At 36.7% G+C, this 57,671-nt stretch carries 42 protein-coding genes (2 of these 42 running past the window's edge); 25 read left to right on the top strand and 17 right to left on the bottom strand.

The annotated features are described in order from the left end of the window. The 5 genes from QM491_RS00930 to QM491_RS00910 form a co-directional block, all read left to right on the top strand. Window positions 1–164, top strand: the final stretch of a protein-coding gene (locus QM491_RS00930; protein WP_283325377.1) for a hypothetical protein. 769 nt of this gene lie to the left of the window's left edge; only the last 164 of its 933 coding nucleotides appear in the window; the start codon falls outside the window, past its left edge; its stop codon occupies window positions 162–164. Between the two features lie 200 nt (window positions 165–364). Next, entirely contained in the window at window positions 365–2,794 is a 2,430-nt protein-coding gene (locus tag QM491_RS00925) for a TonB-dependent receptor (RefSeq protein WP_283325376.1), read from the top strand. A gap of 103 nt (window positions 2,795–2,897) precedes the next feature. After that, window positions 2,898–3,230, top strand: coding sequence for a hypothetical protein (locus tag QM491_RS00920; RefSeq protein WP_283325375.1), 333 nt, complete (start codon window positions 2,898–2,900; stop codon window positions 3,228–3,230). Window positions 3,231–3,353: 123 nt separating this feature from the next. Next, window positions 3,354–3,647 (top strand): hypothetical protein, encoded by a 294-nt coding sequence (locus tag QM491_RS00915; protein ID WP_283325374.1) that lies wholly within the window; start codon window positions 3,354–3,356, stop codon window positions 3,645–3,647. A 203-nt stretch (window positions 3,648–3,850) separates the two neighbouring features. Beyond that, window positions 3,851–4,099, top strand: a complete 249-nt coding sequence (locus QM491_RS00910) for an integrase core domain-containing protein (RefSeq protein WP_310589537.1) — start codon at window positions 3,851–3,853, stop codon at window positions 4,097–4,099. Window positions 4,100–4,313: 214 nt separating this feature from the next. On the opposite strand, the gene QM491_RS00905 is transcribed toward QM491_RS00910, so the two are convergent. After that, window positions 4,314–4,748, bottom strand: coding sequence for a nuclear transport factor 2 family protein (locus QM491_RS00905; protein ID WP_283325373.1), 435 nt, complete (start codon window positions 4,746–4,748; stop codon window positions 4,314–4,316). Window positions 4,749–4,948: 200 nt separating this feature from the next. Beyond that, window positions 4,949–5,971 (bottom strand): LacI family DNA-binding transcriptional regulator, encoded by a 1,023-nt coding sequence (locus QM491_RS00900; protein ID WP_283325372.1) that lies wholly within the window; start codon window positions 5,969–5,971, stop codon window positions 4,949–4,951. An 815-nt stretch (window positions 5,972–6,786) separates the two neighbouring features. On the opposite strand from QM491_RS00900, the gene QM491_RS00895 reads away from it, so the two are divergent. From QM491_RS00895 to nspC, 10 genes are all read left to right on the top strand, one after another. After that, window positions 6,787–9,129: a glycosyl hydrolase family 28 protein gene (locus QM491_RS00895; RefSeq protein WP_283325371.1), complete on the top strand. Its 2,343-nt coding sequence runs from the start codon at window positions 6,787–6,789 to the stop codon at window positions 9,127–9,129. Between the two features lie 130 nt (window positions 9,130–9,259). Then, window positions 9,260–11,188 carry a glycoside hydrolase family 88/105 protein gene (locus tag QM491_RS00890; RefSeq protein ID WP_310589536.1) on the top strand — a complete coding sequence of 643 codons (1,929 nt, stop codon included), beginning with the start codon at window positions 9,260–9,262 and terminating at the stop codon, window positions 11,186–11,188. Between the two features lie 424 nt (window positions 11,189–11,612). Continuing rightward, window positions 11,613–13,160, top strand: coding sequence for a tagaturonate reductase (locus QM491_RS00885; RefSeq protein WP_283325370.1), 1,548 nt, complete (start codon window positions 11,613–11,615; stop codon window positions 13,158–13,160). A gap of 228 nt (window positions 13,161–13,388) precedes the next feature. After that, window positions 13,389–15,023, top strand: coding sequence for a UxaA family hydrolase (locus QM491_RS00880; protein ID WP_283325369.1), 1,635 nt, complete (start codon window positions 13,389–13,391; stop codon window positions 15,021–15,023). A gap of 327 nt (window positions 15,024–15,350) precedes the next feature. Next, window positions 15,351–16,751, top strand: coding sequence for a glucuronate isomerase (gene uxaC / locus QM491_RS00875; RefSeq protein WP_283325368.1), 1,401 nt, complete (start codon window positions 15,351–15,353; stop codon window positions 16,749–16,751). Window positions 16,752–16,803: 52 nt separating this feature from the next. Further along, on the top strand, window positions 16,804–17,826 hold the full coding sequence (locus QM491_RS00870) for a sugar kinase (RefSeq protein ID WP_283325367.1): 1,023 nt from the start codon (window positions 16,804–16,806) through the stop codon (window positions 17,824–17,826). Window positions 17,827–17,910: 84 nt separating this feature from the next. Continuing rightward, window positions 17,911–18,579, top strand: coding sequence for a bifunctional 4-hydroxy-2-oxoglutarate aldolase/2-dehydro-3-deoxy-phosphogluconate aldolase (locus QM491_RS00865; protein WP_283325366.1), 669 nt, complete (start codon window positions 17,911–17,913; stop codon window positions 18,577–18,579). Window positions 18,580–18,584: 5 nt separating this feature from the next. Continuing rightward, window positions 18,585–19,868: an MFS transporter gene (locus QM491_RS00860; protein WP_283325365.1), complete on the top strand. Its 1,284-nt coding sequence runs from the start codon at window positions 18,585–18,587 to the stop codon at window positions 19,866–19,868. A gap of 265 nt (window positions 19,869–20,133) precedes the next feature. Beyond that, a complete protein-coding gene (locus QM491_RS00855) occupies window positions 20,134–20,472 on the top strand; it encodes a cupin domain-containing protein (RefSeq protein WP_283325364.1) in 339 nt (112 codons plus the stop codon). Window positions 20,473–20,684: 212 nt separating this feature from the next. Then, window positions 20,685–21,818 carry a carboxynorspermidine decarboxylase gene (gene nspC / locus QM491_RS00850; protein ID WP_283325485.1) on the top strand — a complete coding sequence of 378 codons (1,134 nt, stop codon included), beginning with the start codon at window positions 20,685–20,687 and terminating at the stop codon, window positions 21,816–21,818. 522 nt (window positions 21,819–22,340) lie between these two features. Here the strand turns inward: nspC and QM491_RS00845 are convergent. After that, a complete protein-coding gene (locus QM491_RS00845; RefSeq protein WP_283325363.1) occupies window positions 22,341–23,519 on the bottom strand; it encodes a hypothetical protein in 1,179 nt (392 codons plus the stop codon). 915 nt (window positions 23,520–24,434) lie between these two features. Here QM491_RS00845 and QM491_RS00840 point away from each other — a divergent pair. Further along, the gene (locus QM491_RS00840) at window positions 24,435–25,436 is read left to right on the top strand and encodes an acyltransferase family protein (RefSeq protein WP_283325362.1); all 1,002 of its coding nucleotides are present in this window, start codon (window positions 24,435–24,437) and stop codon (window positions 25,434–25,436) included. Between the two features lie 85 nt (window positions 25,437–25,521). Here the strand turns inward: QM491_RS00840 and QM491_RS00835 are convergent, their stop codons facing one another. The 3 genes from QM491_RS00835 to QM491_RS00825 all read right to left on the bottom strand — a co-directional run bounded on the left by QM491_RS00835 (window position 25,522) and on the right by QM491_RS00825 (window position 27,385). Further along, on the bottom strand, window positions 25,522–25,968 hold the full coding sequence (locus QM491_RS00835) for a hypothetical protein (RefSeq protein ID WP_283325361.1): 447 nt from the start codon (window positions 25,966–25,968) through the stop codon (window positions 25,522–25,524). A 111-nt stretch (window positions 25,969–26,079) separates the two neighbouring features. Continuing rightward, complete coding sequence (locus QM491_RS00830) at window positions 26,080–26,622, bottom strand: hypothetical protein (RefSeq protein ID WP_283325360.1); 543 nt, start codon at window positions 26,620–26,622, stop codon at window positions 26,080–26,082. A 583-nt stretch (window positions 26,623–27,205) separates the two neighbouring features. Continuing rightward, the gene (locus QM491_RS00825) at window positions 27,206–27,385 is read right to left on the bottom strand and encodes a hypothetical protein (RefSeq protein WP_283325359.1); all 180 of its coding nucleotides are present in this window, start codon (window positions 27,383–27,385) and stop codon (window positions 27,206–27,208) included. Between the two features lie 273 nt (window positions 27,386–27,658). Here QM491_RS00825 and QM491_RS00820 point away from each other — a divergent pair, with 273 nt between their 5' ends. The 7 genes from QM491_RS00820 to QM491_RS00790 all read left to right on the top strand — a co-directional run bounded on the left by QM491_RS00820 (window position 27,659) and on the right by QM491_RS00790 (window position 35,196). Beyond that, window positions 27,659–29,776: a Tex family protein gene (locus QM491_RS00820; RefSeq protein WP_283325358.1), complete on the top strand. Its 2,118-nt coding sequence runs from the start codon at window positions 27,659–27,661 to the stop codon at window positions 29,774–29,776. A 295-nt stretch (window positions 29,777–30,071) separates the two neighbouring features. After that, on the top strand, window positions 30,072–30,704 hold the full coding sequence (locus QM491_RS00815) for a LysE family translocator (RefSeq protein ID WP_283325357.1): 633 nt from the start codon (window positions 30,072–30,074) through the stop codon (window positions 30,702–30,704). Window positions 30,705–30,782: 78 nt separating this feature from the next. Further along, window positions 30,783–31,124: an avidin-fold protein gene (locus QM491_RS00810; RefSeq protein ID WP_283325356.1), complete on the top strand. Its 342-nt coding sequence runs from the start codon at window positions 30,783–30,785 to the stop codon at window positions 31,122–31,124. A gap of 176 nt (window positions 31,125–31,300) precedes the next feature. Beyond that, the gene (locus tag QM491_RS00805; protein ID WP_283325355.1) at window positions 31,301–31,855 is read left to right on the top strand and encodes a C40 family peptidase; all 555 of its coding nucleotides are present in this window, start codon (window positions 31,301–31,303) and stop codon (window positions 31,853–31,855) included. Between the two features lie 227 nt (window positions 31,856–32,082). After that, the gene (locus QM491_RS00800) at window positions 32,083–32,586 is read left to right on the top strand and encodes a DinB family protein (protein ID WP_283325354.1); all 504 of its coding nucleotides are present in this window, start codon (window positions 32,083–32,085) and stop codon (window positions 32,584–32,586) included. A gap of 313 nt (window positions 32,587–32,899) precedes the next feature. Further along, entirely contained in the window at window positions 32,900–33,268 is a 369-nt protein-coding gene (locus QM491_RS00795; RefSeq protein WP_166549568.1) for a BlaI/MecI/CopY family transcriptional regulator, read from the top strand. Window positions 33,269–33,270: 2 nt separating this feature from the next. Further along, window positions 33,271–35,196 (top strand): M56 family metallopeptidase, encoded by a 1,926-nt coding sequence (locus tag QM491_RS00790; protein ID WP_283325353.1) that lies wholly within the window; start codon window positions 33,271–33,273, stop codon window positions 35,194–35,196. Between the two features lie 109 nt (window positions 35,197–35,305). On the opposite strand, the gene QM491_RS00785 is transcribed toward QM491_RS00790, so the two are convergent. Beyond that, complete coding sequence (locus tag QM491_RS00785) at window positions 35,306–36,202, bottom strand: EamA family transporter (protein ID WP_166549459.1); 897 nt, start codon at window positions 36,200–36,202, stop codon at window positions 35,306–35,308. 474 nt (window positions 36,203–36,676) lie between these two features. Then, complete coding sequence (locus tag QM491_RS00780) at window positions 36,677–37,612, bottom strand: AEC family transporter (protein WP_283325352.1); 936 nt, start codon at window positions 37,610–37,612, stop codon at window positions 36,677–36,679. A 259-nt stretch (window positions 37,613–37,871) separates the two neighbouring features. Here QM491_RS00780 and QM491_RS00775 point away from each other — a divergent pair, with 259 nt between their 5' ends. Then, window positions 37,872–39,086: a saccharopine dehydrogenase family protein gene (locus tag QM491_RS00775; protein WP_283325351.1), complete on the top strand. Its 1,215-nt coding sequence runs from the start codon at window positions 37,872–37,874 to the stop codon at window positions 39,084–39,086. Between the two features lie 530 nt (window positions 39,087–39,616). Here QM491_RS00775 and QM491_RS00770 read toward each other — a convergent pair. The 7 genes from QM491_RS00770 to QM491_RS00740 all read right to left on the bottom strand — a co-directional run bounded on the left by QM491_RS00770 (window position 39,617) and on the right by QM491_RS00740 (window position 51,273). Continuing rightward, window positions 39,617–40,744 (bottom strand): hypothetical protein, encoded by a 1,128-nt coding sequence (locus tag QM491_RS00770; RefSeq protein ID WP_283325350.1) that lies wholly within the window; start codon window positions 40,742–40,744, stop codon window positions 39,617–39,619. A 179-nt stretch (window positions 40,745–40,923) separates the two neighbouring features. Beyond that, window positions 40,924–43,542, bottom strand: coding sequence for a right-handed parallel beta-helix repeat-containing protein (locus tag QM491_RS00765; protein ID WP_283325349.1), 2,619 nt, complete (start codon window positions 43,540–43,542; stop codon window positions 40,924–40,926). 224 nt (window positions 43,543–43,766) lie between these two features. Further along, window positions 43,767–45,656, bottom strand: coding sequence for a hypothetical protein (locus QM491_RS00760; RefSeq protein WP_283325348.1), 1,890 nt, complete (start codon window positions 45,654–45,656; stop codon window positions 43,767–43,769). Window positions 45,657–45,715: 59 nt separating this feature from the next. Next, window positions 45,716–47,617, bottom strand: coding sequence for an outer membrane protein assembly factor BamB family protein (locus QM491_RS00755; RefSeq protein WP_283325347.1), 1,902 nt, complete (start codon window positions 47,615–47,617; stop codon window positions 45,716–45,718). Between the two features lie 157 nt (window positions 47,618–47,774). Then, window positions 47,775–48,254, bottom strand: coding sequence for a DUF4199 domain-containing protein (locus QM491_RS00750; protein ID WP_283325346.1), 480 nt, complete (start codon window positions 48,252–48,254; stop codon window positions 47,775–47,777). Between the two features lie 332 nt (window positions 48,255–48,586). Further along, window positions 48,587–49,471, bottom strand: a complete 885-nt coding sequence (locus QM491_RS00745) for a pirin family protein (RefSeq protein ID WP_283325345.1) — start codon at window positions 49,469–49,471, stop codon at window positions 48,587–48,589. Window positions 49,472–49,560: 89 nt separating this feature from the next. Then, window positions 49,561–51,273, bottom strand: a complete 1,713-nt coding sequence (locus QM491_RS00740) for a cellulase family glycosylhydrolase (RefSeq protein ID WP_283325344.1) — start codon at window positions 51,271–51,273, stop codon at window positions 49,561–49,563. 399 nt (window positions 51,274–51,672) lie between these two features. Here QM491_RS00740 and QM491_RS00735 point away from each other — a divergent pair, with 399 nt between their 5' ends. Continuing rightward, on the top strand, window positions 51,673–54,564 hold the full coding sequence (locus QM491_RS00735) for a triple tyrosine motif-containing protein (protein WP_283325343.1): 2,892 nt from the start codon (window positions 51,673–51,675) through the stop codon (window positions 54,562–54,564). A gap of 403 nt (window positions 54,565–54,967) precedes the next feature. Here QM491_RS00735 and QM491_RS00730 read toward each other — a convergent pair whose 3' ends face one another. Next, window positions 54,968–56,497 carry a RagB/SusD family nutrient uptake outer membrane protein gene (locus QM491_RS00730; RefSeq protein ID WP_166549436.1) on the bottom strand — a complete coding sequence of 510 codons (1,530 nt, stop codon included), beginning with the start codon at window positions 56,495–56,497 and terminating at the stop codon, window positions 54,968–54,970. A 301-nt stretch (window positions 56,498–56,798) separates the two neighbouring features. Next, window positions 56,799–57,671: the 3' portion of a SusC/RagA family TonB-linked outer membrane protein gene (locus tag QM491_RS00725; protein ID WP_283325342.1), read on the bottom strand. The gene runs 2,241 nt beyond the window's last position; only the last 873 of its 3,114 coding nucleotides appear in the window; its start codon lies off the right edge, out of view; its stop codon occupies window positions 56,799–56,801.

Raw genomic sequence — 57,671 nt, 5'->3', positions numbered from 1 at the left:
ATACATTTTTTACCTCTTCTGATGGTAAAAAAATGAGCCAAATTGGATTTGATTATACCATTGGCGAAAACCCAACTGAAGGCTTCGAGAAACAGTCGTTTTATACCGTAGCGCTAAAATTTAGACTCAATTTGGGAGGCAATAAAACAAAGGTGATTCTTTAGTTTTTAGGAGCAAACAGAAATGAAAAAGATAGGTATTTGTTTATTAGGGTCATTTTTTTATCCTTTAAACCTAAAAAATAATGCTTTGATTTTTAAAGGGTTGTTTGATATTTTTGAGGATGGCGTAAAATTTTGCTAAACCTGATGCAACATCAATGGAGGTTTGAGCATCTGTTGGAGAAATTAAACTTCTCTAAATAATGAAAAACCTCATCAACTTAATTCTAGGCCTCTTTATAACCTATTCAAGCTTAGGACAGATTAAAGGTAAAATTGTAGACGACAAACAACAAGCAGCTTCGTTTGCCAATGTATTGATTTTAAACACCAAGGATTCGAGCTTAGTGAAAGGTGAAGCTGCCGATGTAGATGGAAAATTTGAATTTACAGGATTAAAACCTCAAGCCTATCTATTACAGGTTTCGGCGGTAGGTTTTCAGAAATCTTTTCAAGTAATCAATCTAGAGTCAGGTAAAACGATGGATGTTGGAACGATCCAACTCAAAGCAGAAACACAAACTTTAGGCGAAGTACAAGTAACCGCTCGTAAGCAACTGATTGAGCGTGATGGCGACAAAATGATTATGAATGTGGAGGCTAGTCCAACGGCAGCAGGGCTCAATGGTTTGGAGCTGATGGAAAAAGTACCTGGTGTGACCGTAGACCGTAATACCGAAACCATCAAACTCAAAGGCAAAGATGGTGTTCTCATCATGATTGACGATCGTAAAACCTACCTTACGGACGAACAGCTAGCTAATTTCTTGAAAACACTTAAAAGTGAGGATATCGAAAAAATAGAAATTATAGCCAACCCTTCTGCTCGTTTTGATGCTTCTGGTTCGAGTGGTATTATCAACATCAAAACTAAAAAAGGCAAAAATTTTGGTACAAATTATACTTTAGACCTCAACGCAGGATATAGCCACTATAAGGGCGTAGGTGGTTTGCCCAAAAATGGGCAGGGACTCACCATAAACTCACGTCGTGAAAAATATGTCATTTTCGGAAATATCAACCGTCAATATGCTGCGTGGTATAACTCAGAAGACCAAGTTCAGAATTTTTTGTCAGAAACGGGCTCTGTATTAGAAAAGCGAGTAATTACAGGTTTAGCAAAAGGAAATTTTGAAAACTGGAGTGCTAAAATTGGCTTTGATTATGATTTGTCGAAAAAGACTACTGTAGGTTTTTCTGGACAATGGGCTAATACTTTTAGTCCTATGGATCGTTCATACAATCAACAATCCGTAACCGAAACAATTCGTCAAAGTTTATTGACGAACAGAAACCGTGAAGCTACCTTCGATAACTATACATTTAATACCCACCTCAAGCAAAAGATAGATACGTCGGGCACAGAATTGACTGTAGATTTTGACGTGATTTTGAACTCGAAAAGTTGGGATGATAGATTTGTCACAACTACAACTCAAAACGATGCAAGTCCTATCATAGCTAATAATCAAATACTTTTTCCAGCCAATGGAAAAACCTTCGTTTTGAAGGCAGATTTTATCAAAAAACTTACTGCTAAAACTAAGCTTGAAACAGGAATTAAGGCTAGTTATTCGAAAAAGACCAACGATTTTAGCGACAACTTCCGTGACAATGGAGCTTTGGTAAGTTCATTCTTTAAATTCAACGAGTTAATTTCGGCAGGTTATGTGATGATAAACAGTGAGTTGACCAAAAGTTTGAGCATTCAAGCGGGTTTGAGAGCCGAACAAACCAATAACCAAGGGTTGAATAGAGAAGGTAATAAATTGACTCAGCAAGATTATTTAAACCTTTTCCCGACATTGACTTTGAACCAAAAGGTTTCGAAAGACTATGCAATTTCGTTGGGATATAGCCGTCGTATCAACCGACCGAACGACGATGTATTTAATACTTTCAAAAGATTTTTCTCACCACAAAGCTATGTGGCAGGCAACCCAACTATTTTGCCATCGCTTAATAATACCATTAGTTTGACCAATACGATTAAAGACAAATACAGTTTTTCTTTGAACTATGTATCTGTTAATCAGTTTTCAACAGAGGTTTTTGATGTTGACTCGGTCTTGATTCCTGGGCGCCGTGTGATTCGAGAATCGATGGAAAATGTCAATGGTAAAATTGGTTGGTGGAGTGTTGATGCCTCAGTACCCTTTAACCCAACAAAATGGTGGAGTGTAAATTTGAATATTTGGGGCGGTATCAATGTATATAATTACAAGAGAGAAAATACGGTTGTAGATATTAGTCAGCTATATCATGGGGCTTATATGCAGCATACTTTTACGTTAAACAAAACTCTTTCTGGCGAGATTTCGGGCTGGTATAACTCAGGAGAAACTTGGGGTTTCCAAACCTCGAAACCACAAGGAGGTCTTGATTTTGGCTTGAAAAAAATGCTTTGGGACAAAAAAGCTACAGTGAAGTTCTTGGTGCAAGATCCATTCAACTTTAATAGCTTCAGGAATAATGTTGAAACTACGACACTAACAGGCGTAGGAACCTACCGCTGGGATAACCGTAGATTCAGAATTTCTCTTACCTATAATTTTGGTAATAGAAATGTCAAGCAAGCGATACAGTCTAATGATGGAGGAAATGGTGGAGGCGGTGGGCCTTCGAAAAATTAGAGATAATATTCTTAATTTAAAAAAAGCGGTCGAAAATAGTTTTCGACCGCTTTTTTAATGATTTGTCTAGTCCTGAAATAGCAATACAATAAAAAAGGTATCAGTGTACGGAGAAGACAATTATGTAAAATGGACACAAAAAGATTACAGTTTGCAGTTTAAACTTCAAGTAGTTAAAGAAGTTGAATCAGGAGAACAATCCCAATCATCAGCGAGATTAAAATATGGTATTCAAGGTGATAATACAATTAAGAAATGGTTGAAAAAATATGGTACATTTGATTGGGAAAATCAAACGCCATTGAATATGCCAAAGACACCAGAACAACGAATAATGGAACTAGAGGCGAAGGTAAAACTTTTAGAGAAACAAAAGACTTATTTAGAGCATCAAGCATCAAGCATCAAGTTTCAGGATCAGACAAAAAAGCGATAATCTTTGATATGATGATAGATTTAGCAGAGAGAGAATATAGGATTCGGGGTTGATAGACAAGTATATTATAGAAGTGTCAAGAGAGGTAATATTAAGAGAGATAAAGCTGAAAAAGTAGTTGTAATGGTAATAGAACTCCGACAAATGATGCCATGTGTGGGTGGAAGAAAAATGTACTATTTGCTTCAAGCACAACTTGAGGGCTTATCCATTGGAAGAGATAAGTTTTTTGCTATTCCTAAAGCAAATCATTTATTGATAGTGCCTAAACGAACTTATCATGTAACTACAAATTCCATGCACCGTTTCAAAAAGCATGATAATTTGTTGATAAATATTACCATCGAAAGACCCAATCAAGTTTGGGTGGCAGATATTACTTATATTGGGAAAAAACCTAATCCTATCTTAGTCTGATAACAGATGCCTACTCAAAAAAGATAGTTGGCTATTATATAGCAGATAATTTAAATACTGAAATCGGACCGCCGATGCGGTAGTATTTTAGCTCTGAAAATGGCACTCAAAGAAAGGATAAAAGTGAATCATTGGTTCATCATTCTGACAGGGGAATACAATATTGTGCTGATGCCTATCAATAAGTATTACAGAAAAATAAAATCCTGTGTAGCATGACACAAAACTCAGATCTTTATGAAAATGCAGCAGCCGAAAGAATAAATGGAATTTTGAAACAAGAGTTTATGATTGATAGGTTTGATAAGAGCCGTGAAACAATTAAAGTCTTAGTTAAACAATCCGTTGATCTTTATAATGAAAAAAGACCTCATTTATCAAACTACCTTTTAACTCCTCATCAAATGCCCAAGCAGAACAAAATAAAATTTAAAACCTTTAAAAAACAGTAGTAACTCAAGCTACTACTGTTTTAAATATTCTATTTTTATTTCTCAAAATCCTGTATCATTATTTTAGGACGACGATACAAATTTCAGTATGATGGCATTTTAAAAGCAAAGCATTGCGCTTCTATGAGTAAAATGCAGATTTGAAATAATAACTCATGCACTCAATCACTAAATTTGGGATGTCTCTTGTTGGTATTTGTAATAGAAAGTATTTTTAATTTAAGTTTTTAACTGCTTGACGAGCAAGTAACTTCCAACCTCCTTTTTCTTTGCTCCAAACGGTCAAGATAAACAACTTCACAGTGCCAGGCTTGCCACCGTCCAATGTTTCAGCAGATAGACTATGACGAACAATAGCTGTTTTGCCATGAAGACTGATGGTTTGGTCTGTCAATTGAATTGTTTTGAAATCAGACTTACCACTGACCAAAGCTTCTACAAATTGTGCTTTGTTTTCGATTTTACCACCCGAATGTCCATACGACAAATCTTCGGTTGCAATACTTTCTAGGGCTTCTTTGGTTGGATCAATCATAGCCAAACGCAATTTTTCAACTGATTCTGCTACTGCTTTTTCATCTTTTGATTGTGCTATACTTCCCAATGTAGCCATAACTAAAAATAAAAGTGTGATGCTTAATTTTTTCATGATGTTTAGATAAAATGGGCTTTGATAGCCTATAGGATAAATACTAGATTCTGATAGTTACTCAATGAAGAAAGATGATGATTCTTTTTTTCTACTTTATCAAATGGAAAATATTGCTAAAAACATGATAACAGACGTAAAATTAAAAGGGACAAAAGCATATTCTTTGCTTTTGTCCCTTCGTAATTAATTGCTAAATATTAATCAGCGACTGTTTTAGTAGAATCTCTAATAATCAACTCTGTTGGAAGTTTAACAGTTTGATAAACAGGATTTTTACTTTTCTTTTCTACGATATCCAATAGTAATTCTGCTGCTCTTTGTCCCATTTCTAAGGCTGGTTGGATAACTGATGTAAAAGATGGAGAAAGTAATTCTGCTACTTTCAAATTACTAAAGCCCATCAATGCCATATCCTCAGGAATACGAATATTACGTTGTTTTAATATCTTTAGACATGCCATAGCCAGACGGTCGCTAACAGTAAAAATAGCATCAGGAAGAATCGGTTGTGACAAAAGCTCATCGATGATTTTTTCCATATCTTCAATACTAAAATTACAGTATTTCACAAAATCCTCATTGTAGGGAATACCGTATTTTTCCAGTGCTGCTCTGTAACCACTAATACGCTCACGAGTAATAGATAGCGTGGGTGAAGCTGCCAAATGAGCAATATACTTTTTGCCAGATTTAATCAAATGTTCGGTTCCGTCAAATGCACCTTGATAATTGTCCGCTACAACTTTGTGTGTATGGATTTCGTCCGAAAACCTATCAAAAAATACAATGGGCATACCCTTACTATGTAATTCTTTCAGGTGCTCGACATGGGTTGTTTGTCCAGAAAGTGAAATCAAAACACCATCGACACGACGTGAGGCAAGGTGCTGAATATTAACTACTTCACGGTCATAAGATTCATGACTTTGAAAAATCACTACATGATATCCACGATTGTATGCAATGGATTCGATGCCGTTGATAGCTTGAGAAAAGAATGGATTGTCAATTTCAGGTACAACTACACCAATAGCACGGCTACGGTTTTCTTTGAGACTTAAGGCAATAGGGTTGGGGCGATAGTTCAGTTTTTCGGCACATTCCAACACAATTCGCTTGGTTTCGGGGTTAATTTCATAACTTCCCCTCAACGCTCTCGAAACAGTGGAGGTCGACAAATTTAGTGCCTTTGCAATATCTTTTATGGTTGCGATTTCCAAAGCTAATCTTGTTTTTGTACAATTTTCTACAAAGATAACTTGCTTCTCTGTAAAACTATTCTAATCTACGATTTTCAAGGTAATATCCCAAATATTATTAAATAAATCAAAAATCCTGACTGCTTGACAACGTTGCCGACAACGATTGCGTAAATATTTTCTTGTAAAAATTTGTCCTTGGATTTGGACAATTCTAACTTGACATCATCTTACAGCAACTATATAGTAAAATTGTTACTACTATTTCCCTGAAAAAGTCAAAAAAGAAATATTCAGAGATAAAGTGTTCTTGACGGAACAACTCAATAGCCATCGTATGTATAATTAGTTTTTGGATAGATAGTTTGAACCCTCTAAACCTCGACCTAGCTTCTCCCTTCTTTTGGGAGGGAGAAAGCCAAGGGTTTCTAAAAAAATTACGACATATAATAAGAATTATATAATCAAGTTTGATGGCTCAAGTGTAAGCTTAAAAGTTTTATTTGGCATTTGTTGAAACAAACAAAATTTCCCTTCACAACAGCTTACTTTTCTTGTCTTGACACAAGAAAAGTAACCGCGCGGCGGCCGCAAAAGAAAGTCAAGAAATCCTAAACTCGCCTACGGCTCAAACAGTAGGATTTCATAAAGAGAAACATACACTTTTTATTTTTTAATTATGAATTTTTAATCTATTCTAAGTTGTGGATAAACATAATTTTAAATAAAAGAGTAGCACACTTAACCCTAGACTACTCTAACTCATTACCATTTAATTGCAAATATTGGTTTCGAATAGATTTACTCCATTAGGAGTTTCAAATAAACAATAACTAATGAAAAAAGTCCTTTTATTTACCTTCATTCTTCTTACAATATTCAGCTTTAAGCTCGAAGATACTCGTACTACAATATTTTTATGTGGAGACTCAACCATGGCTGATAAGGCGGCGAACGCTGCACCCGAAACAGGTTGGGGGATGGTTTTACCAGAATTTTTTACGAATGAAATCAAAATTGAAAATCATGCCGTAAATGGTCGTAGTACTAAAAGCTTTATCAACGAAGGTCGTTGGAAAACGGTAATAGACAAGGTAAAAAAAGGTGACTGGGTTTTGATTCAGTTTGGTCACAATGATCAAAAAGTGAACGATACGACTCGTTCGGCCCCTTCACAAACACTTTACAAGCAAAACTTGACTCGTTTTGTCAACGAAACTCGTGCTAAAGGTGGTAACCCTGTGTTAATTACGCCTGTGATGCGTCGCAAGTTTGATGAAAGTGGTAAGTTTGTTGACCAACATCAAGACTACCCAGATGTGGTAAAAGCGTTGGCAAAAGAGTTGAAAGTACCCATGATTGATTTACACCAAAAATCGCAGAAAGTGATAGAACAACATGGTGTAGCAGGTTCGAAAAAGCTTTTCTTACATTATCCTAAAAATGTATATGCTCGTTATAAAGACGGTGCTTCTGACGATACACATTTCTCTAGATACGGCGCTGAAGTAATGGCTAGCTTAGTTTGTGAAGATATGGCGTCTTTAGGTTTACCTTTGAAATCCTTCTTTAAAAAGTCGGTATATCCTACCAAATTTGCTTATGAAGTACCGAAAGTATCAACTCCAGTTTTCAAGAAAGATACTTTTAATATTGTCAACTTCGGCGCAGTAGCAGATGGACAAACACTAAATACAAAGGCAATCAATAAGGCTATTGTTACTTGTAGCGAAGCAGGTGGAGGTACTGTCATTGTGCCATCAGGAGTTTGGTTGACAGGTTCAATCGTCATGAAGAGCAATGTCAATTTACATTTGCGTAAAGGTGCCTTGATTCAATTTAGTAATCGATTTGAAGACTTTGACTTGATTCGTACCACCTACGAAGGCTTAACAGCTGCTCGTTGTCAAGCACCAGTTTATGGAATAGATTTGGAAAATGTAGCCATTACAGGTTTTGGCGTTTTGGATGGTGCAGGCGATGCTTGGCGTCCAGTAAAACGTTCAAAAATGACCCAAGGCGCTTGGGAAAAACTTATTGCATCAGGTGGTTTGTTGAGTCCTGACAAAAATAACTGGTATCCAAGTCAGAAATCATATTTGGGTTCTACAGTTCAACTGCCAGGCGTATTGAAAGATGGAAAAGAGGTAAAAGATTTTGAATATATCAAAGACTTCCTTCGTCCAAATATGTTGTCGCTCACACGTTGTTCAAATGTATTGCTTGAAGGGATTACTTTCCAAAATTCACCTGCTTGGTGTTTGCACCCATTGTTGTGTGACAATATTACTTTGAAAGGAGTAAAAGCTAAAAACCCTTGGTACGCACAAAATGGTGATGGAATAGATTTGGAATCTTGTAAAAACGCTTTGATTGAAGATTGTACATTTGATGTGGGCGACGATGGTATCTGTATCAAATCAGGTCGTGACGAAGAAGGTCGTAAACGTGGTGTGCCTACCGAGAATGTGTTGATTAATAATTGTTTTGTATATCATGCTCATGGCGGTTTTGTGATTGGAAGCGAGATGTCTGGCGGTGTCAAAAATATGTTTGTCAACAACTGTACTTTTATGGGAACGGACATTGGGTTACGTTTCAAGTCGGCACGTGGTCGTGGAGGAGTAGTGGAAAATATTTATATCAGCGACATTGGCATGACCAATATCCCTGGTGAAGCAATTTTGTTTGATATGTATTACGCTGCCAAAGATCCAGTGCCTGTATATGGCGAGAAGACAGATATTCCAGAAATCAAATTTGAGCCAGTTAGTGCAGGAACGCCATTGTTTAAGGATTTTTACATGAAAAATATCGTATGTCGTGGTGCCGAAAAGGCGTTGTTTATTAGAGGTTTGCCCGAAATGCCTATCAAGAATGTTTGGTTAGAAGATGCGATTTTGGAATCTGATAAAGGAATGATTTGTACTGAAGCTGAGAATATCAATCTCAAAAATGTAAGTATTCTTTCTAAGGATGCTACGACGATTCAAATTCAGAATGGACAACAAATTACCTTAGACAATATTCAGTATAAAGGTGCTTCGACTGACTTATTACTGAAAATAACGGGAGAACGTAACAAAAGTGTTCGTTTGGTTAATACAGATACCAAGCAAGCAAAAAAAGACGTTGAACTTGGAGAAAAAGTGCCTTCAAGTGTTCTTTTGAAGAAGTAAGTAACTTCGTGACATAATCTCATAAAGAGTATCCTGAATTGAAAAGGTGCTCTTTATGGAAACTAAAGTCTCAACGCTTTGAAAGAACGTATCTCTCAAAACATTCTAAAACATTCAAAAAACAAAACCTATGTTCAAGACAACTGCAAAAATATTGACAGTTTGCGCATTGATGGCGAATTCGGCTTTTGCTCAAGTACAGCAGTCGTTGCCTTGGTCAGAACGAATGGCAAATACCATGCTAACCGTTCACAAGGATACCATTACTTACAGTGCTGAAAAGAAAAACGCTCATTGGGAATACGAAATGGGCTTGATGATGAAGTCACTCGAAAATGTTTGGTATCATACAGGCGACGCTAAATATTTCCGTTATATCAAGCAAGTAGTTGACCAGTTTGTAGACGACAAAGGTAATATCCGTACCTATAAAATCGACGATTACAACCTTGACATGATTACACCTGGTCGTTTATTGTTGACTTTGTATCATGAAACTAGTAAAGAAAAATATCGCTTGGCTGCTGATAATTTAATGAAGCAGTTGAAAGAACAACCTCGTACTAAGGAAGGTGGTTTTTGGCACAAAAAACGCTATCCAAACCAAATGTGGTTAGATGGTTTGTTTATGGCAGAGCCTTTCTATGCAGAATATACGGCAATGTTTGGCTCTTCCCAAAACTTTGATGATATTATCAATCAGTTTGTTTGGATGGAAAAAAATGGTCGTGATGATAAGACAGGTTTGTTGTATCATGGATGGGACGAAAGCCATGAGCAGAAGTGGTCAGACCCTAAAACAGGTAAGTCTCCAAACTTCTGGAGCCGTGCAATGGGTTGGTACACAATGGCATTAGTAGACGTTTTGGATTATATTCCTGCCAACCACCCACGTCGTGGCGAGTTAGTAGCTATTTTACAACGTATCATTCCAGCCGTTATCAAGTATCAAGACCCTAAAGAAGGCTGTTGGTATCAAGTAACTGACAAAATCGGTGGCAAAGGCAACTACTTAGAAGCTTCTGGTTCTTCGATGTTTGTGTATTCGATTGTGAAAGGTGTTCGTTTAGGATATTTAAGTCCCGCCTATATGGTTGCGGCACAAAAAGGCTATAAAGGTATTTTGAAAAACTTTATTTCGACGGATGCCAATGGTTTGATTCACTTAGAAAAGACCGTACAGGTTTCTGGTTTGGGCGGTACTCCTTATCGTGATGGTAGCTACGAATATTACTTAAGTGAAAAAATCCGTCAGGATGATTTAAAAGGTGTCGGTCCTTTCATCATGGCAAGTGTTGAGATGGAGACATTCCCTACCTTGTCGATTGGCAAAGGCAAAACTGTCATGTTAGATAACTTCTTTAACCGTGAATATCGCAAAGGTTTTACTGGTGCAAAAGAAACATTTCACTATACTTGGTATGACCGTAAGGATTCGGGATACTCGCTTTGGGGTAAAATCTTCAATGAATATGGAGCTAAATTAGGTACTTTGGAAGAAGCGCCAAGTGCTCAAAACTTGAAGAATGCAAGCGTATTTATTATTGTTGACCCAGATACGCCAAAAGAAACTCCAGCACCAAACTATGTTGAGGAGAAGGACGTAAAAGTTATTTCTGACTGGGTAAAAGCAGGTGGTGTATTGGTTTTGTTAGCCAATGATACATCTAATGCTGAAATCAAGCATTTCAATCAATTGACGAAGGCGTTTGGTATTAGCTTTACCAACAAAAACCGCAATATGGTAAAAAATGACCAATTTGAGCAAGGTAAATTTGAATTCAACAATCATCCAATTTTCAAGGATGTGAAGAAAATTTATGTAAAAGAATTGGTAACCCTAGAAACAAAAGCACCAGCAAAACCGATCTTGGAAGAAGGTGGCGATGTGATTATGGCAACAGCCAAAGTTGGTAAAGGTACAGTATTTGTCCTTGGTGACCCTTGGATTTACAACGAATACCTCAATGGCAAACGCCTTCCTTTACAATACGAAAATTTTAAAGCTGCTAAATACCTAACAGAATGGCTTCTAAAACAAGCCACCATTAAAAAGTAAGTCAAGGGCGGTGGTGAGAATATCTTACTACCGCCTTTTTTTTAGTGATGAGTTTTGAGTTGTGAATTATGAATGCTGAGTTGTGAATATAAATATTGATAATTACTTAACAATACTACTCAAAACTCCTCACTCAGAACTCATCACTCCTCACTCAAAAAAACTCCAACAGTTTCTATTCTTAAAAAAATACAAATTCCAATTTCTGGACGATTAAGTGTAATATCTCTGAGTCATGGAAAATTGACGGAGGGAATAATTTTCGGGAACGATGCCGAAAACGATTGCGTAAAAACATTCTCATATTCGCTTGCAGGTGCTAAACATTTGATATAAACTTATTTTACAAAACTACAGAGTTTTAAACGTATCCTTAGAATAATATCATTTTTGGGCATAACGCCTCTTGAATAAAACGACTGCTATGAAAGATATTTCATTTTCACAATTGGATTCAATTGTGCCTCAATGTGCGGTGAATTTACCAAACCTTAACGACCTCAATCTTCCAGAAAAGGTATTGCAATTTGGTACAGGAGTATTGCTCCGTGGTTTACCAGATTATTTTATTGACAAAGCCAACAAGCAAGGCGTTTTTAACGGACGCATTGTGGTGGTAAAATCTACATCAGGGGCATCCGATGAGTTTGACCAACAAGATAGCTTATACACGATTTGTGAGCGTGGGGTACAAGCGGGAGAACAAATCGAGTCATACACTTTGAGTTCGGCTATTAGCCGTGTGATTTCAGCACAATCAGATTGGAAAAAGGTGTTGGAATGTGCGCATAATCCTGAAATGCAAATTGTTATTTCAAATACTACCGAAGTAGGTATTCAATTAGTGCAAGACGATATTAATAACAATCAACCTCCTGTGTCATTCCCAGGAAAGTTATTAGCGTTTTTGTATGAAAGATATAAAGCATTTAATGGTGACAAGTCGAAAGGCTTGGTGATTGTGCCTACAGAGTTAATTCCTGATAACGGTAAAAAATTGGAATCAATCGTATTGGAATTAGCTCATTTGAATTCTTTAGAAACAGACTTTTTAGATTGGTTAGAGGTATCCACAACTTTCTGTAATTCGTTGGTAGACCGAATTGTGCCAGGCAAACCAAAACCAGAGGTGAAAGAGGCGATTGAAGCTCAATTAGGTTATACTGACCAATTATTAATTGTTTCTGAGGTTTACCGACTTTGGGCTATTGAGGGTGACGAACACGTAAAAGAAGTTCTTTCGTTTGGACAAGTAGACGAAGGTGTGATTGTTGAGCCCAACATCGATTTGTACCGTGAGTTGAAGTTAAGATTATTGAACGGAACGCATACACTCAGCTGTGGATTAGCGTATCTAGCTGGTTTCAAAACGGTATCTGAGGGTATGGAAGACGAATATTTAAGTACTTTCGTAAGTAACTTGATGCTAGCTGAGTTAGCTCCGTCTATTCCATATAAAGTGTCGATTTTGACAGCAGAACGTTTTGGACGCCAAGTATTAGACCGTTTCCGTAACAATAGTATCCAACACAATTGGTTGAGCATTACAATGCAGTACACTTCTAAAATGAAGATGCGTAATTTGGCGACCTTGTTACAGTATTATCAAAATTTCCCATGTGTTCCTGAGTATTTTTCGGTAGGATTTGCCGCTTATTTGCTTTTTATGAAAGCAGAACTTGCTGAAGATGGGAAATATTATGGTATAAGTAATGGTGAAAAATACCTGATTCAAGATGATAAAGTAGCGTATTTTGCTGAAAAGTGGGCGTCTTTATCTCCAGAAGAATTAGTTGATTCGGTACTTTCTGACAAATTCTTGTGGGGAACAGACCTTACTGCTCTCAAAAGATTTGCAGCTATGATAAAAGAGTACTTACTCAAAATGACCAACGAAGGTGTATTGAGTACCCTAAAAATATTTGTACGTAAAGGCGAAGATACCTTAGTAAGTATGAGTGCTGAATTGTGAGTGATGAGTTTTGAGTGTAATTTTATGATTACTAATGTTTTATCTCATCAATTTATTAAATCTTATTTTGCATAATTACTTAAGTTAGTGGGCAAAATTAGATTAAAGTTGTCAGGAATTAGGTAAAAAGGTGAGGTAAAGTATTGTTAATTAATATTTTACATTCACAATTCGCAACTCGTAATTCAGCATTAACTTTCTTCTGTAACCAGTAAACATTCTCAAAAAATGAAAGCAAAAGCTATCAAAATCAATCCTAGCGACAATGTCTATGTAGCTTTGACAGACCTCAAAAAAGGGGAAGTGCTAGAAGGAATAGAATTAAAAACAGATGTTCCTGTTAAACATAAATTTGCAGAATTTGACTTCGCTACAGGCGATTTGTTGAAAATGTATGGTCTTACGATTGGAAAAGCTGCTCAGCCTATTCAACAAGGAGAACATATTACTACTTTCAACGTAAAACACGTTGCCGAATCTTATGGCGAGCGTGTACCTAACTTGGAGTGGCAGAAGCCAGATACTTCAAAATTTGAAGGACGTACTTTTAACGGTTTTCATCGTGCAGATGGGCGTGTAGGTTCTGCAAACTACTGGTTGGTAGTACCAATGGTTTTTTGTGAAAACCAAAACGTCGAGGTAATCAAAAATGCGCTTTTGAATGAATTGGGATATGCTAAAGCTTCGCAGTTTCAAGGATATACCCAAAGCTTGATTAATGCCTATAAAAATGGGGTAGATGTTTCGGCATTAGTTTATGAAGAAACAGAGCAAACAGAAGAAGGTCGTGGTAAATTATTTCCACAGGTAGACGGTATCAAATTTTTGACGCATACTGGTGGTTGTGGTGGTACTCGTGAAGATGCACAAGTGTTGTGTCAACTATTGGCGGGATATATCACGCATCCAAATGTAGCTGGTGCAACGATTTTGAGTTTAGGTTGTCAAAATGCGCAGGTAAAACTATTGCAGGATGCTATTGCCAAAGTAGACCCTCAATTCTCAAAGCCTCTTTATATTTTTGACCAACAGGCTATCGGAAACGAAGAGCAAATGTTGCGTCAGGCAATCAAACAAACCTTTATTGGTCTAACGATTGCTAACCAAGCTAAGCGTGAACCTGCTCCGCTATCTCACCTGACTTTAGGTGTAGAATGTGGTGGTTCGGATGGTTTTTCAGGAATTTCTGCCAATCCATCAGTAGGATATTGCGCAGATTTGCTTTCTGCATTAGGAGGTAAGGTAATGTTAGCTGAATTTCCAGAATTGTGTGGGGTAGAGCAAGAACTAATCAATCGTTGCGTAAATGATGATTTGGCTGAGAAATTTACTACGATTCAGGCAGCTTATGCACGTAGTGCAGAGGCGGTTGGTTCTGGTTTTGATATGAATCCTTCACCAGGCAATATCAAAGATGGCTTAATTACCGACGCCATGAAATCGGCAGGTGCAGCCAAAAAAGGAGGGAATTCTCCTATTTTTGACGTCTTGGATTACACTGAACAAGCGACAAAATCAGGCTTAAACTTACTTTGTACTCCGGGCAACGATGCCGAATGTACGACGGGTTTGGCAGGTTCAGGTGCTAATGTAATCATGTTTACAACGGGATTAGGCAATCCAATGGGTAATCCGATTTGTCCTGTTTTAAAAATTTCATCTAACTCTGCATTGGCAGAAAGAATGTCAGATATTATTGACATCAATGCTGGAACTGTGATTACAGGAGAAAAAACGATTGCTGAAATGGGTGAGGAGTTATTGGAATATTGTATCAAAACGGCCTCAGGTGAATACACACCTAAAGCTGTTGCCCTTGGACACGATGACTTTATTCCATGGAAACGTGGAGTCTCTTTATAAGTGGTGAGTGTTGAGTTTTGAGTGCGGAGTTTCAGGTGATTGAGCTCAACGCCAAGATATTGTGCCCTCGTTTGAGTTTTCTCCAACGAGTTAGGCGCCAACTAATAAAAGTGGTTTGTTGCTTACGCATGGTTGTTGGAGAAAACTTCAACAACGGCTTCTAAGTGATGAGTTTAGAGTTTTGAGTGCGGAGTTTCAGGTAATTGAGCTCCAAAACCCACAGCCATAAGCTCAAAGCCGACAGCCAAAAATATTATCCAAATACAGTCTCTTGCTTGGGTTAGCAAACTTTAAGCAATTTTTTTGAACTACTATCAATTTCAAAAGATGAAAAACTTCTTAGACGACAATTTTCTATTACAGACTGAAACAGCTCGTACTTTGTTTCATGAGTATGCTAAGCAAATGCCAATTATTGACTACCACTGCCATCTACCACCAGACCAGATAGCGGAGGATAAGTCATTTGAGAACCTTGCCCAAATTTGGTTGTACGGCGATCACTACAAATGGCGTGCAATGCGTACAAATGGAATCAACGAAGCCTATTGTACTGGAGACAAGTCGGATTATGAGAAATATGAACAGTGGGCAGCAACGGTACCTTACACGATGCGTAACCCTTTGTACCACTGGACTCACCTCGAATTACAACGTTATTTTGGGGTAAATGAAGTCTTGAATCCATCGACTGCGAAAGATATTTACGAAAAATGCACTACCCTTTTACAAACCCCAGAATATTCAGTAAGAGGTTTGTTGAATAAAATGAATGTAAATGTGGTGTGTACAACAGATGATCCGCTTGATTCTTTGGAATATCACCAAAAAATTAAAGCAGATGGTGTTGAGGTAAAAGTATTGCCTACTTTCCGTCCTGATAAAGCGATGGCAGTAGAAAACGTGGCGAATTTTGTGGCTTACGTTACAAAATTAGAAGCAGTTGTAGGTCGTAGTCTTTTGACTTTAGACGAATATTTAGGTGCATTGAAAGAGCGTCATGACTTCTTTGCTGAAATGGGAGGCAAGCTATCTGATCACGGTCTTGAGCAGATTTATGCTGAAGATTACACTGAAGATGAAATTGCTGCTATCTTCTTGAAAATCAAAGGAGGAAGTGAGTTGACTTTAGAAGAACAATTGAAATTCAAGTCTGCGATGTTGGTTCATTTTGCCATTTGGGACTGGGAAAAGGGTTGGACACAACAATTTCATCTAGGCGCATTGCGTAACAACAACCTTCGTGCGATGCGAGAATTAGGTCCTGATACGGGTTGGGATTCAATCGGTGATTTTGACCAAGGTAAAGCGCTTTCGAAATTTTTGGGTAAATTAGACGAAAACAACCAATTGGCTAAAACCATCCTTTACAACTTGAACCCCCGTGACAACGAATTGATGGCTACCATGATTGGTAACTTCAATGATGGTTCGGTGGCTGGAAAAATCCAATTTGGTTCTGGTTGGTGGTTCCTCGACCAAAAAGATGGTATGGAGAAACAAATCAATGCGCTTTCAAATTTGGGCTTGTTGAGCCGTTTTGTAGGTATGTTGACAGACTCTCGTAGTTTTCTTTCTTTCCCTCGTCATGAGTATTTTAGACGAATTTTATGTAATATACTAGGTAACGACGTTGAAAATGGCGAACTACCTAACGATATTCCTTGGATTGGAAAGATGGTTCAAGATATTTGTTACAACAACGCCAAAGAATACTTCGGATTTTAAGTGACTCGGCTAGGTATCTCAGAGGTATCTAGCCGCTTTTTAAAATAGATATATGCAAAAAATAGTGTGTTGTTTCGGAGAAATTCTTTTACGTTTTTCTCCTCAGTTGGGTGGTGAATGGATTAAAAATGCCACAATGCCCGTGTTTGTTGGTGGTGCCGAATTGAATGTAGCCACAGCTTTAGCGAATTGGAATGTGCCTGTGCAATACACCAGTGTATTGCCCGACAACCAGCTTTCGGTTGAACTGAAGCAGTATATCGAAGACAAAGGTATCTCTGCTGATAAAATGCCTTGCTTTGGTGACAGAATTGGTACTTATTACCTCCCTCAGGGTGCAGACCTCAAAAATGCAGGGGTAATTTATGATCGTGCTCATTCTGCTTTCTGGACTTTAGCGCCAGGTAAAGTGGATTGGGATAGCATTCTCGAAAATGTCTCTTGGTTTCATTTCAGTGCTATCAGCCCAGCTTTGAACGAAGATGTGGTAGATGCCTGTGAGGAGGTTCTGAAAATTGCCAAAAGCAAAGGTATTACAGTATCTGTTGACCTCAACTATCGTGCAAAGCTTTGGAAATACGGCAAACAACCTGTCGAAATTATGCCACGCTTAGCGCAATACTGCGACGTAATTATGGGTAATATTTGGGCAGCAGATTGGCTTTTGGGTATTCCTGTAGATGCAAGTATCAATCCAGATTCAACACAAGAAGAGTATTTGGCGCATAGTATTCGTACTGCCGAAGCTATTCAAAAACAATATCCTCAATGCTCTGTGGTAGCACATACGTTCCGTTTTGACGCTCCTCCAAAGGGTATTTTGTATTATACCACACTTTTTACCAACGGTCAACAATACGTTTCTCCAACCTTCACCATTGACGAAGTAGTAGATAAAGTAGGTAGCGGTGACTGTTTTATGGGAGGGTTGATTTATGGTTTATACAATGAAAAATCATCTCAAGAAGTAATTAATTATGCAGCCGCAGCAGCATTCGGTAAACTGAATGAATATGGCGATGCTACCAAACAAAGCGTAGAACAAGTAGAAAATCTACTAGCTAAGTTTTTATAAGTATTGAATGAGCTGTGAGCAATTACTCATGGTTTACTCAATCAATTTTTATTGTTCCTCTCAATTTTAATTAAGAAATATAAAATGGCCTTTTTTGATAGTACAACGGTTGACCAACTTATTGCAAAGTATCCAGTTGTTCCCGTTTTTTACCATGAAGATTTAGCTTTAACCCAAGCTATCATCAAAGCTTGTTATGATGGTGGTATGCGCGCATTTGAGTTTACCAATCGTGGCGAAAGTGCTTTGGCAACTTTTACAGCATTAGTGCCTTTTATTCGTGAAAATTGCCCAGATATGGCAATCGGTATCGGTACGATTTTCAAAGCAGAACAAGCTGCTAAGTTTATCGAAGTAGGGGCCGATTTTGTAGTACAACCAGTAACAACTGCTGAAGTAGGAGCATTGTGTCAAGAAAAAAATATTGCTTGGTACCCTGGTGCTTGTACTTTGAATGAAATTTATCAAGCAACAGAATTAGGGGCTACTGTAGTTAAAATCTTCCCTGGGAATGTTGTTGGCCCAGGTTTTGTAAAATCAATGAAAGGTCCAATGCCAAAGGTGAAAGTAATGGTAACTGGAGGAGTAGAACCAACAACTGAAAGTCTTACAACATGGTTTAATGCAGGAGTAACTGCAGTTGGAATGGGCTCGCAATTGTTTCCAAGTGCCGTTTTAGCAAATAAAGATTTTAATCAAATTCAGCAAACCGTAGCTAGCTTGATGGAAACGGTGGCAAGCTTATCTAAATAAAAACTATGGAAAAAAAGGTAGGAAGTTATCGTTGGGTCATTGTAGCCCTTTTGTTTTTTGCAACAACCATCAGTTATCTTGACCGCCAAGTGATTGCTTTATTAAAGCCAACCTTGGAAAAAGAATTTGACTGGAACGAAAAAGATTATAGTAACCTAGTAATGGCATTTCAAGCAGCTTATGCAATTGGCTTGGTGTTGTCGGGTGGTATTATTGATAAAATTGGTACGAAACTAGGGTATTTAGTAGCCGTAATTTGGTGGAGTACTGCTGGCGTTTTAACTGCTGCTGCTACCAGTACATTGGGTTTTGGTGCTTTCAGAGCTTTATTAGGTTTGGGCGAAGGAGGAAACTTCCCCGCAGCAATCAAAAGTATTGCCGAATGGTTTCCTAAAAAAGAACGTGCTTTAGCAACTGGAATTTTTAATTCAGGCGCTAATATTGGTGCTGTAGTAGCGCCATTGATGGTGCCATGGATTTTGGCAGTTTGGGGTTGGCAAGTGGCTTTTATGGTAACTGGTGGCGTAGGCTTTATTTGGGTTATTTTCTGGGTAATGAGCTACGACAATCCAACAACCCATAAGTCTGTTACTCCAGAAGAATTAGCCTATATCCAAAGTGACGAGGATGAGGTATCGACATCTGATGAAAAACCTGTAAAATGGGCTCAATTGTTCGGAATTCGTCAAACTTGGGCTTTTGTTTTTGGAAAAATGTTAACCGACCCAATTTGGTGGTTCTTCTTGTATTGGTTGCCTTCATATTTTGCAGAAACTTTCCAATTAGATTTGAAAAAACCATCTTTAGAACTAATTATCGTTTATACTGCCACAACGATTGGTAGTATTGGTGGTGGTTATGTGTCAGGTTTCTTGATAAACAAAGGATGGCCAGTATTCAAAGCTCGTAAAGTAGCGATGTTGAGTTTTGCCTTGGCAGTTGTGCCAATTATGGCGGCTCAGTATTGTTCCAATATTTGGCAAGCGGTAGTATTGATTAGTATTGCGGCGGCAGCTCACCAAGCGTGGAGTGCCAACATCTTTACGACGGCTTCGGATATGTTCCCCAAAAAAGCCGTTTCTTCTGTTGTAGGTATTGGTGGTATGGCTGGCTCAATAGGTGGTATCCTTTTCCCATTAATGGTAGGTACTATTTTGGATTCATACAAAGAAGCTGGAAATATCACAGCAGGTTATAATATCATCTTTATTGTGTGTGGTTTTGCCTACTTATTAGCGTGGGGATTAATGCACTTGTTTGCTCCTAAAATGGAGAAAGTAGAATTGTAAAATTCTATTAGTAAAATCTTGTTAAAAACGTGAATGGATTAGCCAGTGATGCTTATATGTGTTGCTGGCTAATTTTGTAAAAGGACAAAGTAACTATTTCGGATATCGGATGTTGGCTTTCGAAGATGTAATATTCTATGTTTTGTAAAAAATAAAGATATTTTACTTTATCTCCGAAATCAGAAATCCCAAATCTGAAATTGTGAGAAATCCTTCGTACACTACTAATTCACAATTCATAACTCACAATTCACAAAAATCAGCTATGTCACAATTTGGAAAAAGATTTGTTCATGACGAAGACCTTGCTTGGGAAATAGTAGGCGAGGGGTTACGTCGTAAAGTCATGAGTTATGACAATCATGTCATGATGGTTAAAGTAGCCTTTGAAAAAGGAGCGATTGGGTCATTGCATAGCCACTATCATACACAAATTAGTTATGTAGAAAGCGGGGCATTTGAGATAACCATTGAAGGAAAAACCGAAGTCCTCAAACAAGGTGATACTTATTATATTCCTCCTCATATTGTACATGGAGCAGTGGCTTTGGAGGCAGGTGTGCTGGTAGATGTATTTGCGCCATTTCGTGAAGATTTTGTGTAATATATTTTGAGGATACCGAGGGCGAAATCATCGCCCTTTTGTTTTGATTTTCATCATTTTTTAAATTCTTAATCTAAGGTTCATGGATTCTTGGTAATTTTGCACCTTATTAGTAATTGGGTGCTGAACTAATTTAGTTAAAATAGGTTTATCAAATGAAACCAACGGTTCAGTTCAACAACAAACCATTTCAACCAAGAATATCTTATCAGATGATTGATTTTTCACAAATTCCTTCGCCTTGTTATGTAATCGAAGACCAACTTTTGAGAAAGAACCTAACACTTCTCAAATATGTACAGGAACAAGCAGGAATCGAGATTATTTGTGCGCTTAAAGGCTTTTCGATGTATAGTACTTTCCCGATGGTACGTCAATATTTGGCTGGTGCTACTGCAAGTTCACTCAACGAAGCTCGTCTTTGTTTTGAGGAAATGAAAGCCAAAGCTCACGTATATGCCCCCGCTTATTTGGAGCGTGAATTTGACGAATTGATGTCTTATTCGAGCCATATCACTTTCAACTCATTGAATCAATATAATACTTTTGGTGAAAGAGCACGTGCCAATGGTATTAGCTGCGGTTTGCGTATCAATCCTCAATACTCTGAAGTTGAGACAGATATGTATAATCCGTGTATTGCGGGCTCTCGCTTGGGTATTACTCGCAATCAATTAGGAGACACTTTGCCAGAAGGCATTGAAGGTTTGCACTCTCATACTCTATGCGAAAACGATTCATATACTTTGGAGCGTACTTTGAATGCTATTGTAGAGCGTTTTGGCGATTTATTGGAACAAGCCAAATGGTTGAACTTAGGTGGAGGGCACTTAATTACCCGTGCTGATTATGAGCCAGAGCATTTGATTTCTGTACTGAAAAACCTCAAAGCTCGTTTCCCTCATCTTAAAATAATTCTAGAGCCAGGCTCAGCAGTAGGTTGGAGAACAGGATATTTGACTTCTACGGTGATGGATATTATTGACTCACAAGGAATAAATGCCGCTATTTTGGATGTGAGTTTTGCAGCACACATGCCTGATACGCTAGAAATGCCTTATAAACCAAGAATTTTGGGAGCTCACCACGAACCTGTGGAGGGCAAACCAACCTATCGTTTTGGTGGTATGACTTGTTTGGCGGGTGACTTCTATGGAGATTACTCGTTTGACCAAGAACTAAAAATTGGTGATTCTATCGTATTTGATGATATGATTCACTATACGATGGTAAAAACTACCACTTTCAATGGCGTTAATCTTCCTTCCATTGGTATTTGGAGAGAAAACGATACTTTTGAATTGGTTAAATCTTTTGGATACGAAAGTTTTAAAGATAGATTGTAAAAGTAACATAAGTCATCTCTAATTTAGTGAGTTGAGATGGAGTGATTATTTTTAAAATATATGTTCTAGTAGTTTAGATGCAATGCTTTGCGTCTAAAGCTTTATCAAACATGAGTCATCCCAAATTTTGGGGAAAAGTACTCAAATGCTAGGCATTTATTTACTGTTTATGAAAAAAGGCGTTCGAAAAACTCATTTCGAACGCCTTTTTTCATATTAAATTTTAGTATGATGGCATTTTAAAAGTGCACTTCTACTAGTAAAATGAAGATTAAAAAGAATCACTTATGCGCTCAATTACTAAATCGCTAAAGTAGGGATAACTCATGTTTCTGGTAATATACCTATCTCGTTCTAAAATAGCTAAGATCACTATATTTCAGAATGATTCATATTTAGACGCAAAATATTGCGTCTGTGCTAATAAAATGTAGATTAGAAGCAATCAATCAAACACTAAATTGGGAATGACTCATTTTTAGTGCTTGAGATAACCAATATTAAATGGAGTCGTATGCTGAATTACCTGAAAAAGAAGATAATCATTTGATATGGGAGAGGATACGCCCAGACCACTAGATTCGAACCAAAAGTCATTAAAAGAGGATGAATTAAACAAATTACAGCAATCAAAGCAGTAAAATAGTGTAATTCTTTCTTAGTAAGATACTTTGTCAAAAATACCATACCCAGTAATATTAATGGGTAACCGTATGAAATACTTCGATTTATATCAGAAACCATACAGCTAGTAAGGCAGAGAAATACAATTAAACAAGAATATCCCCAGAATACGATACGCATTTCATTCCAATTCCCAATCATAATAATACCAGTAAGCAAAATAAAAATCCAAAAACCTTCTAAGCTTGTCCAAAGCCCTAAACCAATACTAGAGCTGTGTTCTGGTCCAAGCATAAATCCTCCAATTTGGTGTGTGTCTACGTTAAGATTATAGTATTTTGTCAGCCATACTCTTAACAATATATATCCAATCCAAGATGCAATAATTGCGAATGTTTGTTTACTGAAAATATTGTTAAGTAAGTCTTTAAGCCCCATTTTTGTTTCTATAGAGTTTCTACATAACCACCAAAATAGAACATAACCGCCTGCAATAAACCCACGCTCATCTGTCCAAGATGCAATAGTAATTGCCCCAAAAATAATAATTGGATTGCGATAATACATTGCAATAATCAACATGCCATAGGCAAAAGAGTCTCCGAATCCTCCTAACTCCCAAAAAGCAGATATGCCAAAATAGATACTTGTGGTAGCTAATGTAAAGTAAAATGTAGTTAATTTATTTGAAGTGAGCTGATAAATAATTTTAGCTATTAAGTACATCATGAATATGCCTAATAGAGTTTGTAGAACAACAATGTACCAAACATTTTGATGAAAGAGCTTCAATAATATTGGTAAAACCAATCTAAAAGTGAGCTTGCGAGTGTGACTGTCTCCATCTGCTAGAATGCTTGAGTCCATCAAATTAGCTGACCTCATACACAAGATACCCCATGCACCATGTGGATCCTTACGAAGGTTTTGAAATTCGTAAATATAATCATAACGAGGAAAGGCACTTAATGTTGAGATGATGATACTTATAAGTAAAATTTTATATAACCATGTAGAACTAGAAAATACTTGAGATAAACGATTTTCAAGTCTATTAATTGTAGAAATTAATGTCATTTTAGAAGCAATAATAAGTGTTAGAATTGATATGATGAAATTGTGCAGAATATGAAAAATAATTCTTGATAACAAAGATATATAATTTTTTAATGACTTTAGGCAAATGAAAGATTATTCAAATTTAAAATCAGACGGTCAGAAATAAATTCTAAATGAGAGTATTTTTGATGTTTTTCTTGAAAAATCATCGATTGTATATTAATTCCTTCTTTAAATAAAAAATAATTACAATCTTTGAATTAAAGATATCAAGCTAAAGTTTATATACGTCAAGAGCGTTGATTTATTAATTGTAGTTACTCATCCTTTCCTTTAAAATTCTGATAGTACAATTATATTTACTGTCAAATGAAAGCTGAAATACTCCCTCAAAATATCAAACTATGCTCAATCAATTTAAGCTTTATCTCTAGAAATTTTATAGAAAAAACTACACGAGAGTTCTATTGATTCTTATTTAAACTTATGGATTACTTCTTGCAAAATGCTTTATGTTACTGACAATAGAATTTTCAATCATTCTTTTTAAAAAGCCCAATTAATATAGGTAAGGCTTATGGCTAATGATATTTTCTGTTATTCAGATATATAGACAAGTAAGATCTTGAATTAAAACTAAAAGTTAATGTTTCCCGCCAAAAGCTTTAAGCTTTTACCAATGAAAAACCAATATTTTGCTAATGGATTAGTATGTATTGCTTAAGTTAGTAGGCAAAATTATTTTTACTTTACCCGCTTTAAGTACTAGGTTTTATGCCGTAGGCTAAAAGTTAGATACTATTTCTCATGAAGTAATAGAAGCTTTTCTGCCTAACGCCTACGACTTACTACCTAAAGTATATTAATACAATTTTATTTTGCATTAATACTTAACTAAATTAACTTATAATTTCTATATCGAATTTTGTTGTAATGAAACAAATTAAATCAATTGAATGGCTAAGGGGATTCGCCGCTATATCTGTTACTCAAATGCACTTGTTTTGCGCCTTAGATTTTTTTAAAAAGGATGATTACTATTTTTACAAACTCTTGTTCCCAATTAGTATTTCTGGCAGATCGGGTGTAGCAATGTTTTTTGTAATTTCTGGTTTTATCATTCCATATTCCATGTATGAAAATAAATATCAACTTTCTAAAATATTGCAGTTTTTAATTAAACGATTTACTCGTTTAGAGCCCCCTTATTTATTTTCGATAATTTTCTCTCTCATAACACTCTCATTGATGTGGTATTGGTGCTGTCAGCCTTATCAAATCGACTGGGCTTCAGTATCGTTACATCTTGGTTATTTGAATGTTTTCTTTCAAAAAGGGTGGATTCAAGGAGTTTATTGGACATTGGCAATCGAATTCCAATATTATCTTATAATTGCACTTTTGTTCCCATTAATTATGATATCTGACATTAGGATTCGATTGGGGATTTTGGGAGGAATAATAATAGTATTTAAACTTATTTCTCTAAGGCTTCCCATTGATACCTTCATTTTTGAATTTATTGAGTTTTTTTCTTTGGGAATATTACTTTTCTTACATCATATAAACCGACTATCTAGAAGAACTTTGCTTGTTTTAGGGGTACTTTTATTAGGGGCTATTTGGTATTTTCACCATAAATCCAATACTATATATGCACTTTTTACGGCCATAATCATATACACTAATTTTGATATACGTTCGAAACTATTTTATTTTCTTGGAAAGATTTCTTACTCACTTTATTTATTTCACTGGATAATTGGAGTAGAAGTTATGCGAAGGATTTATTTGTATTATAGACCTATTTCAAGTCAATTCGAAAAAATCGGATTCGTTTTATTTTCACATCTAGTTTGTATCTTATTTGCCTACTTGGTTTATATGTTAATAGAAAAACCTTCTATAATTTGGAGCAAAAATATTAAATATTAGAAAGGATTTGATGTGAAGGATACGGCTTTGATTAAAATAAAGCCGTATCCTTTGAAATAGATAATCTATTTTCAAATTTGACTATTTATATCTCTTGTTGAAATGATTTCACTTGTATGTCTCCCGCTCGATAAATCGTATAAGCAGAAGCAATTAGCACGACATTTTTGATGATGTATTGTCCTGGCAGACTCAAGGCAAATAAAGATTGCCATGTTTCGTTGGGCATAAGCAATAAGGGTAGAAAAGTGGTTGCCATTTGACAGCAAAATAGGAAAAATGCTAATTTGGTGAGTCGTGGTATCAACCAAATAATGCCAATAAAGCATTCTAAATACCCTAAAAATGGTAAGAATGTATCGATAGAAATAAACTTTGCTAGCGTCAGAGCGTGTAGCTGACTAACGATTTGTTCAGCAGGAGATACTCCTAGTACCTTCAGTGCGCCAAACCAAAAGAAAACTACAAACAAAGCAATTCTATTGAACCATTGTACAGTAACGTTATGTGTATTTGTATTGGATAAATTCATGGCTATAATTTTTTAGGCTTGTATTATACAAGCAAGGTTAATCATCAACATAAAGAATACGGTCATTGGACTTGATATAGATACCAAGTTATGATTATTGCTACATGAAAATTAACAAACTATAGCTGGTGGTGGAGAAGAGTTGTTGATATAGCCTTCTGATAACTGATAATGGTGACAAGAGCGATTGAAAGGATTTGTCCATTCCAAGATATATAAAATTGTATAGCGTTGGATAGAGGTATATTCCTTCAGTAAATTCTTTAATAAAAAGCTACTTTTTCCAGATGGCGCTTGTGAAGAATGCTCTTTGACATGGTCGGTGATATGTTCCGCCAGTTCCATAAATCTAAATCGAGCGTTGTCGTCTAGCTTGCAAAGGGTATATAGAGTATCATTCTGATAACGTTGCTCTACTAAATTATAGTGGTTTTCACCATGTTTGACTTTTCCTTCAATGGGTCGACTTTCAGTCCAGTTATTTTGATAGGGTAGTTGCAAGGGTTGTTTTATCCAATAATAATCGCCTGATTCTTCGATATTTATCTCTTGTTTATATAGGGTTCCGTATTCTTCCCAACAATACAAAAAGCTAAAGCCTATCATATTGTATAGGAGCAACGAAACCAGAAATATAGAAAGTAGTCTTTTCAAAAGAATAAATGGTGATTTTTCAAGTGGGGCAAATGTAGGAAAATGATTTTTAGAAAACAATGAGAAAAGTTTTTTAGGGAAAACCCGATTTGGCTCAAAATAAAAAAGGGCGATATTTCGCCCTTAATTTTAACTACCTTAAGTCAGTGAGCAAAATAAAATTTAAGATTAGGCTTTGGGCTTTGGAAAAAAGCATGGCTGTGGTTATTAAAAAACATTTTAACACTCTTTGCCTTGTGCCTGTTGCCTAGTGCCTAAACACATAAATTAAATCTTATTCTGCACGATTAGTTAAGTTAGTGAGCAAAATTAAAATAATTTTACCCGCAATAGGCTCTAGGCTTTATGCCGTAGGCTAAAAATTAAAAAGTATTTTTATGCAATAATAAAAGCTTTTGTGTCTAATGCCTACGGCTTACAACCTAAAGCGTATTAATGCAATTTTATTTTGCATTAATACGCTTTAGTAATCATACCGAGTAGGTAATTTTAAAATCTGAATATCAATTAATCGTTGAGTTGAAAAGATTGAGAATAAAATATTTAGATTTTAAAATTTCTATTATTAACTACATACCAATACTTAAGCTTTGATACGAATAGTAATAAAAGCTGTAGGTCGCATGAGTATATCTACCCCAAAAGAAACAGTGACGATTTCATGTCCTTGTTCTTCGATTACACTGAGGGTATTTTCAGTACGACGAATTAAAGTGGTTGTCGACCACCAAGTCGATACTCTAAAGATTTTGTAGGCTGTCATGAGGAACTATTAAAAGACGTCTAGATTGATAAGTGGGCTCGGAAAATTTCGATTTTAAACTCAAGTTACACATTTTTAAGAAAGAATTTTTTAGTTCAATGACGAAAAATACTTGTCAATAGCCACAAAATGAGTAAGTGGTCATAGTTCGTTATTTTAACTCTTGTGTTTATTTTTGTAAAGTAATTCTATCATAATAGAACCCTAAAAAGAGAAGCTTGGCGTAAATCCAAAAGAATTCTTAGCTTTGTGGTTAGTCAAAACCTAAAAATCATGAATACAACTCAAATTGGCATCATTACCAATGCGATTGGCGTAAGAGCCAACCAAGTACAAAATACAATTAAGTTATTAGAGGAAGGTGGAACAGTACCGTTTATAGCTCGTTATCGAAAAGAGGCAACTGGAAGCTTAGACGAAGTGCAAATTCTGGATATTAAAGACCTTTGGAATAAATTAAAAGAAGCCGACAAGCGTCGTGAGACTATTATCAAAGCCATAGAGGAGCAAGGAAAAATGACTCCTGAGTTATTGAATAAGCTCAATAATGCTTATTTGCTTCAAGAATTAGAAGATTTATATTTGCCGTATAAACAAAAGCGTAAAACCCGTGCGAGTATCGCCGTAGAGAAAGGGCTTGAGCCATTAGCTAAATTAATTTTTGACCAAAAAGAAACAAATATTCTTAAAAAGGCAGAGGCGTACCTCAACGATAAAGTAGCATCGGTTGACGAGGCATTGCAAGGTGCACGAGATATTATGGCCGAGTGGATTAACGAAAACGTGGACGCTCGTAATGCAGTGCGTAAGGTGTTTGAACGTGAAGCCTATATTTCTTCAAAAGTAAAAAAAGGAAAAGAAGAGGAGGGAGTCAAATACAAAGACTATTACGATTTTAGCGAACCGCTTAAAAAAGTACCTTCACATCGACTATTAGCGATTCGTCGTGGCGAGGAGGAAGGTATTTTGTCGGTTTCTATTTCGCCAGATGAGGACAATGCTTTGGGCGCACTCGATCGTATTTTCTTACGTGGAATGTCCGAACCCAAACAACAGGTTGAGGACGCGATTACGGATTCTTATAAACGATTGATGAAACCGTCTATCGAAAATGAATTTTCAAACCTTTCTAAAGAAAAAGCGGATAACGAAGCCATTAGGATTTTTGCCCAAAACCTTCGTCAGCTATTATTGGCTTCTCCGCTTGGACAAAAACGTACCTTGGCTATTGACCCTGGGTATCGTACAGGTTGTAAAGTGGTTGCCCTAGATGCACAAGGCAACCTGATAGCCGATACTGTGATTTATCCATTTGATAAAACAATGGAAGCACAACATACAGTTTTGTCTTTGGTTGAAAAACATAAAATTGAAGCTATTGCTATCGGAAATGGTACTGCTGGTCGTGAGACAGAGGCATTTGTCAAAAAGCTAACTTTCTCAGCACAGCCACAAATCTTTATGGTTTCGGAGCAAGGGGCTTCTATCTATTCAGCTTCAGAAGTAGCTCGTGAAGAGTTTCCAGATAAAGATGTGACTGTTCGTGGTGCTATTTCTATAGGTCGTCGCTTGCTAGACCCATTAGCAGAATTAGTGAAAATTGACCCAAAATCGATTGGTGTGGGTCAATACCAACATGATGTAGACCAACCATTATTAAAAAATTCCTTGGATTCGGTCGTAGAAAGTTGTGTTAATACGGTTGGAGTAAATATCAATACTGCCTCGAAACATTTGTTGAGCTATGTAGCTGGTTTGGGACCAAGTTTGGCAGCTAATATTGTCAGGTTTCGTAAGGAAAATGGAGATTTTAAATCAAGAGCACAAATCAAAAAAGTACCTCGTCTGGGTGATAAAGCATTCGAACAATGCGCAGGTTTCTTGAGAATTCCTCAGTCAGATAACCCACTCGATAATTCAGCAGTACACCCTGAGACATACCCAGTAGTAGAACGTATGGCAAAGGATTTGAAATGTACTGTAAAGGACTTAATGACAAGTACCGAGCTGCGTAAAAAACTTAATTTACAGCAATACATTAGCGAAAATACAGGTTTACTAACGCTTCAAGATATTTTGAAAGAGTTAGAAAAACCTTCGCGTGACCCTCGTGAGCAACTAACTGCCTTCGAGTTTGATGCCAATGTAAAAACGATAGAAGACTTATATGAGGGAATGGTTTTGCCAGGAATAGTAACTAACATCACAGCATTTGGTTGTTTTGTAGATGTGGGGGTAAAACAAGATGGTTTAGTTCATATTTCTCAGCTAGCCAACCAATATGTCTCTGATCCGAATCAGGTGGTGAAATTACAGCAACAGGTGCAAGTAAGAGTCGTAGAGGTAGATATTGCTCGTAAACGTATTGCCTTAAGCATGAAAGCCGTTTAGGAGAGGTAAAGGGAACAGGCACAAAGGCACAGAGTGTTTTTTTTAGTGGCGCAGGGAAATATTCTCTGCGCCATTTTTGTAAATTATGAATACAAATTGAATCATAGGTAATCGTGCAAAATAAAATTAAAAAGTTTCCCTTTGTAAAAGCTCCTACGGAGCTGATGGAAAGATTGGTTTCTGAAAAAATCTTAATAAGCAGGTATATTTTTAAACGTAATGTATTTATAATTAAAAAAATACACTCTCTATAATTTATACTTGACTCAACATTCACTAAATAAATAATAGAGATATGCTGAAATTTCAGGAATTACTCTTATTTGCCTTGGCAGCTTTTGTGCTGGTCATTAGTCCAGGACCCAATATGATTTATCTGATTTCACGCTCGATTACTCAAGGGCGCATGGCAGGGTTACTTTCATTGGCAGGAGTGATGGTAGGATTTTTATTTCATATCATTATGGTATCCTTTGGATTAACGGCTATTTTGGCAGAGGTACCGTTTTTGTATGAACTTATCAAATATTTGGGTGTGGGCTATTTGCTTTACTTAGCTTTTCAAGCCATTAATCCCAAGGGAAAATTTGTATTTGAGGCGCGAAATGATTTGTCAAATGATTCTCCCAGAAAGCTATTTACGATGGGATTACTCACCAATGTTTTGAATCCAAAGGTAGCGATGTTTTATCTATCCTTTTTCCCACAGTTTATAAAGCCAGCGTATGGAAATCCTCTTTTGCAAAGCTTACAATTGGGAATAACTCAAATGTTGGTAAGTTTTTCGGTGAACTTCTCCTTAGTACTGACAGCATCTCAAATGGCAAGATTTTTTGCACAAAATCCTTTTTGGATAAAAATACAAAAATGGTTTATGGCAAGTATTTTGGTGGCATTAGCAGTGAGGATGGCTAAAAGTAAAGTTTAGGAGGCAGGAGATAGATAAAATGATATAAGTAAAATAAGAAATCATGTTTAATTTTGCCATTCAACAAAAAGCTATTTAATGATAAACTACAACAACAAGAAATTTGCCCCCATCAGTAATACTGAAAATGGAGAGACTTCCGCAGAAACAATCTTTCATTACAAACAAGAAGGAAATATATTGACCTCTGAATATGCTGGAGGTAAAATTACCAAAGGACATTTGATTGGATTAGTCGACGAATCAGGGAAAATCGATATGCGTTATCATCAAGTCAATAGTTTGGGCGAAATAATGACGGGAAAATGTATTTCCACACCAGAAATTTTACCTGATGGGCGAATACGATTATACGAGAATTGGGAATGGACTTCAGGGGATTGTTCCAAAGGCGAGTCAATCATTGAAGAGTTATACTGATAAAGTACAAGTCCATCAAATATAAGATTTGTCAGAGGCTTTTCGTTAGAAACTCAACCTGTCTTGCCGAATGATAAAATACCATATACTTGTAGTGAAATTACACTTGGTGAAAATGGGGAATTTTGTAACTTGCTTTTAGAAAAACTTACCCAGATTAAATCCTTACCAATCTCATGAAAACGACTACCACATCCACTTATGCCAAGCTTATATTGATAGGAATACTTCCACTTTTATTAGATTCTTGCGCACTTTTTCGTAGAAAAGAATCTAGTAAAACAACCACAACGACTACACGTCCGTCGAGCCCAAGCCGACCTGTGGTGATTACCTCCAAAGAAGTGAGCAAGTTGATAGCTATTTCTCGCCAATACATTGGAGTGCCCTATCGTACTGGAGGAGTCGATTCAAAAGGTATGGATTGTTCTGGATTATTGTTGGCAACTTTTAAAGAAATGGGAGTATTATTACCTCGAAGAGCAGTACAACAATCTTCTTATGGAAAAGAAGTAAAGGATTTAGATCATTTAAGACCTGGAGATTTGGTGTTTTTTGTGACAGATAAAGGGAATGTGGCAGAGGTGAATCATTCTGGTATGATTACAGAAATTAGAGGTCCTAAAGAAATCTATTTCATCCATGCTTCATCCTCGAAAGGCGTTCGTGAAGATAATCTCATTTCAACTTACTGGATGGGGTGTTATGCCACTGCTAGAAGACCTTTCTGATTTGAGATTGCGGATGTTGGATTGTGGAAATAAAGTTGGTATGATAAAAATAGGTTTGAATGTCACAATAGGAACTATTTGCATCAATAGAGCATTAAATATAATAATGAAAATCTAAACTACTGGTCCAAGACTTAGTCTTGGACTTATTTTTTATACAGTTTATAAACTGAAAAATAGTTTTTCAAATTTTCAAATCTCCAAATTTTCAAATTCACAATCTAAAAATGTCTGCTCCTCTAGAAGTTTGGATGCGTGGACCTATCGAAGGTATCCCCGCTTTAGTACAACCCGCAGCTCATGCTGTTTTGCAAGTTCAGGAAGAATTACATGATTTGTTAAAAGACTTTTCTGATGATTTACTTTGGGAAAAGCCTCATGGTGTAGCTTCGGTTGGTTTTCATTTACAACATCTTTCGGGTGTGTTAGATAGACTTCAAACTTATGCCGAAGGAAATACCCTGTCGTCCAAGCAGTTTGACTTATTAAGTCTTGAAAAAGTAGCTCCTCAAGAAAATCAGACTGTAGCGACTCTATTGACTCGATTTGATTTACAAGTGGCAAAATACCTTTCCTATCTCAAACAACTTTCAGAAGTAGACCTATTCCTTCCTAGAGGAATTGGTCGCAAGCAAATTCCTACCAATGTGATTGGTTTGATTTTCCATGCTGCCGAACATACGACTCGTCATTTTGGTCAATTGTACGTGACTGCCAAACAGTTGATATAAGAGTAACAGGCAATAGGCATAAGGCACTAGGCAAATAGTTTAAAAAAAACTATAGACTTATTTTACGATAAGTTATGGAGATAAAGGTATTTTTATGAAATTACAAAACTTACTAGTTCAAGACTTAGTCTTGGACTTTTTTTATGCCAGTTCTAAACTAGATTCATTTTATATCTAGATATAATTATGTAAATTTTTGATATTCAATATGTTAATTTTATCTACGAAAAATTTCGTAGATAAAATTTGCAATTACGAATCTTTTCGTAGTATATTTGTTACGAAATATTTCGTAGTAAACTTTTTTATCATGATAAAGCCCACAGAATCAGAATTAGAAATTTTACAAGTATTATGGGCGCTAGGCCAAGCGACTGTAAGACAAGTAAATGACGAGCTCAATAAAAAGCGAGAGATAGGATATACCACCACACTCAAACTGATGCAAATTATGTTTGAGAAAAAGCTGGTCACACGTACCGATGAAGGACGCTATCACCTGTATCAATCAGCAGTAAGCGAAGACGAAACACAGCAACAGCTGCTTGATATATTTGTAGATACAGCATTCAAAGGTTCGGCTATGAAGCTCGTGATGCAGGCTTTGGGAAATCACCAAACTTCGGCAGAAGAACTCGACGAAATCAAGAAACTCATTGCTCAACTAGAACAAAATAATTAGCCATGCAATATTTCGAAGCTCCTTTGTCACCACAAACTATCTATGCTTTGGCATGGACCTTGGTGCATTCGTTATGGCAACTAAGCCTATTATTCTTTTTGTATAAATTCATCGGTTCGTTTTATCGACAAAATACCTCCGTACGTTATTGGTCGGGAATCGGTGTATTGTTTTCACAATTCTTGATTTCGGGTTTTACTTTTTGGAAGACTTTTCCAAAAGATGTATCTGCCAAAGTATTCAATTTTGGGGTAGGAAATCCTCAATCGCTAACAAATGTATCAACCTCTGAACCTACTACTCAATCGCCAGTGGTATTGACTTCCGTTTGGGAACAAATAGCTACATGGCTCAATTTACATTTAGATTGGCTGGTAATGTTATGGATTTTGGGCATGGCAATAATGACCTTAAGGTTGCTTGGTGGGTATTTTTATGTGCAAAAGTTGCGCTGGCAACATACAAACTTGGTAGATACCGAAACAGAAAACCTCTTTAAACAACTTCTTAATCAATTTGATATTTCTCGAACTGTAGAAATTCGTGAGTCTCAACTGGTGGAATCACCGCTCACAATTGGCTATTGGCAACCTATGGTACTTGTACCGATTGGTCTTTTAACAGGTTTGAGTCAGGGAGAAATTAAAGCGATTTTTGCACATGAATTGGCTCATATCAAGCGCCATGACTATTTGATTAACATTATCCAGTCAATGATTGAAATTCTCTTTTTCTATCATCCTTTGGTTTGGGTAATTGGCGAAACTGTTCGTCAAGACCGTGAAAACTGCTGTGATGATTGGGCGTTGGAGATTTGCCAAAGCAAATTGTTCTTGGCCAAAGCTCTTACGTTTGTAGAAACCTTTAGACAACAATCAAAAACATCATTGACTATGGCTTTTTCAGGCAATAAACCTCAATTATTAGGCAGAATCCAGCGTATTTTGGGTATGCCTCAGCAAGAAACTAATAATCCTGTGGGTATTATTAGTTCGGTAGTAGTATTAGCGTTGGCTTTCTGCTGTCTTAACTTTACGCAGGTAAAAGCGCAAGCATCAAAGCTTTTTAACAAATCGGTAAAAACGCTGACACAAACTTCTAAGGAAATTTTGGCAGAAAGTACGCTAATCAGTACTTCTGAAGAACAAAAAGATACGAATATTCCAAATCCAGAACCAGAAGAGAGCAAATTGTCACAGCTCCTAGCCACTCAAGATGAAGCTAACGACCCAGATAGCTTGAAAGTGGCACAGCACGAGCAAGAAATTGAAAAGTTACAAAAGAAAATGGATCCTTATCTAAAGCAAATCCAAGACTTAGCTGGACAAATGGGAAGTTTAGGGGCAAAAATGCAAATTGACCAAAAACCATTTCAACAGTTTTCTGAGCAAATCGGAAAATTAGGGGGAGAATTGGGTACATTAGTAGGGAAACAAGTACAGTTGGAGATGACAGTTGCTAACCTCGACAAAAAATCTGATGAATATAAAAAGGTTCAGAAAGAGTTGAATGCTATTGAAAAACAACGTGTAGAAATTGAGAAAAGGATGGAAAAGGCTTCTAAGGAAATGGAGTCAGTATCTAAGAAAATGGAAATAAATACTGCTCCAATGGATAGCCTTGGAAAAGAAATGGATAAACTTTCAAAGCCTATTGAAGAGATTGGAAAAGAGATGGAAGTACACGCCAAAGCGATTGAGGAAATAGACCCAGAAGGTAAGTATTGGTCAAAAAATAGACATTATGGTTCGGGATATCGCTTGCCAAAGCCTCCTAAACCTCCCAAAGCGCCAAAGGCTTCTTCGATACCAAAACCACCGAAGCCACCAAAAGCACCTAGTGCCGCTTCAGCACCGAGTTTGCCACCTCCTCCAACACCACCGTTGGCACCCGTAAAATCGGATAAAAATCAGGATAATAATTGGTAGACATCTTAAATTTAGTGAATGGTGGTTGAGTGATTTAGTGATTATTTTAAAAATAACTCAACCACTCAATCACTCAATCACAACTCACTAAATCATAGCTAAGCCTATTTTAGTTTTTTCTGCCAAAAAGTGCCAACACACCAATCGTGAGCATAATCATGAAGCTTCCGAGCATATCGATTTTACCAAATGGAGTATTCAACCAAAAAATAGCCATGGCTGTAGACGATAGTGGCTCTGCACAGGCAAGCAAACTACTGGTTTGAGCTCCAACAATTGTTACTGCTTTCAGAAAAGCATAAAATGCCGCCAAGCTACCCAACAATAAGATAAAACCCGTATAAGCAAAAGACTGCGAATCCCAAGTGCCTGATACTTTCCAAGGGGCAAATACACAACTGAAAATAACTCCACCTACAAACATCGCCCAACCAATTACAGTAGTCACTTCGTAGCGATTCATCAATCCAACAGGTAATAAGCTATAAATCGCTAAAGCAACTGCGGAGGCAATGCCCCATAAAAGCCCTTCGGTAGAGATTGCTAAACTTCCAAATTTACCATGTGTTACCAATAAAAATGTACCCGAAAGTGCTAAGATAATCGCCACAAATTCGATAAAATTGGGTAACCTTCTTTGTTTAAAAGCCATATATATCGCAATAAAAACAGGTCCCATATATTGCAAAACGGTAGCTGTTGCAGCGTTTGACTTATGAATTGCTTCAAAATAAGTGTATTGTACTGCCACCATTCCTAACACACTAAATGCCAAAAGCAACAGTGTATCTCTTTTATTACTCCAAATTTTCCATAAATCTAAACCACGAAAAAGGGCAATCATCAATAAAATACTACCCGCTACCAACAAACGTAGCGTTACTAGCCAACCAGGATTGATACCTCGTTGACTAAATAGAAACTGTCCAAATGTTCCTGAAACGCCCCATGTAATGGCGGCAAAAATGGCTAATCCAAACCCTGCGATTCTTTGCTGACTATTCATAATGTAAGGTTGTCTTCCGACAAAAGTATTTTGAGGTCGCAAAAATAGAGTTATCTAGTGGTTTATACTTAATAGTTTTAGAAAAATCCAAAAACAAACTCTAATAGTAATATTTCAGGTTGAAATTAGAAATAAAAACACTTAATCGTCTGTTTTTCAAGTAGATAATTTTACGAGAGATATAAGTATTTTATTACTGGACAAAACACATAAAAGCTATTTAAGTATTTTGATTCCGTCTAAATTCAGTTTCAAACTGTTTAAAAAAATAAGTCTAAGATGCGGTAATCGTACAAAAGCTCCGTAGGAGTGACAGAAAGATAACTATCTTGAATTCTGTCGCACCTACGGAGCTTTTACAAAGAAAAACAAGGTGATTTTCGTTTACTCAAGCGTATTTTGCACGATTCTTTTAGTCTTGAGCAACTCTTTTACGACAAAAAAACTCCTCACTCAAAACTCCCAACTCAGCACTTACCGCAGTCCCATTCCTAGTACCAAGCCCCACATCAATACAAAACTAATAATCATCGAAATGTTGACTAAAAGCCCAGCGATTTTGGAATCATATCCTAGTTCATCTGCAAAAGGGAGTAAGGTCATACCCACTGGTAGAATCATACAAACCAGTACGATACTGCGATATAGGGGCTCGAAAGGGAGATTATAATATAGGAAAAAGCCTAGCGTTAAACCCACAGCATAGCGAATAACTAGTACACTGGCGATTTTTTTGAAAATTTCTGGTTTAAGTTCAATACTCAAATAAATACCCATAATCAGTAATACTAGCACTTTATTACCCTTTGCTAAAATATCAATAATGTTAACTAACACCTCTGGTAATTCAAGTTTGGTTAAGTTAACAAATAAACCTAACAACATAGCCTGAAAGGGTAGTAGCGTAAAGATTTTGAGAAAAGCCTTTTTGAGTTTCTCTCTTTTTCTGACTGCTTGTACTTCATTGGTTTCTGCAAAAATTACCCCTGTACCATATACCATACAAAAGACCACAATGGAGTTTCCCATATCAAATAAGGCCGCAAAGACCATTCCCTCAGGTCCCCAAATGCCTTCAATAAGTGGGAAAGCAAATAATCCTAAATTAAAGCCACCGCTTGCCATAGTCAATAAACCTCGTAGTCGCTTGGTTTGATTTTTGAAAAGCAAACCTGTAATCGTCATAGATATGGCACTGAAACTGATACAAAAAACTGGAAGTAATAATAAATCTGCCTCGATTTTGACACGCATAATTGTGACAAAAACCAATGCAGGAAAGGTGGTATGTACCAGAAGTTTGGTGATAATTTTACCTTCTTTCTCAGAGATAATGCCTTTATATTTGAGGAAAAAGCCAAGAGCAATAATGGATAAAGCAGTTATAAAAACAGCATTAGTAGGATTCATCGTGAAGGGGATATATATCTTTTACGCTAAAAAGACGCAAAAGTAAGGGATTTACTGGTAAAAAAAGCGCTCTTCAAATAATCTCTCAATAAGGAGCCAAATACTTTTTCAGAAAGACTAGCGCAAAATGTCTTAAATCGGAATCACTTTTTCCAAAAACAAATTTAACAAGCGCTTAATGCGAAAGCTATCTTGAAATTATGTAATTTTGCGCCAATATTTTCATTCATAACTCAATCATTTACATTTACATTAAGGAATGGGCAAGAAAGTTTTAATCATTGGTGCTGGTGGTGTAGGAAATGTGGTAGCGAAAAAATGTGCCATGAATCCCGACGTGTTTTCGGAGGTCGTATTGGCGAGCCGTACCAAGAGTAAATGCGATGCCATCGCAGAAGAATGTGCTAAAATAGGTTTGCCAACACCTGTGCAAACTGCACAAGTTGACGCTGACAACGTACCAGAATTGGTGGCACTTATCAACGAAGTGAAACCTTGGATGATCATCAACGTGGCATTGCCGTACCAAGATTTGACCATTATGGATGCTTGTCTCGAAACAGGCGTGCACTATATGGATACTGCTAATTATGAGCCAAAAGATGTTGCTAAGTTTGAATACTCTTGGCAATGGGCTTATAAAGAGCGTTTCGAACAAGCTGGTTTGATGGCGTTGTTAGGTTGTGGTTTCGACCCAGGTGTAACACAAGTGTACACGGCTTATGCCAACAAGCATCATTTCGACGAGATGCACTATTTGGACATCATCGACTGTAATGCTGGTGACCATGGTAAAGCATTTGCTACTAACTTCAACCCTGAAATCAATATCCGTGAGATTACTCAAAACGGTCGTTATTGGGAAAATGGGGAGTGGGTAGAAATTCCTCCAATGTCAATTCACAAAGCTATTGATTATCCTGGTATCGGTCCGAAAGAATCGTATGTGTTGTATCACGAAGAGTTAGAATCTTTGGTGAAAAACTTCCCAACGATTAAACGTGCTCGTTTCTGGATGACTTTCGGTCAGCAATATTTGACTCACTTGAACGTACTTCAAAATGTAGGTATGACTTCAATCGAGCCAATCAAATTTAAAGGTATTGATATTGTACCTTTGGAGTTCTTGAAAGCGGTATTGCCAGAGCCAGGAACTTTAGGAGAAAACTATACAGGTGAAACTTCTATTGGTTGCCAAATCAAAGGTATCAAAGATGGTAAAGACAGAACTTACTATGTTTGGAACAACTGTAAGCACCAAGACTGCTGGAGCGAAGTTCAAGCACAAGGTGTAAGTTACACGACTGGTGTACCTGCCATGCTTGGCGCTATGATGATGATTACAGGCGAATGGTTCAAGCCAGGCGTATGGAACTGTGAAGAAATGAATCCAGATCCATTTATGGCAATGTTGAACGTTCACGGTTTACCATGGAACGAATTGGTTGACGTAGCACTTCCACACGAATATTAGTAATTGAAGCTGCTTAAACTTTTCAAAAAACAATTTTATTGATTTATTCTTCGCCTTACTTTTTAACTAGGCGTTCCCGCCTTGATACAAAAAGTAACCGCAGCGGCGGCCACAAAAAAATCAAGAATTTATAATCGGAGTGGCGTCCCACCTCACTTCGCTCAAACAGTATAAATTCATTGCTGACGCGAGAAATTTTACGAAATTTTAAACAGCTTCATTAAAAAATCCCTTCAGTTTCAAAACTGAGGGGATTTTTTTGATTTGAAAAATATGTCGATTTGAAAATGTGTTAGAGTTTGTTTAATTTTTACAAATTATTAAAAATTAAAAAGTTTGTGATTATTTTTCTGAAATCCTGTTGTTTGAGCCGCAGGCGAGTTTAGGATTTCTTGACTTTCTTTTGTTACTTTTCTTGTGTCAAGACAAGAAAAGTAAGGAGTAGCGAAGGGAAATTTTGTTTTTCCGATACAAGCCAAGTAAAATTTTAAACATACTCTTAATTTTAAAATGTATTGATTAGGAAATGTTCAAAGAATGGCTTTTTGGAAAATTCTATACTTTTTATAAACCTCTCCATTCAACTTCTCAGCTTCCCCACGCATGGTATGATTGGTTTCTAGTACCAAATGCGTATCCATAAATTCCATCTTGCGTTTTTGTGCAGCTTGTATCATACTTACACCTAGAAGCGTGGTTAAGCCCAAACCTCTGTAATTGGGTTTTACAGCACCTAATAATAAATCCAACTGCTTATTTTTCCTTGCGTCCAAAAGGATATGGATAAATCCAAAAGGAAATAATCGGCCACGAGCTTTTTTCAAACCTTTACTCATATCAGGTAAGCCCACGACAAAGGCAATGGGTTCATTGTTTTCGTCAATAATAATTTTGACAAAGTCTGGGTCTAGGATGGGTAAGTACGCTTTGGCAATTTTTTGCATTTCAGCTTCCGAAAGTGGCACAAAACCTAGCAGGTCTTTATAGGTTTCGTTTACCAACCGAAAGATTGGAACTACGTAAGGTTTAAGCGCTTTTTTTGATGTAAAATTAAGGAGCTTAATGTTGGGATTGCGTTGTGCTCGGTCGAAAATTCTTTGATAAAACGGAGGTATTTCAGCAGGAATGTCAATTTTATAAACCACACAATCTGTCAATTTACCAAAACCTAATTTTTCCAAGAATTGAGGTAAATACGGCGGATTTGTGGCAGTAGCGATGACAGGTAAATATTCAAACCCTTCTATCTGGAAGCCCTGAGGGTCTTTTTCTGAAAATCCAAACGGACCTACTAGAGTTTCCATGTGATGCTGTTTTGCCCAACTTTGGACTGCATCTATCAGCAATTTTACTACTTCAATATTTTCAATGCTATCCAAATGAAAAAAACGAGCTTCTTTAATATGCTGAAGTTCGTTGTATTCACGGTGAATGATACCCATAATTTTGCCTACAGGATTGTTATCAATATAAGCCAAAAACAAAATGGTATCAGCAACTTCAAAAGCAGGATTTTTTTTATGATTAAAGAAAATCCATTCGTCTGCATAGATAGGAGGTACCCAATTTGGGCGATTCTCATGTAGTTTTTGTGAGAGATAGACGAATGTTTTGAGTTCACTCGGGCTTACAACTTCTTTGATAACAATATTTTGCATGGGTGAATTAAGATAACCAAAATAAGGTTTTGTTACTTTTTTGTTAAAAATCAATAAAAAAAATCACTTTCCCAATTTCTAAGAAATGATACTTATCGCTTTTTAAATAAAAAATCCTCATGTTGTGACTGTACTTTATGCCATAACATGAGGAAAAACAAAAGAATTTATCCAAATACTCAACCGCCTGGAGGAATTAATTCAAAAGCCCCAATGTCATGAGTACTGCCGTAAGGTCTTAGATTATTATCTCTGTCAAAAGAGATACCCCAAAGGAGAAGGTTTTCGCCTGTGTTGACCAGTGGTGAACCAACTATAGGGTAGTAATTACCATTACTAGGATTGTTGAGTTGAGCCTGACTGATATCCAGAGTTTTGAAGTTATTGCGCTCGTTGACAATCACTGGACTGCCCAATTTAACGATATATTTCCCAGTGGCTGGAATAGCAATTAAATTGTTGACGACCTCATGCGTATGAATTAAACTGTATAGTTTGATGGCATCACTGGCAGAACCAATAATTGAATTGTTGGCTATTCTTAAGTAAGTATTTGGGATAGAACAAGAGCGAGAGTCCGCAAAAATGCCATTGTAACCTGAGTTCACGATAACATTATTGAAAACAGATTGATTGCCCAAGAATCCTACCATGATAATACCTGTTCCTCTGGCATTTACGACGGTATTATTATAACATAAACCACCAGAACCTCCACCTATCTGTATTCCATTGGCTTGATAGACGTCAAAAGGGCTGATTCCAGTGTCTATCATAGTGTTGTCATGCACTAAGGCGTCTACAGAACAGCCAAACTGTATTCCTTCGCACCCAGTTCTTTCTAACTGATTGTTATAGACCTGAAGACCATAAATATTGTGAGGAGGTACTATTTTGGTTACGCCATTGCAGTTGATGGTCATTCCACCAGCAGCAAATGAATTGCCTATATACAAACCCTCGCCAGGGACATCGTGGATATAATTATCATGAATTTTGACATTATACATCGTGAAGTTGCCCCGCCATGTAGTTGAATCGCAGTTGGGGTCAGTTTTTGCCATAATACCTGCAAAGCCAGTATTGGAGATTTCGACATGCTCAATTTCACAGTCACTGCTTTTGCCACCTACTGTAATACCCATACCCCCAGAACCAGTTTTAGCTACTTTTAGCCCATAATAAACATTTGGGTCACCCGTGCCAGTCACTTTGAAATAACGGCAGTTATCAAAATTTAAACCATTTTGATTGTTCGTAGTGTTTTGAAAAATTACTTGACCACCAAGATTTCTATAAATAATTGGATCGTTGGCTGTGCCATTGAGTCCAATAAATTTGAGTCCAGTGTATGTTCCTGCCTGAATACAAACAGTATTTCCTGGTCCTGCGCTTAGGTTTAATGCCGAATAGTCGCCACTTTGAATGACAGTATAATCACATGAGCTCGGAACATAGGTAGCTACTGCCGATGCCGACTCAAAACATCCAATGTCAAAGTCTCCACCGTTAGGTCGAGGTTGGTCAGTAATATCTGTTGTGATACCCCAAGCGCTCAAGTTTTCGCCTTTATTAATCACAGGAGCATGACTTAGCGGACGATAATTTTCGGCGCTAGTGTTTTCATAAAATGACGCATCCACTACACCATTAAGGTAATTTTTTCGGGCATTTATTCTAACAGATGAAGAAAGAGGCGAAATGAATTTTCCGACCGAAGAGTTCAACATAATATTATTGACAATCTCATAATTGTGGATCGAGCTATACAGTTTCAATGCCTCAGTTTGAGGAGAAATAATGGTGTTTTGAGCAATACGCAAATAGGTGTCAGGAATAGAGCCAGGACGAGAATCAGAGAAAATGGCGTTGCCTTTTGGTCTGACAATTAAGTTGTTATAAATCATTTGATTTCCCAAAAAGCCAAACATTACAATGGCGGCTCCTTCAGCGTCCAGAATAGTATTATTATAAAAATTACCTCCAGCGCCCCCATTCATGGCTACGGCATTGTTGAGGGTGGTTGAGCCTGGTACTTTTCCACAATTTTTAATCATATTATGGTGCACTTGTGCGTCGGGAGAGTTAGCGTATTGTATGCCTTTACTACCTGTGCGCTCAAAGATATTATTATAGATTTCAAGACCTACGATAAGGTGTGTAAACTTGGATATACTTACACCATTACAGTTTATAGTTTTGGGAGTACCATAAGACGGCTCGCCCACGGCTATACCTTCACCAACTACGTCATGTACATAATTATCATGTATTTTGATGGCACTCATGGTATAATAATCTCTCCATGTAGTGCTATCGCATGCTAGCTCTGTACGTGCGACAATACCCGCACCTTGAACATTTTGAATCTCAATTTTCTCTACTTCAATATTGCTACTTTTATCAGCAATACTAACACCTCTACTATTGTTACCAGTACCTGCCACTTTAAATCCATAAGGTAAGGTAGCATCTCCACTGCCCGTTATTTTGATAAATTTACTTTTCGAAAAATTAATTGCTACTGCATTTGTGGTGTTCTGAATGATGACTTGACCCCCGCAATTTTTAATAAGGATAGGTTGAGTGCCATTACCCTGAAAATTATTGAAAGATAAGTTTGTATAAGTTCCAGCTTGGACACAAATAGTTTGGCCTGGTTGGGCATTGAAATTACTAGGACTGTAAGCGCCACTTTTGGTAATAGTAAAATTACAATTACAGGATTGTGAATAAACTGGAAGCGAAAAAAGCCAGCTACAAAGCGTAGCAAACAAGCTAATATATAGTGTTTTCATTAGGTATGCTGTTGATAATTATGGGTTTATCAAAGGTAATCAAACGCTAGATATTTATTTACTGTTTATGAAAAAAGGCGTTCGAAAAACTCATTTCGAACACCTTTTTTCATACTATATTTCAACATGACGCCTCTTTAGACGCAAAGCATTGCGTGTAGATTAAAAATAATCACTTATGCGCTCAATCACTAAATTGCTAAATTTGGAATAACTCATATTCTTTATTTAAAGCCTCCGATATATACCTCTTTAATGAAAATACGATTTGAAAATCCTGAGTTGATTTCCAATTTTTCAATTATTTCTTCAAAAAAAGATTCTCCAAAATAATCTTCAATTTGATATTGGATTCGATGAGGTAATTTCCCATTGTTCAAAGCTGAGATCGCTCTATAATCAGTAAAAATTTTACGTTCTTTAGATATTTTCTTTCCATCCTCAAAGAAGAGGGTTTCGGTTGAGACAAGTGAATAATCTGTTTTATCAAAATAAAAATGATACTCTTGCTTAGGAATAATACGGTTTTGTGAGGACATTTCTTTTTCTGTGAAACTCAAGTGCCAACACAGTTTATCATTGATAAACCTTTCGGTTTGCTGTTCTAGTTTATTCCAAAGGTCAAATCTTATGCCCGATAGCAGATAGATAGGTAATAGTTTATCAATGTTCTCGGTGTATTCGGATGTAGATATTTTCTTCCACTTTTCTCCACGCACTCTGTCATCATGTTTCCAAGCTTCTACGTTATTGATTACAAATAGATAATTGTCTGGCATTCTTTTCTTTAATAAAAAGTTTGTGAACGCCAAAGACCATTTATCTTCAAATACTGGAATATTGCTATCTTCAAATTTGTATTGAGATGTTGTATGTATCTTTTCGATACCTTTAAGAGTAGATGCACCGCCTAAGTTTTGAATAACTTTATGGAGTATGTCAGCATTATTTTGAAATGAACTTGAATCAATCAGCTTGAACCAATTGATTTTGAATTGCTCGATTTGATTACTTCTTACTACTTTTTCTTGTTCCCAATCGGCTTCATCTCTGGCTATTTTTTCAAAAAAGGCCTGTTTTGCTTCTTCTTTTTGAAGTGCTTCTTCTTGTTGTAATTTATAGCCTAGCTTAGAAAGCTCACCAAATCGATTACCATGTGTTCTAGTTTTTCCAGCGAGCACTTCAAGGTTTTTGTACTTATTGATTAATTCAAAGCCGTAACTCTCTCTGAATCCATTTTTAATCAATAAGTCTGCATAATACAGTCCTTTTGTTTTATCCTCCAATAAAAAATAGGCTTGAGCGAGATTGTTTGCTACAATAAACCTGATTTTCTCATTTTCTTTACTAGATTGATATTTGGTAAGTAAACTCTCTAGATATCCCAAATGCACTAACAATTGCATCCGATTCAAGCCTCTTTCGTAGTTAACAGCCGATAACTGCGCATTCATTTCATTTTCAAATGCCAACATCTGACTATATTCTGGGTGCTCTTTGTTGGTAAGCCAAAAAAAAGTTTCTTTACTGTCTTGTAAATAATATCCTACTTTTTGATTCAATTGTTCTTGAATCTTTTTTAGAGCTATATCAGCAATACTTTCAATTTGATCCCCAAATTCACTTGTAGCATCTTTCTCATATTGTATGAAAGAGCCCTTTCCATTAGTATAGTGAATATTTTCAGAGGCTACATAATCATTTCTCCAGAGAACTTGATTTTTAAATTTTACTTCATAGGCAATGTTTACCTTAAAATATACTTTAGCAGTTGGATAGTATTTCCTAGTTTGATTGTCAAAAGTTGAGTCTTGAACTTGTTTTATTAAATCTATTGTTTGAATATCTACATAGATTTTCAAATCATTATTTTCTTGATTTTTGATAAACCCTTTAATATTAAAAAAGTCTCGTTTTAGATTTTTTTCAGCGAGTAATATATTTGGCTCAATCTTAAAGTATGTTCCCTGAGTATATACATTATCTAAAATGGGGAATGCTGATGGAGCAATACTTTTAACCCAATATTCTTGTTTTTTGAATTTTGCCTTTTCCTGTGCCAATGTGACAAGGCTAATACAAAATAGGCTAAATATTAAAAGTGAATTTTTCATAACTAAAAAAAATGCCACCAAATTGAGGTTTGATGGCATTTAGAAATGGGAGTAACTAATTATTTTTTGTTGTAAAATACTTGTACAGCATTGTCTAACACATAATATACTGTTTGTGTTGCAGGGTCAACTTCATAAATGGGTCTATCATTTTTGAAGATTAATTTGTCTACCTCAACACCATCAGCTTTTCTTACTTTAACTAATACCTTTTCTCCGCTTGGATCTTTTGCATAGATATAAGAAAAATCTTTGTTTTGACGCATAGCATTGAAACGTGAACCATATTTATTGAACAATTGCCCCATTACAGCCGAACCTGCCCCAAGCGCTGCAGATTGGAGTTGTTTACCTGTGTCTGCTTGTCTGACGATTGATTCTCTGAGGACTCCGGCTTCGTCGCGGTAAGTCATAGTAATTTCGGCACCTTCAACAGCTTTTGCAAAAGAACCAGCTCCAAGTGCAAGAGAGCCTAAAGCAGAAGCACCTTTGATTAATTGACGATTGCCTTCTCCAGGTTGGGTGTAAACGTCATGATATTTTACTTTTCCATCCATACCAACGCCCATTACTTCAACTGGACCACTCAATACTACACCCCAAGGAAACAGTTCGATACTATTAAGTTCTTTTTCTCTTTTGATATTTACCTTTGCAAAAGGCTCTGGCTTATCATCAATAGAGGGATCAAATTTGTAAAGCTCTTCATCGTTGTACACTAAATACGAATTCGAGTTTTCGTCATAGGTTGGTAATACAGGACGGTTGTTGTTAAATTTGATATTGCGTTTCCATAATTTACGACCCGATTTGTAATCTACCATGTTTCCATAAGTACCTGTTAAATACATAACCTTGTCACCCACTTTACCTAAATAATAAATAGGATCTTCTTTTTCATCTGCTATTTCAATGAAACTTTTCCAAAGCTTTTCTCCATTTTTGTTGATAAGCATCATTTCATTTTCAGCAACATATAAGAAATCTTGATCGATAGGAATTACACGTTTCAAACCGTCGCCACGAGCATCTTTTTTCCAGATTTTTTCCCCTGTTTTTAAATCGAAGAAGTTAAAGCCAGAATAGTGTGCTACCAAAAGCTTAGTGCCCCAATCTTCGAGATATACGACTCTTTTAGTTTTGATTGATTCAGACCAGATACTTTTACCATTTTCTGTATTTAATACATTCAAATACTGTTTCGACGACATCAAACCCTTACTGTTTACTACTACGAGATTTTTATCGTTTTGCGTAGGAAAGAATTTAGTATATTCTTCTTCAGCAGTCCAGTTTAGCTTACCAGAAGATTTGTCAAAAGAGTACAATTTGCCATAAAGCAAGTAGTAAATCGTATTTCCGTTGATTTTCGCAATATTAGTATTGGCAGATTCTTTTAATGAGAAGCTAAGCAATGATTTAGCTTTACTGACAGTGGTATTCCATTTTATTCCACCTGTTTGCATGTCCAATAGGGCAATTGCCATATTTTCTCCACTTTTTAACGTAAGTAAGTATTCGTTACTTTCAGGAATAAAGTCTGATTGAAATACCCAGAATGATTCTTTTGAAGAATTATATACGAGCTTTCCTGTTTCAGTATTAATAATTAAGTACTTTGAGTTGATATAAGCCTCTACATACGGGCTGTTGGGTACACTAGATAGGTCTCTTTTTTGTTTAAAGATTGTTCCAAAATCTGGGTCAGTTAAGATGTCAGTTGCGGAAGTTACTCCAAAATCTTCTTTGGTTAATGTCCAAGCAATTTTTTTTGTGTCGGGATTAATACCTTTGATGGTTGAACCTTCTTTGAAAACTAAAACACCAGTAATTTCATTTTGAACAAGATCCTGAATTTTGTTGTCTGTGGTGATGACTTCGTCGTAAGAGCGTTGAGCTATTAATGGTTGGGTTCCTGCAAGTAGAATGCTACAGGCAATCGTAAGAAAATTTTTTTTCATTATGTGTAAACGTTATATGTGAAGTATATTTAGTTTACACTCAATTAATTAGCAATTAGGTATATTAAAGATTACTTGTTTTTTGAAATGTAGAACTAAATATTGGTGCAAAGTAGTTTTATTTTAAATAAAAATCAAAAAAAATAGTGTTATAAAATTATTTTTTTCCCTTTACAAAAAAACCTACAATAGCAGTTGTAATCATCCCCATGATAGGTGCACCAATAATACTTTGAACCATATAATTTTTCTCATTAAATTGATTTAAGGCTTCTTCTTTTGTCATCATCTTGTGAGAAATTACATATCTAATAGCATTCGGAAAAAACTCTGGTGTAATAATGTGGGTCGTAATCCACTGTGTAAGAGGTGCTAATAAGGTAACTACCAAAGTGATATAAAATCCACTCAAGAGCGCTTGCTTGTAGGTCATATTGCCTCCCAAATCTTTGAAACGTTTTTCTCTTAGGGCAAATACGTAAAGCGTTATGGCAGGAATAGCGATGAAGTTGGTATAAATCGGATGCTTGTCGATATAGACATCGTGCAAACCAGCAACTTTTTCGAGTACCATCCATAGGAGGGTCATTATCGAAAAATAAATGCCCCATTTGATTTCGGTAGAGATAGCTTTCATATCGAGATTTAGTTTTATTTCTCTTTAAGTTAAACTAAAATATGAAAGAATTCAAACGATTTCGGATTTGGGATTGCTGATTTTGGATTTTAAGTTATGAATAGCCTAAGAGATTAGATTAACAATATGTCTAAGGTGTAGTTTGGGTGTAATCTTTTGATTATAAGAGTATTCAAGTAACAAATAAACTATCAACTAATAACATCTTCTTATTTAATGAAATAACTTCCTAGTTCAAGATTAAGTCTTGGACTTATTTTTTTAACAGTTTATAGACTGAAACAAAAGCTAGTCCGAGACTAAGACTCGGACCAGACTATTCATTATAAAACTTAAGAAACTTTTCCAATCACAGGTAAAGGGACAAAACCCGTTTCGCCTTCGATTTTGGGGAATAGTTGGTCTTGCCAACGTTGTTTCGCCTCTTCTAGCATTTCTTTATCGCTTGCTACAAAGTTCCAAAACATAAATCTTTCCTCTGGAAATGGCTCTCCTCCAAAGATATAGATGGTTGTATTTTCGCCGATAGTAAATTCACAAAGTGAAGCATCTTTGGCTACTAAGATTCTTTTGGGCTCATAAACATTTCCATCACTTTCTACACTTCCTTCCAAAATATACATGGCTGCTTCGCCAAAAAGAGAACTACCGATTTTGACCGTCTTTTTAGCTGTAGATTTGATTTCTAGTAAAAAAAGAGGACTATATACTGGCACAGGAGATTGATGCCCTAAGGCTTCGCCCGCAATGAGTTTGTATTGTACGCCATCTTCTTCCCATGCTGGTAAAGTGTCGGCTTCGGCATGGAAAAAACTAGGCTCCATTGTTTCCAGATGTTTGGGTAACGCAACCCAGATTTGTAAACCATGTAAAAATTTAGGAGAATGTCTTAAATGGTCTGGCGTACGTTCGGAGTGAACGATTCCTTTACCTGCGGTCATCCAGTTGACAGCCCCTGGTTGAATTTCCATCTGTGTTCCAAGACTATCTCGGTGCATAATACTGCCCTCAAAAAGATAGGTGAGGGTCGACAGTCCAATGTGAGGATGTGGTCCAACATCGAAGTTTTCATAGTCTTGGAGCTGGGTTGGCCCCATGTGGTCGATAAAAGTAAAAGGACCTACCATTCGCTTGGTACGAAATGGAAGCAATCGACCTACCCAGAAGTTTCCAACTTCGTGAGGTCTTTCTTCGATAATATGGCTTAGATTTGACATATACAAAGATAAGTTTTTGCCTTATTTTACAAAAAATAAGCCAGTCCAAAAATGAACTGGCTCGACATTGAACGAAGGGTTATTAAGTATTAATTGAGTTGGATAGTTCTAAATAAAATATTTCCTTTCACAAATTTGATTCGAAGCTGCTGAGTACCTTTATTCAGCAGGATATTGCCTGCCTTCACCCATTTCCAATTTTTGTCATTGCTTGTAGGTTTGATTTTTGTAGTAGACAACAATTGATCATTGCACCATATTTCTATTTGACCTTCGGCCTCTTTTGAGGCTACTTCGAGATTTATTTGATATTTTTTGGCTTTTTCTACCTCAATCGTGTAGCCCAACCATTCATCATTTTCAATCGAAAAGACCTGATATTGTCCATCTTCTAATTGAATGTCTACACCATCGTTGCGATATACTTTTCCCCGATTTCCTTGCGTATTGACGCCTGGGGTATAGTGATAACTTGCGGTATCTTTATCATAATACCCAATTCGTTGCCCTCCTAAGTCAAAATCAACCGCAGGAATGGTAACCGATGAGCCGATGCGATGTGTTTTGAAAGCCAAAGCTTTTTGCTCTTTTACTTGTCTAAACATCGCATCAATCACGTCGGCGTGGGGTCGGTTATTAGGAAGTTGAATGAGTGAAATAAGTTCGTTTAAAGAGGTTTGTGCTTCTTCCTTGCTAGGCTTAGGACCCTTGTTGTTCCAGTAGTCCAAAAGCTTTTGGTAAGAAGGCGTTATTTTGATTTCCCAAGGGTTATTAATACCCATTTTTTTGGACTGCCACCATGCCCAACCAATATCATGCGATTCGACCAAACGGATAGCTTCAGTGAACCAATTGTTAGAGTTTTCACCTGATTCGCCTAACCAAAGAGGTACATTGTATTCGTCTCTGAGATTCAAGAAGTTTTGAATAGCGGCTTTGGTATTAAAATTTCCGTATTTATGAAAACTCAAAACCATGTTGTTATCCCAAGTAGGTAATAATCCACGATAATTATTTCCAAAACCATTCCCTTCAATAATGATGATATGATTGTTGTCTACCTCACGGATGGCTTTCGTAATTTCTATCATCAGGTTTCTCAAAGGAAGGTTGAGTTTCTCTTCTGTACCTCTAAAATCCTTTGAATCTTGAAAACCCCAATTGGGCTCATTGATAATGTCATAGCCTCCAATCCAAGGCTCGTTGGCGTATCTTTCTGCTAGCTTTTTCCAAAGTGCAATTACTTTTAATTGATTATCACGACTGTCCCACAATGAAGGCAAACTAGGATTACGATCAGAAATAGCTAAGTCATTCCCTTGTCCGCCTGGAGCTGCATGCAAATCTAAAATCAAATACATTTTATTGGCTTTGCACCAAGCCAATAAGCTATCAGTCATGGCAAAGCCTTTTTCTAACCATGTATTTTTGCCTGCAACAGGTTCTTTTTCTACCGAAAGGGTATATAAATCATAGTGCATGGGTAATCTTATAGAATTGAATCCCCATGCTGCCATCGAATCAATATCGGCTTTCTGTGTATGTTTTTCGAGCCATTGCTGATAAAATTTATCGGTAGCATCTTGTCCAACCAAGTCCTGAATTCGGGCTTTGATTTGGTATTGCTGACCAATATTTCCAACTTTAAACATATAGCCTTCTTGCAACATCCAGCCGCCTAGCCCCATGCCTCGTAAGATAACTTTGTTCCCGTTTGAATCGGTGATAATCTTTCCTTTTGCTTTCAAAAATCCCTGAGCCTGAGCGATTACCGAGATAATCGCTAGGGCAAGGGTTAACATACTTTTTTTCACTGTTACGTTCTGAAGGGTTAATGAATCCTATTGTTTTGGGTCTAGCCATGAATTTAAATCCCAATCTCCAACTAGAATTAACGCAAGAAGACCCAAATCATTAGGATAATGAATTTATAGTTTTTAAAGAAATTGGATATATAAAAAATTAGCAAGACTTGTTTTCAAGATTTTATATAGGAAGAAAGGCTAAAACTAACACAGATATATTTTAGGAATAGTTAGCGTAGTAATTGTTTGTCAAAAGTAGAAATACTCTATCAGGATTAATAAAATTGTGCCCCTACATTACCCCAACATTAGGACAATAAGGATAGAAAACTATAATATTTCGGACTTTTTACTTGATATTTGTCTTAAAATATACACATCGCCTGTAATTGTTTTATGAACCGACTAATCCTATCAATCATATTACTTCTTTCCATATCTATCTCATTTGGGCAAAATACCATTGGTTTGCCAGAGATAAATAACTATACTAAAAATCAATATCTAGCTGGAACGCAAAACTGGGGTATTCAACAAGATGCTGCTGGACGGATGTATTTTGCTAATAATGAAGGTCTTTTGACTTTTGATGGTAACTATTGGCGAAAGTATCATTTGCCTTCCAAAACCAAAGTCCGTTCGTTGGCAATTGCTCCCGATGGCAAGGTCTACGTGGGTGGAGAGAATGAAATTGGCTATTTCAGCCCTAGTGGGAATGGGGTATTGGCTTATCATTCCCTAAAAGAACTTTTACCTGAAAAAGACCAAACTTTTTATGATGTTTGGAATGTCTGTGTTTGGAAAGAATCGGTATTTTTTCGTTCTAGTAGTCGTATTTTTGAATACAAAGCCAATAAAGTTTCGGTATATAGACCTTCTTCCCATTGGCGTTTTTTGGGTAAAAGTTCAGATAAGTTAATTGCGCAAGATTTTGATGAAGGATTATTGTATTTTGAAAATGGACAATGGATACCTTTTAGTACAAATTTACAATTATTGGGCAAGCAATTAGTAACAGCTATTTTGCCTGTTTCTCAACACTTGTCAGTGATTTCGACTTTAGAAAATGGACTATATTGGTTAAATACCCAAAGTATTCAGCCGTTTGCAACACCATTTATTACCGAAATTAGCAAATATCGTATCTATCATGCCGTTCAAATCAATGCTACTCAAATAGCGCTCTCGACTAGCCTGAATGGTTGTTATATCATCGACATTCACGGAAATTTTATTCAACACTTTTCAAAAATAGAAGGACTCAATAACAATAATATTCTCAATAGCTTTTTGGACAAACAAAAAAATCTATGGCTGGGATTAGACAATGGAATTGCCTTTGTGGCAACTAACAATGCCATCAAAAGTATCTCGATTATGCAAGATGCAGATGCTGGTGGATACGCTTCGGCCTTGTATCAAGGGAATCTGTATTTGGGAACTGCTAATGGGTTGTATGTAGCGCCCATCAGCGGACAGGGCGATTTGAGTTATGAGAAAAACGCCTTTCGAAAAGTCCCTAACTCGACTGGACAAGTATGGAATTTACAAGTAATCAATCGCCAGCTTTTGATGGGACATCATGATGGGGCATTTGTGGTAAAAGCAAATGGTGCACAAAAAATAGATGACAATGGGGGTTATTGGACTTTTGTTCCACTTTCTAGTTTAGAGCCCAGTGCTCGATTGGTCGCAGGGAATTACAATGGTTTGAAATTTTGGAATTATAAAAATGGACAATTTTCGGCAGATAAAAAGGTCGATAACTTTCATATTTCCTCTCGTTTTGTTTGTATTGATCCCAATAATGACAAAGCTATTTGGACAACACATCCCTACAAGGGTGTTTTTAGGGTTTTAATCAAAGATTCTTTACGAACACAAGTGAAGTTATATGGTGCTAAAGAAGGCTTGGCGCTTTCGGAGAATAATAGTTTTGTCTATCGTCTTAAAAACAGAGTTATTATTGCTTCTGAAAATGGCATTTTTGAATACAATATTCATACCGATAAATTTGTTCCTTGCTCTTTATTGATGCCTTATTTTAAAGGAATGAAAATGTATTATCTGAAGGAGGACCAAGATGGAAATGTTTGGTTTATTGCAGATAATAGAATTGGAGTTTTGGACTTCTCTAACCAAAAGCCACAAGTAATTTACCTTCCAGAATTGAATAATCGCCTTGTTTCGGGTTTTGAGTTTATCAATCCTATGAATCTAGAAAATGTAATAGTAGGAGGGGAAAAGGGCTTTTTTCATATTAACTTCAAGGCATATCGACAAAAACTCAGTAAGGTTAATGTGCTTATTAGTGAAATTAGTGCTACTGGCAAAATAGATAGCGTTTTTTATGGTGGAATCAAGAATGTTGAGAGACTAAAAAGCACTGAGATAAGTAGTGATTTTGATCGATTAACATTCGAATATTCGTCTACACTTTATCACCAACTCCAGACTGTTGAGTATGCGTGTCAACTAGAAGGCTTTGATGCTACGTGGTCGGCATGGACTAAAAAGACAAGTAAAGAATATACTCAATTACCAGCAGGAACATATTTGTTTAAGGTTAAAGCAAGAAATAATTTGGGACAGGAATCGGAGATTGCTTCTTATCAAATCATCATTTTGCCACCTTGGTATTTGACAATTTGGGCTTATGTTTTTTATTCCTTACTTCTGTTAATTGCTTTCTGGAGATTATTTCGTTGGCAACAACAGAAATTTATTGACCAGCAAGTCTCGTTTCAAAAAGAGCAAAAGCAATTGATGTATATGCACCAATTGGAGTTAGATAAAAATGAAAAAGAGATTGTCAGTCTGAAAAATGAAAAGTTAGAAGCTGAAATTATTCATAAAAATGCTGAACTAGCTTCCTCAGCGATGTATTTAGTCCAAAAAGCAGAGTTACTGACCAAACTCAAACAAGATTTGGGTAAAATGTATAAGTCAGGCAATGTGGAGGAAATCAAGGAGGATTTGAAACGTATGATGAAAACTGTTGACGATGAGAATACCGTTGAGTCGGATTGGAACCAATTTTCAATACACTTTGATAGCGTTCACAGCAAATTTTTGATGGTTATCAAAGAAAGATTTCCGAATTTAAGCTCAAATGAACTAAAGCTCTGTGCTTATTTGAGAATGAATCTTTCTACCAAAGAAATCGCTCAACTCATGAATATCTCTGCGAGAAGTGTGGAGGTAAGCAGGTATCGTTTACGCAAGAAATTACAATTACCATCCGAAGTGAATTTCTTTAGTTATTTCCTGAGCATTTACGATGAATAGATTTCGATTGTAGATTTGGGATGGCTGATTTCGGATTAAAACCTGTAGAGAAGTTGCATGCAACGTCTCCAAACAAATTCTCAAATTGAAATATGATTAGAGCTAGAATGTTACATGTAAATCATATCAGATAATTCTTTGAAAAGACGTTGCATGCTACGTCTCTACCTAGGAGGTTATTTGTCAATCATCTTGTAAACACGTACATAATTAATATCCATTTGGCAAGTGAATATTGAGTTGTTTACGCCTTGGGCACCGCCCCATAAGTTCATTCTAGTAACAGATTTACAGTTAACTAATAACTTCCTTATACTTATAAACAATATTTTCCAATTAGAATGTGAATTGATTCGCACCCTAATTGGAAAATATAAAGGTAGCTTAAAGCTCAACACTTAATTTACTTTGTACCTCCCCATTCTTTGCTTTGTTGGATTTTGGTATTATCCATTTCTAACAAAGGAATAGGTAAAATCTCATGTTTCCCAGCTTGGAAACCACGACTACCCAATACTTGAGGTGCAATTTTCCAACGGACTAAGTCAAACCAACGGTGACCTTCACCAGCCAATTCCAAGCGACGTTCTTTGATGATATTGTCAAGCGTAGCAGCTATATTACCAGTTGTACTTTTGTAGGCACGATTACGAACGGCATTCAATAGCGTAGCAGCACGTTTTAAATCACCTCCACCTCTAATCAAGGCTTCAGCTTCGAGTAAATACGTATCTGCCAATCGAATTTCGTACATATTTTGTGGGAAATTCAACTCCATATTTCCTGCACCTGTCCATTTGAAAGAGTTACGACCTGCAAATTTTTCCAAGAAATAACCAGTATTCATATAACCTTTTTCATAACCAGCAATACCGTTTTTCTCCAAGCTATCCAAGTTAGCAATTGTCGAATTTAAACGTGGGTCGTAGTGCATGGCATTAAATAAATCTGGGGTAACCACCAAAAAACTCCAACCTGAAACATAGTCAGGAGCATCAGATTTTAATGAACGATAGCCACGTGGTCCTACCAAAATATTCAACAAGTTTCCTTCTGTACAAGCCACACAGTTCCAGTTTCCTGCTGAAGTATTGGTGTAGGCAATCTCAAAAATTGATTCGCTGTTGTACTTGTTGGTCACTTTCCATAAGTCAGAAAAGTTATTGAGCAACTTATACCCATATTGATTTGAACCACCAGGAGTTCCGTTAACTAGAGCAAATTCTGAAGCAGCATCAGTAAATTTCTCTTGTTGTAAATACACTTTACCCAAAAGAGCGTGAGCTGCACCTTGCGTAGCACGCCCGCCTTCAGTAGCCACAGGAATAGTAGCAGGAAGGTCTGTCAATGCTTCTTTCAAGTCTTTTTCAATCTGCGCATATACTTCTGTAGGAGCAGCCTGCATAACATTGTACATCTGACTAGCCTCTACAGGTTTTGTAAATAGTGGAATATTTTTGAAAAGACGCACTAAATCGAAATAGAAATAAGCTCTCAAAAACTTCCCTTCAGCCGTATAGCGCTTCTTCAAGGTTTCGTCCATTGGAACGCCAGGGAGCTTGGTAAGGATGGTATTGGCACGAAAGATACCCGAAAATCCTTTTCTCCATAATTCTCCCTGTGGACCACGGTCAGGTGTTAAAGTATAGTTAGAGATTACTTGAAAGTCTGAAATATCATTTGGTCCGCCACCACCAGCATAGTGGTCGTCTGAAGCGGCATTCATAGCACCTACTTTAGTGACATAACCGCCTCCTTGCCAACCAACTACATCGTAAGCTGCCACTAATCCGTTGAACGCTTCGGTTTGGTTACGGTAATAGTTGGCTTCGAGGTTGGTTCCTTTGGGAGTTACCTCCAAAAATTCAGTGGTACAAGCCGATAATAACTGGCTACCAATGAGTAATGTTGCGATATATTTTTTTATTGACATTTTGTTGAATTTTGAATTGTTAAGTACTAAGTATTAATGCAAAATAGAATTGCATTAATACGCTTTAAGCTGTAAGCATTAGGCAAAAGAACTTAAATTATTTCATGAGAAATTCTTTTCAACTTTTAGCCTACAGCATAAAGCCTAGAGCTTAATGCAGGTAAAATTCTTTTTATTTTACCCACTAACTTAAGTAGAAGGAAAGGTTATGTTAATGATATATCTGCCGTGTAAATTTATGTTATCATATTGATTATGAATAAATTACAATAACTGATATACTTTTAACTGATAACCTCTGTTAAAATCCTAAATTTAAACCTACCATCCATGAGCGTGCTTGTGGATAGATACCACGGTCGATACTCATAACACCACCACCGATTTCAGGATCATAGCCACTATATTTAGTGATTGTCAAGAGGTTTTGACTCATCACATACAATCTTGCCTTGCTCAAGCCCATTTTGCTTGAAATAGCTTGTGGTAAAGTATAACCCAATTGAAGTGTTTTGATGCGGAAATAATCACCATCTTCAAGGTAGAAATTAGAAGGGTTACCAAAGTTTTTGTTAGGGTCGCCATTTACGACTCTAGGCATGCTATTAGTAGATCCTTCGCCTGTCCAGCGTTCTAAGATTTTGGTTGACCAGTTGGCATTTGCAATGTCCAAACGACGCAAACCTTGGAAGATTTTGTTACCACCTGCACCTTGTCCAAACAATACAAAGTCAAAGTTTTTGTAGCCTAAATTAACCGTAAAACCATACGTTACTGTTGGCATTGGGTTGCCTAAGAATACACGGTCTTTTTCGGTAATGACACCATCACCATCTGTATCTTGCCATTTAAAATCGCCTGGTTTGGCATTTGGCTGAATCTTTTTACCATCTTTGGCATAAGCTTCAACTTCTCCTTGATTTTGGAAAACCCCCAATGTCTGGAAACCAAAGAACGAGTTGATTGGCTGACCAATTGCCGTACGAGTAATAGGATAGGTACTTGCTTGGAATGACTGACCGCCTGACAAATAAGCAATTCCGTTTCCTAGGTTTGTAACTTCGTTTTTGATAAATGAAGCGTTACCATTTACGGAGAAGTTGACCTGACCGATTTTTTTACGATAACCTAATTCAATTTCAAAACCTGTATTTTGCATATCTGCTACGTTGGC

It is taken from the genome of Flectobacillus longus (genome assembly GCF_030056705.1).
Classification (GTDB): domain Bacteria; phylum Bacteroidota; class Bacteroidia; order Cytophagales; family Spirosomataceae; genus Flectobacillus; species Flectobacillus longus.
This window is presented reverse-complemented; position numbering and strand designations above follow the sequence as displayed.

Bases quoted from the DNA above. Each gene is read 5' to 3' on its own strand.
- QM491_RS00790 (WP_283325353.1), top strand. From the start codon at position 33,271: ATGCAATATTTCGAAGCTCCTTTGTCACCACAAACTATCTATGCTTTG.
- QM491_RS00895 (WP_283325371.1), top strand. From the start codon at position 6,787: ATGAAAAAAGTCCTTTTATTTACCTTCATTCTTCTTACAATATTCAGC.
- QM491_RS00905 (WP_283325373.1), bottom strand. From the start codon at position 4,748: ATGAAAAAATTAAGCATCACACTTTTATTTTTAGTTATGGCTACATTG.
- QM491_RS00805 (WP_283325355.1), top strand. From the start codon at position 31,301: ATGAAAACGACTACCACATCCACTTATGCCAAGCTTATATTGATAGGA.
- QM491_RS00800 (WP_283325354.1), top strand. From the start codon at position 32,083: ATGTCTGCTCCTCTAGAAGTTTGGATGCGTGGACCTATCGAAGGTATC.
- QM491_RS00785 (WP_166549459.1), bottom strand. From the start codon at position 36,202: ATGAATAGTCAGCAAAGAATCGCAGGGTTTGGATTAGCCATTTTTGCC.
- QM491_RS00765 (WP_283325349.1), bottom strand. From the start codon at position 43,542: ATGAAAACACTATATATTAGCTTGTTTGCTACGCTTTGTAGCTGGCTT.
- QM491_RS00840 (WP_283325362.1), top strand. From the start codon at position 24,435: ATGAAACAAATTAAATCAATTGAATGGCTAAGGGGATTCGCCGCTATA.
- nspC (WP_283325485.1), top strand. From the start codon at position 20,685: ATGATTGATTTTTCACAAATTCCTTCGCCTTGTTATGTAATCGAAGAC.
- QM491_RS00780 (WP_283325352.1), bottom strand. From the start codon at position 37,612: ATGAATCCTACTAATGCTGTTTTTATAACTGCTTTATCCATTATTGCT.
- uxaC (WP_283325368.1), top strand. From the start codon at position 15,351: ATGAAAAACTTCTTAGACGACAATTTTCTATTACAGACTGAAACAGCT.
- QM491_RS00845 (WP_283325363.1), bottom strand. From the start codon at position 23,519: ATGACATTAATTTCTACAATTAATAGACTTGAAAATCGTTTATCTCAA.
- QM491_RS00835 (WP_283325361.1), bottom strand. From the start codon at position 25,968: ATGAATTTATCCAATACAAATACACATAACGTTACTGTACAATGGTTC.
- QM491_RS00820 (WP_283325358.1), top strand. From the start codon at position 27,659: ATGAATACAACTCAAATTGGCATCATTACCAATGCGATTGGCGTAAGA.
- QM491_RS00750 (WP_283325346.1), bottom strand. From the start codon at position 48,254: ATGAAAGCTATCTCTACCGAAATCAAATGGGGCATTTATTTTTCGATA.
- QM491_RS00770 (WP_283325350.1), bottom strand. From the start codon at position 40,744: ATGCAAAATATTGTTATCAAAGAAGTTGTAAGCCCGAGTGAACTCAAA.
- QM491_RS00730 (WP_166549436.1), bottom strand. From the start codon at position 56,497: ATGTCAATAAAAAAATATATCGCAACATTACTCATTGGTAGCCAGTTA.
- QM491_RS00870 (WP_283325367.1), top strand. From the start codon at position 16,804: ATGCAAAAAATAGTGTGTTGTTTCGGAGAAATTCTTTTACGTTTTTCT.
- QM491_RS00735 (WP_283325343.1), top strand. From the start codon at position 51,673: ATGAACCGACTAATCCTATCAATCATATTACTTCTTTCCATATCTATC.
- QM491_RS00890 (WP_310589536.1), top strand. From the start codon at position 9,260: ATGTTCAAGACAACTGCAAAAATATTGACAGTTTGCGCATTGATGGCG.
- QM491_RS00855 (WP_283325364.1), top strand. From the start codon at position 20,134: ATGTCACAATTTGGAAAAAGATTTGTTCATGACGAAGACCTTGCTTGG.
- QM491_RS00815 (WP_283325357.1), top strand. From the start codon at position 30,072: ATGCTGAAATTTCAGGAATTACTCTTATTTGCCTTGGCAGCTTTTGTG.
- QM491_RS00760 (WP_283325348.1), bottom strand. From the start codon at position 45,656: ATGAAAAATTCACTTTTAATATTTAGCCTATTTTGTATTAGCCTTGTC.
- QM491_RS00885 (WP_283325370.1), top strand. From the start codon at position 11,613: ATGAAAGATATTTCATTTTCACAATTGGATTCAATTGTGCCTCAATGT.
- QM491_RS00865 (WP_283325366.1), top strand. From the start codon at position 17,911: ATGGCCTTTTTTGATAGTACAACGGTTGACCAACTTATTGCAAAGTAT.
- QM491_RS00825 (WP_283325359.1), bottom strand. From the start codon at position 27,385: ATGACAGCCTACAAAATCTTTAGAGTATCGACTTGGTGGTCGACAACC.
- QM491_RS00880 (WP_283325369.1), top strand. From the start codon at position 13,389: ATGAAAGCAAAAGCTATCAAAATCAATCCTAGCGACAATGTCTATGTA.
- QM491_RS00740 (WP_283325344.1), bottom strand. From the start codon at position 51,273: ATGTTAACCCTTGCCCTAGCGATTATCTCGGTAATCGCTCAGGCTCAG.
- QM491_RS00810 (WP_283325356.1), top strand. From the start codon at position 30,783: ATGATAAACTACAACAACAAGAAATTTGCCCCCATCAGTAATACTGAA.
- QM491_RS00745 (WP_283325345.1), bottom strand. From the start codon at position 49,471: ATGTCAAATCTAAGCCATATTATCGAAGAAAGACCTCACGAAGTTGGA.
- QM491_RS00755 (WP_283325347.1), bottom strand. From the start codon at position 47,617: ATGAAAAAAAATTTTCTTACGATTGCCTGTAGCATTCTACTTGCAGGA.
- QM491_RS00775 (WP_283325351.1), top strand. From the start codon at position 37,872: ATGGGCAAGAAAGTTTTAATCATTGGTGCTGGTGGTGTAGGAAATGTG.
- QM491_RS00915 (WP_283325374.1), top strand. From the start codon at position 3,354: ATGGTAATAGAACTCCGACAAATGATGCCATGTGTGGGTGGAAGAAAA.
- QM491_RS00860 (WP_283325365.1), top strand. From the start codon at position 18,585: ATGGAAAAAAAGGTAGGAAGTTATCGTTGGGTCATTGTAGCCCTTTTG.
- QM491_RS00925 (WP_283325376.1), top strand. From the start codon at position 365: ATGAAAAACCTCATCAACTTAATTCTAGGCCTCTTTATAACCTATTCA.